Genomic DNA, 56,609 nt, shown 5'->3' with positions numbered 1-56,609 from the left:
TATCCGGGATGCACGCAGTTCACCTTGACCGGGGTGTCGCGCAGCTCGTACGCCAGGTGCACCGTCCAGGAGTTCACCGCGCTCTTGGAGGCGCTGTACGCCGGCAGCGACTTGAACGTGTCGCTGTAGACGTACGATCTCGGGTTGCTGTGTGTGGTCAGCGACGCGAGCAGGCTGGAGACGTTGACGATGCGCCCCGCCGCGGATGCGCGAAGGAGCGGCAGGAAGGCCGTGGTCACCGCGACGACGCCGAAGAGATTGGTGTCGAAGGTCTCCCGCCACCGGTCCAGGGGTTGCTCCGAGGGACTCCTGCCGTACTCCTCCACCCGGATGCCGGCGTTGTTGACGAGGATGTCGAGCCGGCCGTGCCTCCTTTCGACCTCCTCAACGGCGGACGCGATGGATTCCTCCTTCGTCACGTCGAGCACCAGGCCTTCGACATCAAGTCCCGCGTCGCGCAGTTCCACCGTTGCTTCGGCGACCTTCTTCGAGGTACGGCCGGACAGCAGCACCTGGACGCCGTTCTGGGTGAGTTGCCGCGCTGTCTCGAAGCCGATGCCACGGTTGGCGCCGGTAACGAGGGCGATCCTTCTCGGTTGTCCGGACACGTCGACCTCTCCGTTCGAAAAGAAGGGCTTGCCGGGTCACATCGCCCAGAGGAACTTCGCCACCGGTGGGCCGAAGCGGTCGATGTCGATGAGGAATGCGTCGTGTCCCTCGTCGCAGTCCAGTAGCAGGTACTGCACATCGGTACCGCCAGCGTGCAGTCCCTCGGCGATCTGCCGCTGCTGGTGCGGGGGGAACAAGATGTCGGTCTGCACGCCGATCACCAGCGCCCGCTCCAGGTTCAGCCGGGCCAGCACCGCACCGGCGTCGCCGTCGGGCTCCCCGTGGGCCTCGCCCAGGTCGAACCAGTCGATGCACCGGCTGAGGTAGAGGTAGCTGTTGGGGTCGAACCGGCGCAGGAACCGCTGGGCGTGACACTCCAGATAACCCTCGACCTGGAACTCCGGGCCGAACGCCGTCCCCTGCTGGCGCAGCTCCGGGGCGAGCCGCGCCCGGCCGAAGCGCACATCCCATTCCCGGGCGGATCGGTAGGTCATCATGCCCAGCTTGCGAGCCGCCGCCATGCCGTGCCGTGGATAGTTCTCCTCGTCGTATCGGCCCCGATTCCAGTAGGGATCCGACCGGATCGCCTCGCGCTGTAGAGACCGGACCGCGATCGAGAAGGGCAGGGAGTGCACCGCCCCGGAAATGTTGATGTGGTGGCGTGCCAGGCCGGGATGCCGAGCCAGCAGCGCGAGCGCGCTCATGCCGCCCATGGAGGCGCCGATCACGCAGGCCAGCTCGTCGAAGCCGAGTGCTCGCACCGTGTACGCCGCCGCGTCGGCGATGTCCTCGATGGACAGGTCCGGGAAATCCAGCCGGTAGGACTCACCCGTGTTCGGGTCGACCGAGGGTGGCCCCGTCGAGCCTTTGCAGCTGCCCAGCGGGTTCACGCAGATCACATACCAGCGGTCCGTGTCGATGGGTTTGCCCGGCCCGAGCATCGCCTCCCACCAACCCGGGGTGGCGTCGTCCGGGTGCGAGGCGGCGTGCGAGTCCGGTGAGAGACCGGTGAGAATCAGGATGACGTTGTCGCGGGCTGTGTTCAGATGTCCGAAGGCCTCGTAGGCGATGCGCGCGCCACGCAGCGAGCCGCCGCGTCTCATCGTGAAGCCGTCGGGCAGGTCGATGAATCGAGTGGCGAGAGGGATGTATTCCCGCATACGTCTGCTCCCCGTGCGGTGATTTCCTCAGGACTCGTACGGCGCGGCGTCCAGAGAGGCCAGCCACTCGTCGTCGGACCCCTCGCTCACCCCTTCGAACAGGAATGTGGAGAGATAGCGTTCGCCGGTGTCCGGCAGCATCGCAAGAATGACCGAACCATCCGGCGCGGTTTCTGCGACGCGCAGCGCCGTCGCCAGAGTGGCGCCGGCAGAGATCCCCACGAAGATTCCCTCTTCGGCGGCGAGTCGGCGCGCGGTGTCTCGTCCCTGATATTCGTTGACGGTCACGAGGTCGTCAACGACGGTCCGGTCGAGGATCTCAGGCACGAAATTCGGCGTCCAGCCCTGGATCTGGTGCACATTCCATTCCTGACCGGCCAGCACCGACGCGTTGTCCGGTTCGGGAACGATGATACGCACGCCCGGCCGAGCAAGCTTCAGCATCTGGCCGACGCCCGTCAGGGTGCCGCTGGTGCCGAAACCGGTCACGAAAAAGTCCAGCCGCTTCCCGGCGAAATCGCCGAGGATCTCCGACGCCGTGGTCTCCCGGTGGTATGCGGGGTTTGCCGGGTTCTCGAACTGCTTCGCGCGGAACCAGCCGTGCTTCTCCGCCAACTCGTCCGCGATGCGGTTCCCGCCGCTGCTGCCCTCGACGCTCGGGAAGAGGATGACCTTTCCGCCGTAGGCGCGTATGAGTTTGCGCCGCTCCACGGAGTAGGAGTCGGACATGACCGCGACGAACTTGTAACCTCGGGCCGCCGCCACCATCGCCAAGGCGATGCCGACATTTCCGGAGGTGCACTCCGCGATGGTGTCACCGGGTTTCAGCAGGCCCCGCGCCTCGGCGTCGAGGACGATGGCGAGCGCCAGTCGGTCCTTTACCGAGCCGCCGGGATTGAACGACTCGACCTTCACGTAGACGGTCACATGCTTCGGTGGGAGCCGGTGCAGTTTGACGATCGGTGTACGGCCAATGGTGTCGAGAATGTTGTCGTGAAGTGGCATGTGGCAGTCTCCATTCGCCGATGAGGGTGTCAGCGCGCCTCGTCGAACAACGGCGCGATCATGTCGAGCACGACGGAGACGGCCCGTTCGCTGTTCGCGTCATCGGCCGGAGCGTTGAACTCAGCCACCTCGACGCCGAGAATCCGCTCCGGGGGGAACGCCTCGAATATCGCCCGGATCTGCGCCGGCGTCATGCCGTCCGCAACCGTGTAGTCGGCCGGCACCGACCCCGGTTCCAGCACGTCCCAGTCGATGTGGATCCACACCGGCGACCCGCCGACCGCGTCCACGACGTTCTCCGGGCTCGCCTGCGCAGGCGGGATGACCCGGACGCCGGCGGCGCGCAGGAGCTGGTGTTCGGCCTCGTCGATGTCGCGCGCCCCGACGAGGATCGCGCGTTCCGCCGTGAGGCCCGCGCCGTGGCCGCTGTCCCAGAGCCCGCACACGCCGGACAGGACCATCCCGCCGAGATAACCCGTGCCGGTGGTCCCCGGCGTGTTGAAATCTCCGTGCGCGTCGATGTAGAGGACCTTCGCGTCCGGATACTCGCGGGCCGCGACCGGCAGGGTAGCGAGGCCGGTCGAGCAGGTGTTGGCGACCATCAGGGGCACATTGCCGTCCGCCACGCTGGCGGCGACCGCCTGCTGCAACCCGGTGAGCGTCTCCCGCGCCTGGGGCAGACTGACGCTCCAGTCGTCGTCGACCGCAGGCGAGGGGCTTCCAATGAACTGCCCCTTGATGCCGTAGCGGTCCTCCAGTGCCTTTGCGATGCGCGCCGCACCCTCGATCATTCGCGGTGCGCGGTCGGCCACCCGCCCTTGGGAAACAATAAGATCGATCATGTCGTTCCTTTCGTGCGTTGTATCCAGGGCCGTGCGTTGCGTCGAACGCTGGACGTTTCGAGAAGGAATGGGCACCTGTCGGCCCGTTCCACGTTCTCTTCGGTGAGTCCGTACTGTCGCCATTCCAGCGCGTTGGTGCCGTAGGAACCCAGCTGCGGGGAGCGGGGTGTACCGTCGTAGCGGTCTATCCGGTTGCGGATGTTCGAACGGGTCTTGCGTCCGCTCGGCGTGTCACCGGCGAAGACATCGAACCGCTCGCGTGGGTTGATGACCAAGATGAAATGGTTCCCGAGGTTGCGGCTGCGGCGGACGCGGTGCGCGGGACTGCTCATGTTGCAGAACAGCGGCATGCCGTTGAAGCACATGGACCATGCCTCGGAATCGGGATCTCGGCCGACGTGATCTGGCCAGGGTGCAGGGTCGACCGCGTGCAGGCACTGGAGAACCCGCCAGCCGAAGGCGTGATATTCCTCGACAGAAGTCGCATCGGTGGCATCCGGTCCGAAGGCCACGAGCAGGGGATAGGCGGTGTCCAACCTGCCGTCCCACGCCTCGGAGAGTTCGACGTATTTCTTGAGTCCATCGGCCAGATGCGCGATGTCGCCCGACGCGGCGCCTTCCACGAAGATGAAATGCAAGAGCTGCTTCCGGTACGCGTTTTTCGAGAAAACGCAGGGGAAGCCAGGATCCACGAGGCGGTATTCGATGTCGTCAAGAACAGTTCGGTGCCATCCTGTTGCGGCAGTGCTGATTTCCGACTGTGTGACCAGCGTCATGTTTCCCCCGTGCTTATTCAGTGATCTTCCGATACTGGAACAGGGCCGAACCGCTATCAGCAAACAGGCGGAGTCGCTCCTCGAGGCGCTCCGGTGATTGGTTTCTCTCGCACCGAATCCGATGCGGCGGGGGCGCTGTGATCACGCTCCGAATCGACGCCAACACTAAGCGCAATGACTGCGCCCGCAGACCCGGATCCCGCCATGTGGACAACTTTTACACGTACGAAAAGAAGCGGAATCATTTGACCTGCGTGAATGCATCGCGGCTGTGAACCCCGTCACAGCGGCTTCAGCCCGTCGTCGCGAGCGACCGGTCCCCGCACCCCGATGGAGTGGTGGCCATCGAGCCCGCGCAGTCGCACGTCGGCAGGTCCCCGCACGTCGCGCCGCACGGGCACTACGTAACGCCACCGCCGGCCGACCGAAACCAACATCTTCCCTTAGAGTGATGCTCATCGATGCAACCGGAGCTGATGTGGTCGTGCCGGAACAGCTCGGATCGCTGCGGCGCGGAGGCAACGGCGCCGTAGCGGTGCGAGCGGGAGCACCTCAGCGTCGGATGGCCGGAAAGTTCCTGCTGGCCCGGCCCCTGTGGTGGGGAGCCAGCCGTCTTGGAGGATGACGATGCGCAGTTCTCTCGCGGTGTTCAGCGCCGCCCTGATCCTCGGTGCCGCAGTCGGCAGCGTTCCGGCCGGCGCATCGGGGGCCTCCCCGTCCTCGTGTCCTCGGGGCCTGCTCTTCTGTGAGGACTTCGAGCGACTGCCTCCCGGGGGGCCAAGCACGTTGAACTGGGGCGTCGACACCCGCCATGGCACACTCACCGTCGAACGTGCCCGCCGTGGCAACCAGGTGCTGCACGTCCGCACGCTTGACAACGGACGTGCCTTCCTGCGCGTCGACGACTTCGCCGCGCCGGGCAACCGCTTCTACGGCCGGATGCGCCTGCGCGTCGACGCCTTCCCCACGGCCCCGGACTGGGCGCACTTCACGCTTGTGGAAGCGACCGGAACCGGAAGCGCGGAGGTCGTCCGTCCGGTCGGTGGCCAGTACGCGCCCACGGTCCCCGGAACCTTCTGGGGGGTCGGCGCCGACGGCGGTCCGACCGGTGACTGGACCAACTGGCGGGAGTCCGCCCCGGTCGTCGAGGACACCTGGCAGTGCGTCGAGTGGAAGATCGACGCGACCGACAACCGCGTCGCGGTGTGGATCGATGGCGTGGCGAACCCGGAGCTGACAGCCTCCACGAGTGACCACGGTGGCAACGATGTTCCCTTCGTCCTGCCGACGGTCGACACGGTGAAGATCGGCTGGCAGCTTTACCAGGGCGGCACGACACCGGGCGAGTTCGACCTCTGGATCGACGACATCGCCCTCTCGAGTAAGCGGCTCGGCTGCTGACGGTCGCCGCAGGCGTTCGCCACGGAAACCCTGTCGCGTACGGACGTGGACCAGCGCTCCATGGCGATCATCGACGTCTCCCGCTACGATCCGATGTCGGAAGATTACTGATTGTCAATCTGTGCTGTCCGTAAGTCCTGGACGCTGGCAATCCGGTGCCACCACGAACATGGTGCCGGCCTGAGGATCACGCCGTCTCGACGAAGGGAATCCGGATGACGGAGAGCGCGCAGACCACCGAGAGTCGAATCGTTCCGCCCGTGCGGCCGTACCCGTTCAGTGTGCCCGACCGCCTCGTCGTCGATCCGACCTATGGCGAGCTGCGCGAGAACGAGCCGATGACCCGGGTAAAGCTTCCCTACGGCGAGGAGGCGTGGCTCGCCACCCGGTACGAGGACGTCCGTACGGTCCTCGGCGACGTGCGGTTCGGCCGCGCCCCGGCCGTCGAGCGCGACGAGCCCAGGCTCACCCCGCGCCAGCAGTACAGCGGCATGCTGACCATGGACCCGCCCGATCACACTCGGCTGCGCCGGCTGGTGGCGAAGGCGTTCACGGCACGTCGGGTAGAGGCACTGCGACCCCGAACCCAGGAGATCGCCGACGGACTGGTCGACAACATGGTCCGGCTCGGTCCTCCGGCCGACTTGGTGGAACACGTCGCCACGCCGCTGCCGATCCAGGTGATCTGCGAGCTGCTCGGGGTGCCGTACGCCGACCGCGACCGCTTCCACCTCTGGTCCGAGGCGATCGTCTCGACCACCTCCCTGCCCTTGGAGACGATCCAGGAGTACCTGAACAATCTCTGGGGCTACATGGGTGATCTGGTCGCCGAGCGCCGCCGCGAGCCGGGGATCGACGACCTGCTCGGCGCGTTGGTGCGGGCCCGCGACGAGAATCAGGATCGGCTCAGCGAGACCGAGCTGGTGGAGCTGGCCGGAGGGCTCCTCGCGGCCGGCCACGAGACCACCGTGACCCAGATCCCCAACTTCATCTACGTCCTGCTGCACAATCCCGACCAGCTCGCTCGGCTGCGGGCCGACCCGTCGCTGGTGCCGGCCGCGGTCGAGGAACTGCTGCGGTACGTGCCGCTCGGCGTCGGCTCCTCCTTCGCCCGGTACGCCAAGGAGGACGTCGAGGTCGGCGGGGTGCTGGTCCGGGCCGGTGAGCCGGTTCTCGGCTCACTGTCATCGGCGAATCGGGACGCTACCGTCTTCGCCGACCCGGACCGGCTGGACTTCGACCGCGAGCAGAACCCGCACCTGGGCTTCGGGCACGGCGTACACCACTGCGTCGGCGCACAGCTGGCCCGCATGGAGTTGCAGGTCGCCGTCGCCACCCTCGTGACTCGCCTGCCCGGACTGCGGCTCGCCGTACCGGAAAGCGAGCTGGAGTGGAAGCGGGGCATGTTGGTGCGGGGCCTGCTCGGCATGCCGGTGGCCTGGTGAGTACCGCCTGGCGGATCGGGGTGGACTCGCGCCGCTGCATCGGCACGAGCATCTGCGCCGGTACCGCGCCCGAGCACTTCCACCTGGTCGGCGGCCTGTCCGCGCCGCTGGCCGACGTCGTCGCCCCGGCCGAGGTCATCCTCGACGCCGCCGACTCGTGCCCGGTGGAGGCGATCACGGTCCACGACGCCACCGACGACCGGCTGATCGCGCCGCAGGAGTGACCCGAAATCGAGCCCCGGCCCTCCGGCACGCGATCCTTTGAGGACGCTGCCTGGCGGAGAGAACCTACCGGGCCGCGAAGATCGTGCCCACGTCGATCCGTCGATCGACCGGGCCCGGGTCGCTCGTCGCGAGTGCGAGCCCTGGTCCCGGCCGATCGGTCGATCAGCAGTTCTCGGTGGTGTACTGGACCCACGGATTGAGGTACGCCCCGCTGATGAAGCCGGACCCACCGGTGCTGAAGCGCGCGTGCCACCAGACGGCGATGCCGTTGACCGTGTCGCCGCCCGTGGCGCAGTCCAGGTACGCCGTCACGCCACGATTCACCTGGCCATAGGCGGTGCAGGACGTGTGCGGTCCGGTGCGGTAACGGACACCGCTTGCCGTCACCACGGCTGTACGGCTGCTCCGGTCCGACCAGCCCTGCCCACAGGCCGCCGACGCCGGTGTCGCGGGCACCACGTAGATCACCGCCGCCGCGAGCAGCGTGATACCTGCCAGCCGAGCACCCATTCGTCGCGTGGTCATCGGTCTCCCTCCACAAAGGTGACTTTCAGCCCAGCCTATATCGATGGATGTGCTCTCGGACCAGGCCTCGTCCGTGAAGCCCCCGGCCGTCTCCGTCCGGGTTGGCCAGTTCAGGTACGGGTCAGGTATCCGGGCCGCCGACTCTCATAGACGACGTGACCTCCGATCGTGGTGGACCAGCGGCGCGGACCCGCGCCGACGCGGCACCGCTGATGAACGCGGCCACCCCGAGTGCGACCGGGATGAGGACAAGCATCCCGCAGAACGCCAGGACCAGTGCGGTGAAGGCCACGCCGGTGATGGCGCCGTACCAGAGGACGCCGCCCCGCGGCAGCAACCGGGTGGCGGCCATCATCCCGGCGCAGGAGACGGCCGCGAGGCACGCGGACGTGAGCCGCACGAGACTGTCCAGACCGACCGTGAACACCGCAGTGAGCAGGATGCTGACCGCACACAGGATCATCTGCACCGTGAGGCTGCGCCGCGGCACGTCGCCCGCGGTCCCGCCTGCGGCCAGTGCCTGCGGCAGCGCGCCGTCGCGGCCCAGTGCCGCCCCCAGCCGGGCGCCGCCGGCGATGTACGTGTTCACCGCGATGAAGCTGAGGAAGACCGCTGCGACGGCGGTGATCGTTCGGCCCGCGGGGCCGTACGCGGTCTCCAGCAGGAGACTCAACGGCACCGGTGTGGTGGCGGCAGCGCCGCCGAGCACGCCGATGGTGGTGACGGTGAGCGAGAGGTAGAGCACCGACACGATCCCCAGTGTCAGTCCGGTGACGAGCGGTAGGTGGCGTCGCGGGTCGCGGAACTCGGCGGAGAGGTGGCTCGCGGCCTCCCAGCCGGAGAAGGCGTAGAAGAGGACGGTGGCGGCGGCGCCGATGGCTGCCCAGCCATGCGGGGCGAATGGGGTGAAGTTGACGGTGCGGCTGGCGGGCGCCGCCACGATCACCGTCACCAGCAGCAGGACCACCAACATGCCGACCATGGCGAGTTGCACCCGGCCGGACAAGCGCAGCCCGACATAGTTGGCGACGAAGGCGGCGGCGAGGATCGCCGTTCCGATCCACAGGGCGGCGGTCGCGTCGGCGCCCAGCGCCGCGGCGACGTACTCGCCGCCCACCAGTGCGCCGGCCAGCACCCCGACCGGCACCGCGAAGTAGAACCACCAGCCGACCGCCGCGGCGAGACGGGGGCCGAAGGCACGGTTGACGAACGTGGCGACCCCACCACCGTCGGGGTAGCGCGCGCCGAGGGCCGCGAACGTGACGGCCACCGGCACGCTGAACGCGAGGAGGATGGCCCAAGCCAGGATCGAGGCCGGCCCCGCGGCCTTGGCGGCGAGCGCGGGCAGCACCATGACGCCCGGGCCGAGGACTGCCCCGATGAACAGGGCGGTCGCTTCCACCAGCCCCAGCCGGTGCTTTCCCATGCTGTCTCCTCTCGGTGTTTCCCGCTGAGCGCGACCGCCGGCTCCAGGCGGTCGAAGCAGAGGGAAGCCGCGTCGTCAGGAAAGCTAGACGATTGAACGGTGAAAGCCGGCTGGTGCTGAACTTCGTTCGGAGAATTCGTCATAATGGCGGTCATGGACGAATTGGATTCGGCGATCCTCCGACATCTGCAGCTCGATGCACGGCAAACCAACAGGGAACTCGCCCGTACGTTGGGGATCGCTCCGTCCACCTGCTTGGAACGCGTCCGGTCGCTGACACGCCGCGGTGTCATCACCGGGTTCCACGCCTCGGTCAGCCTGACCGCGCTCGAGCGCAGGGTGCAGGCGCTGCTCTCGGTCCAGGTGCGTCCGCTGAGCCGCCCGGTCATCCAGGGCTTCAAGCAGTACGTCTCCGGTCTGCCGGAGGTTCTGTCGGTGTATGTCGTCGCTGGCGGGGACGACTTCCTCGTGCACGTGGCGGTGCGCGACATCGAGCAGTTGCACGCGTTCCTGATGGACAAGGTCAGCAAGCGACGGGAGGTCGTCAGCTTCCGCAGCTCGATCATCTACGAGCACACCGGCAACATGCTGGTGACACCGCTCTCCGACGAGGACGAGCCTGCTGGCTGAGGCGCCACCCACCTCGGTCCCAGCGTCACGGACATGCCCACTCCGGGCAGCAGTTCAGCCACTGAGCCCGCTGACTGGCACAGCATGGGCAGTCGAGATCGACTCCAGGTGGCCGCCGTTGCGTTACGTCGGATCGGTGGGGGCCGAGGCGGTCGGCAAGGTCATGGTCAACCCGCTTCTCGATCGACCCGGCGGGCATCAACCCCGACCACGTGCCGACGCTTTGTCACCCACCGCCGCCTGCGGACCGTGGCGCGTACATGATCAGAGTGACGCCGATCAGGCAGATGCCGGCGCCGATGATGTCCCACCGGTCGGGCCGGAACTTGTCGACGATCACGCCCCAGGCGAGGGACCCGGCGACGAACACGCCGCCGTAGGCGGCGAGGATGCGCCCGAAGTTCGGGTCGGGTTGGAAGGTGGCGACGAATCCGTACGCGCCGAGGGCGATGACGCCGGCGGCGATCCACCACAGGCCGCGATGTTCCCGCCAGCCCTGCCAGACCAGCCACGCCCCGCCGATCTCGAACAGGGCGGCGACGACGAACAGCAGGATGGAGCGGACGACGGTCATCGGTGGACCGTACCGGGCTGCCGGTGGTCCGCGTTCATGCTGGTGATCCGGCCGAGCATCGGCAGCCGCTTGTGCCGACGCAGCCGCCGCGGTGGGAGCGGCGGCTCGCCCACCACCAGGCTCCCCGGCCAGGGTGGCGAGGGCGATAGCGATACCGGGCATCCACGCGCCGGCGTCTCCTGACGGGTCACTGTGCCGGTTGCGCCGAAACCGGCAGGGCCCGCCGCTGGGCGGCAGAGATCAGGGCATGGGAGCGGTCGACTGCCGTGCGTCGGCGGTCCAGTCGACGGCCGGTCCCTGCTCGTGCCCCTCGACGACGACGGGTCACCGCCGGAGACGATCGACCAGTTGTGGTTGTGAATCGAGTACGGGGGCGAACTTCTGGAGGCCGACGTTGACGCGCTCTACGAACTGGAGGGCCAGGCCCCCGCCGGCCCGCCCTGGATTTACGTCTGGGTGCCGAACCGCAGGCCAACACCAGGCTGAGGCCCGGCGCCGGAGGCGGTTGCTCGTTGCGGCCGCTTTGTACGGTCGGCGACGTGCTGTCGATCTACGTCTCGTTGTCCGCGCGGCTAGCCCGCGCCGAACTCGGTGACGTTGCGACGTGGGTCGGCGCGTTCGCCAACGTCGCCACCCTCGCGTTCGCCCTCGTCGCTGCCCTCGTCGCGTTCCGCGTCTACAAGATCGAGTCAGGTCGTGACCGGCGAGCCGAAGACGAACGGCGTGAACGCGCGCTCGACGAGAAACGGCAGCAGGCTTCCCTGGTCTCGGTGTGGCTTGCGCAGCAAGAGGGCGTGGTGAACGTCGTAGCACCCAGCGACACGTTCCAACCGTTGCTGCGGTCAAGGCCGACGTGGGGCGCCTACGTGCTCAACGCCTCCAACGTGCCCGTCTACCACGTGATCGTCCTCTACCGCTGGGCCGACAAGCCGGACCGCCTGGCGGCAGGCTACGAGATCCGAGTCGTACCGCCACACCAGGACGGCGTCTGGACACCTCTGCCGGAACAGATAAGGCGGAAGGCCGAGGCGGACTTCGACCTGGAGTACGCGATCGACGTAGCGGTGGAGTTCCGCGACTCAGCCGGCCGGTGGTGGCGGCGCGACTGGGACGGATTCTTGGCCGAGGCGCCGGACCGGCCCGCCTGACCTACTCGGGGCCGTCAACGACCGGTCAGCCGGCGCTGATGAGGTACACGCCCGAGCCCAGCAGCCCGACCACGGGCACCCACCACGCCCGCCGCTCACCCACCCCGCCGGTGCGGAACCGCAAACACCACGGCAACCCGACCGGCTGCCACCGGCACCCGCGCACCCGCCGCGGCCACCACAACGGGCACCGGCTTGACGTCAACGAGTCACCCAGGCAGTGCGCGAACGCGCCCCACGCCGCCGGCAAACCCAACCACCACCACCCTGGACCGCCCTCGGCGAGGGTCGCACATCGCGCCGGTGGTCCCGACGCCGATCATCACCGCGTACAGCTGACCGAGGGTGTGGATCTGGGACCAAACCCGCCGACGACTGCGTCGGCGGGCACCGTGATGGTGGTGGGCATCAGTTGCCGCAGCAGCCGCCGGTCTGCGTGTCGGCGGGTGCTGCGTCGAGGGTGAGCAGGGCCAGCGGCGCGGCGAGCAGCCCGCCGGCGATGCCGGTGGCCAGGCCTCGTCCGGAGCTCTGGGCGGCTGGTGCCGGTCCACAGCAGCTGTCGGCGTCGGCTGACTCGTTCGGGTTGCTGTTGCACACCCCGGTCTCGGGTAGGTCGAGTTGGACGTCGCGGGCGGCGGTCCAGTCTCCGGCGAGGGCGGCGACGACGGAGCGGACCTGCTCGTAGCCGGTGGCCATGAGGAACGTCGGCGCCCGCCCGTAGGACTTCATGCCGACGGCGTAGTAGCCCGGCTCGGGGTGGGTGAGTTCGTTGACGCCGTGTGGGGGCACGGTGCCGCAGGAGTGTTCGTTGGGGTCGATCAGCGGGGCCAGGGCGCGGGTGGCGCCCATGATCGGGTCGAGGTCCAGGCGCAGTTCGGCGGCGATCGAGTGGTCGGGGCGGAAGCCGGTCGCCGCGACGATGCGGTCCACGGTGGTCTGCTCTTCGCTGCCGTCGGCGTGGCGCACGACCACGCTGACCCGACCGTCGGTGGGGGCGAGGGCGTGCACGGCGAAACCGGTGAGCAGGCGGATCCGGCCGGCGTCGACGTGCGCGCGCAGCCGGGAGCCGAGCGCGCCGCGTGCGGGCAGCGCGTCGGCGTCGCCGCCGCCGTAGGTGCGCGCCGGTGAGGTGGAGCGGATCGCCCAGGTCACGTCGGTGCCCGGGGCGGATTCTGCCAACTCGGCGAGGGAGAGCAGGGTGTTGGCGGCGGAGTGGCCGGCGCCGACGACGAGGGTGTGTCGGCCGGCGAAGCGGTCCCGGTCGGCGCCGAGGACGTCGGGCAGAGGGTGCTCCAGATGCCCGGCGACGTCGCGCTCACCGCGGGCGGGCAGTCCGGAGGCGCCGAGGACGTTCGGGGTGTCCCAGGTGCCGGAGGCGTCGATGACCGCGCGGGCGAGCACCTCCTGGCCGTCGGCGAGGCGGATCAGGAACGGCGTGGACTCACGGCCGGCGGTGCGCAGGCGGTCCAGGCCGAGGCGGCTGATCGCCTCGACGCGGGCGCCGTAGCGCAGGTGCGGCTTGAGCTGCGGCAGCTGGGCGAAGGGCTGGAGGTAGTCGTTGGCCAGCTGCGCGCCGGTGGGCAGGTCCTCCAGGTCGGGAGTGACCCACCCAGCGTCGTCGAGCAGGCGGCGGGCGGCGGGGTCGATGTTGTAGCGCCAGGGGGAGAAGACCCGGACATGTCCCCACTGCCGCACGGCGGCGGCGGGGGTGTCGCCGGCCTCCAGGACGAGGAACGGTAGGTCACGCTCGTGCAGGTGCGCGGCGGCGGCCAGACCGACCGGGCCGGCGCCGATCACCACGACGGGCAGGTCATCCAGGGCGTTCAACAGGTATCTCCTCTGTGTCGAGAGTTGTCGAATCAAACAGGTAGACGGCGGCCGTGCGGCGGGGTTCGAGGGTTGGTCAGGTGACGACGGGGCTGCGGCGCTCCAGCAGGATCACGTCGCGCCACCGGCCGTGGTGGCGGGCGACCCGCTCGCGTACGCCGATGACCCGGAAGCCGGCGCGTTCGTGCAGGCGGAGGCTGGCGGTGTTCTCGCCGAAGACACCCGACTGGATGGTCCAGACGCCGGCCGCTTCGGTGGAGGCGATCAGGGCGTCCAGCAGGAGGCGGGCGACGCCGCGGCCTCGGGCTCCGGGGTCGACGTAGATGGAGTGCTCGACCACGCCGGCGTAGACCGCGCGGGCGGAGGTGGGCGAGACGGCGACCCAACCGATCACCGTGCCGTCGCCGTCGCCGTCGACGGCGACGAGGCGGTGCTCAGGTAGTTTGCCGGCGTCAAACTGCGCCCAGGTCGGCGCCGTGGTCTCGAAGCTGGCGTCGCCGCCGTCGAGGCCGGCCTGGTAGATGGCGAGAACCCGTGGGGCGTCGCCGGCCGTCATGGGGCGAACGGTGATGTCGGCCATCAGCATGCTCCGATCGGGTGCGGGGCGGGTCGGCCCATGACGACGTCGGCGGCGGAGGGGAAGCAGTCGACGCAGGCGTCGTTGATCCGGTAGTGCCGGGCGGTGCCGACAGCCTCGACGAGGACGAACCGCACGTCGGTGAGGATCTTCAAATGTTGGGAGACGGTGGACTGGGCCAGGCCGACGGCGGCGACGATCTCGCCGACGCTCATCGGTCGGGCGTGACGGGCGAGGTACTCGACGATCTGAACCCGCGTCGGGTCCGCGAGGGCCCGGAACCACGACGCGTACTGCTGCGCGGTGCTCCGGTCGAGCAACTCGTCCACGACCCCACCCCTTCTATCGTTCATCGTCGATCGACGATGAAACTGTAGCCGGTGCCGACCCTTCCCATGACGCCTGTCTTGACGTTCGTCGAAACAGAGATTTGCACGCTGATTAGACACCTGTCAACCTAGAGGAATGTCAAAGCAAGCCGGGTTGCTTCCCGTCATCGACCTCACCGCCGACACGCCGTGCTGCCCGCCCCTGGCACAGAGCCGGGTGCCGGCGCAGACCGCCGCGGTGCTCGCGCCCGCGTTCAAGGCGCTCGGCGATCCGGTGCGGCTGCAGCTGATGTCGATGATCGCCTCCGCAAAGGGCGGGGAGGTGTGCGTCTGCGACCTGACCCCGGCGTTCGACCTGACCGGGCCGACGATCTCGCATCACCTCAAGACGCTGCGCGAGGCCGGCCTCGTCGACGCCGAACGCCGCGGCACCTGGGTGTACTACCGGGCCCGGCCGGCCATCCTGCGCCAACTCGCCGGACTGCTCAGCGTCGAACCGGCCGCCGTGGCCTAAGGCCTGGGCGGCGAGCCGGCCGCTCCGAGGGCAACCGGCGCCGCACCTACCTGCGGCTGCGCCCCGAAGCCCTCCCCGCACTGAACCCCGCCCCCTGACCGGCGTGGGGCCTCGCCGACGTCCGGCCGATCCGCGACGACATCGAACGCCGCGTCCGGCGCCTCCTCGACGACCCCCACGTCGTCCACCCGGCATGACAGAGCCGACCCACACCACCAGCGACACAGAACTGACGGGAGTGCCCGTGAGCACCCGCACCACCCCTGACACCGACCCCGGCGAGAGCGCTGTCGTCGCCCGCCTGTCCCGCCTCGACCAGTTCCTGCCGGTGTGGATCGGCCTGGCGATGGTCGCCGGCCTGCTCCTGGGTCGGCTGATCCCCGGGCTGAACAGCGCCCTGGACGCGGTGCAGATCGGCGGGATCTCCCTGCCCATCGCGGTCGGTCTGCTGATCATGATGTACCCGGTGTTGGCGAAGGTCCGCTACGACCGGCTCGACACCGTCACCGGCGACCGCCGGCTGCTGGTCTCCTCGCTGGTCCTCAACTGGGTCGTCGGCCCCGCCGTGATGTTCGCCCTGGCGTGGGTCTTCCTGGCCGACCAACCCGCCTACCGCACCGGGCTGATCATCGTCGGCCTGGCCCGGTGCATCGCCATGGTCATCATCTGGAACGACCTCGCCTGCGGCGACCGGGAGGCCGCCGCGGTCCTGGTCGCCCTCAACTCCGTCTTCCAGGTCGTCGCCTTCGGCGTGCTCGGCTGGTTCTACCTGTCCGTGCTGCCCGGCTGGTTGGGGTTGTCGGGCGCCGAGCTGAACGTCTCCGCGTGGGACATCGCCCGTAACGTGCTCATCTTCCTCGGCATCCCGCTGCTCGCCGGGTACCTCACCCGACGGCTCGGCGAACGCGCCAAGGGCCGCGCCTGGTACGAGGCCCGCTTCCTGCCCCGCATCGGTCCGGCCGCCCTCTACGGGCTGCTGTTCACGATCGTGATCCTGTTCGCCCTGCAGGGAGACGCGATCACCAGCCGGCCCCTGGACGTCGTCCGCATCGCCCTGCCCCTGCTGGTGTACTTCGCGCTCATGTGGGCCGGCTCCTACGCCCTCGGCCGGGCCATCGGTCTCGGCTACGAGCGCACCACCACCCTCGCGTTCACCGCCGCCGGCAACAACTTCGAACTCGCCATCGCCGTCGCGATCGGCACCTTCGGCGTCACCTCCGGCCAAGCCCTCGCCGGCGTCGTCGGCCCCCTGATCGAGGTACCCGTTCTCGTCGGACTCGTCTACGTCTCGCTGTGGGCACGCCGCCGCTACTTCACGTCCACGCCATCCACCACCTAACCGGTAAGGGAAACACCGTGAGTGACAAGCCCAGCGTCCTGTTCATCTGCGTCCACAACGCCGGCCGTTCCCAGATGGCCGCCGGCTGGCTACGCCACCTCGCCGGCGACACCGTCGAAGTCCGCTCGGCCGGCTCCGCCCCGGCCGAGACGATCAACCCCGCCGCCGTGCAGGCCATGCGCGAGGTCGGGATCGACATCACCGACCAGAGCCCCAAACTTCTGGAGTACGCGACCGCGGAGTCCTCCGACGTCATCGTGACCATGGGCTGCGGCGACACCTGCCCGGTCTTCCCCGGCAAACGCTACGAGGACTGGAAACTCGACGACCCGGCCGGCAAGGGCGTCGACGCCGTCCGCCCGATCCGCGACGAGATCCGGGACCGGGTACAGGCACTCCTCACCGACCTCGTTCCCACCGCCTGAACCACGTTTCGCTGCGGGTACCCGCTTCCGGCGAGCGGTGCGGCCGGGTCGATGACATCATTCCCTGGATCACGATGTTCATCGATCGAGGGGGCGACGGTGCACGCAGCGGACAGATCGGCGACCCGACGGCGTACGCGACAGCTCACCGCCGGCGTGGTCGGCGCGTTGGCCGTGCTGGCCGCCGTTCCGGCGCCCGCGCGGGCCGCCACGTGGTCCCCGGTCCAGGTCGTGTCGGAGGCTGGTTGGAGCGGGCAGGACCAACCGTTCGTCGCGGTCGACCGGCAGGGCGACTCGCTGCTCGCCTGGGCTGGCTGCGACAGCAACGCGAACGGCTGCTACGACCAGGTGAAGGCGCAGACCGTGTCGGCCGACGGCGTGCTGGGGCCGGTCCAGACGCTCTCGCCGCTCGGCGCGTCCGCGTCCTGGCCCAAGGTCGCGTCCGACGACGACGGCGACTCCGCGGTGGTGTGGACACAGGACGGTCTCGTGGCGGGCCGCCGGGTGTCCGCCACCGGCGAACCGGGCCCGCTGCGCACGATCGCGACGTGGAGCGCGATCAGTCCGGCCGTCGCGGTGGACCCCTCGGGTCTGGCGCTGGTGACCTGGACGGAGATCCGCGACGGCGCGTACACGACGAAGGCCCGATACTTCGGCGCGGACAGCTCACTCGGCCCGGAGCTGACCCTGGGCGTCGGTGCGGACCAGCCGGTCGTGGCCGTCGATCGCACCGGAAGCGCCCTCGTCGCCTGGACGGAGAACTACGAGCGCGTCGTCGCGCGTCGGGTGCGCCCGGAGGGGGTCTCCGCCCTGCGCGTCATCGCCGGTGCGGCCGCCGACGTCAGGTACGCCAGCGTCTCGGTCGCCCTGGACCGGGACGGGGACGCGGTGATCAGCTACCGGTGGTCGAAGGCGGGTGAGTCGCCTCGCCTCCGCGCGCGGCACTACAGCCAGACCGACACTTTGGGCAGCGTCATCAGTGTGTCGCCGGTCGCCCACGAGCTGACCCTCTTCGACGAACTCGCCGGCGACCTCGACGGTGACGCGGTGCTGACCTGGGGCCGCTGGACCTCCGACGGCACGCAGGTCTTTGCCCGCTCGATCTCCAGTACCGGCGTCCTCGGCGCGGTCACCAGGCTCGGCGCCGGCGACTGGCCGAAGGTCACCCTGGACGACGACGGCGACGGCCTCATCACCTGGCAGGCGCCCAGCCCGGACTTCTCGACCAGCCGGGTGCACGCCAGGACGATCGGGCAGGACGGCGCGTTCGGGGCCGCCGAGATCCTCGCCCCCGACGGGCGCTTCGCGCAGCCGGCGTCCAGCCCGACGGGCCGGTTCTCGGTGATCTGGCAGAAGGGGTCCTATCCGAGCGACATCCGGGTGCGCTTCGGTGGGCAAGCGGGCTGATCCGGCACCTTCAGAGAAACAGCACACGCAGTACGCCTCACCGGCCAGCCCCGGGGCGGGACGATCACCACGTGCAGGTTGCGGGGCCACAGGGCTATTCGCATGGTCAGTCGTCCCATCCGAGGCGTCGGGCAGCCGCCCGCCACGCCGTCGCGTCGCCGCGTGGCTCGTACCGCACGATCTGTTGGGTCTGGCGTAGCACGGACCGCAGCGACGCCAGGTCACCGCCGATCACGCCGAGGGCGCGGGCCTGCACCAGGGCGTTGCCCAGGGCGGTGGCCTCGACCGGCCCGGCGAGCACCGGCAACCCGCAGACGTCGGCGGTGAGCTGGCAGAGCAGGTCGTTGCGGGCGCCGCCGCCGACGACGTGCACGGCGTCGACGTGCCGGCCCGAAAGTCGTTGCGCCTGCTGGACGGCGCGCCGGTGCGCCAGGGCGAGGCTGTCCAGGATGCACCGCACCGTGGCCGCCGGGTCGTCCGGCACCGGCTCGCCGGTGCGCCGGCAGGCCTCGGCGATGCGGGCGGGCATGTCGCCGGGTGGCAGGAAGGTGGGGTCGTCCGGGTCCACCACGGAGCGGAAGGCCGGCCTCTCCGCCGCCTGCCGGAGCAGGGCGGGCAGGTCCGTGGTGCCCCAGGTGCGCAGTGACTCCTGTAATGGCCAGAGGCCCATCACGTTACGCAGGTAGCGGGTCGTGCCGTCGACGCCGGACTCGTTGGTGAAGTTGGCCAGCCGGCTCGGCTCGCTGAGCACCGGGGCGTCCAGTTCGACGCCGACCAGGGACCAGGTGCCGCAGGAGATGTAGGCGAAGTGCTCTCCCACCGCCGGCACGCCCACCACGGCCGAGGCCGTGTCGTGCGATCCCACCGCCACCACGTCGGGCGTTCCGGGTACGTCGAGTGCGGGCAGGACCGGACCGATCCGGGTGCCCGGCTCGCGCAGCGGCGCGAACAGCTCGCTGCGGATCCCCGCGTCGACCATCAGGTCGGTCGCCCAGGCGCGGCGACGCAGGTCGTAGAGCTGGGTGGTGGAGGCGTTGGTGACCTCGGCGCCGACCTCACCGGTGAGCCAGTACGCGATGAGGTCCGGCATCAGCAGCAGCGTGTGCGCGGCCTCCAGCTGGGGCGTACCAGCGGCGGCGGCGAGCTGGTAGAGGGTGTTGAACGGCAGGTGTTGCAGCCCGGTCGTGGCATAGAGCCGCTCCGGTCCGAGCTGCTTCGCCACCCGGTCGCTGACACCCTCGGTGCGCCCATCGCGGTAGTGCACGGGGTTGCCGAGCAGAGCCCCGGTGGCGTCGAGCAGCCCGTAGTCAACCGCCCACGTGTCGATGCCGATCCCCGCGACCGGGCCAGCGGCGCGCAAGCCGTCCAGGACGCCCTGGTAGAGCGCCAGAACGTCCCAGTGCAGGGTGCCAGCGACCCGCACCGGTTGGTTGCGGAACCGGTGCGCCTCGGTCAGCTCCAGCGTCCCCGGCCCGACGCGCGCGAGCATGACCCGGCCGCTGGACGCACCCACGTCCACCGCGGCCAGTCGCACGGCGGTCATCAGCGGAGGAAGGCCGCGGCGACACCGGCGTCCACCGGGACGTGCAGTCCCGTGGTGTGCGACAGCTCGCCGCCGGTGAGCACGAAGACCGCGTTGGCGACATGCTCGGGCAGCACCTCGCGCTTGAGCAGGGTGCGCTGGGCGTAGAACTCACCCAGCTTATCCTCCGGAACGCCGTAGACGGCGGCCCGCTGCGCACCCCAGCCGCCGGCGAAGATCCCGGAGCCGCGGACCACCCCGTCCGGGTTGACACCGTTCACCCGGATGCCGTGACCGCCGAGTTCGGCGGCGAGCAGCCGGACCTGGTGCGCCTGGTCGGCCTTCGCCGCGCCGTACGCCACGTTGTTCGGACCGGCGAACAGGGAGTTCTTGCTGGAGATGTAGACGATGTCCCCGCCCATCCCCTGCGCCAGCAGCACCCGTGCGGCCTCCCGGGAGACGAGGAAGGAGCCCTTGGCCATCACGTCGTGCTGGATGTCCCAGTCCGCCTCGGTCGTCTCCAGCAGCGACTTGGACAGCGACAGCCCGGCGTTGTTGACGATCAGGTCCACCCCGCCGAAGGCGAGCACCGCCTCGCGCAGGGCGGCGGCCACGGCGTCACCGTCGCTGACGTCGGCCGCGACGGCGACCGCCACGTCGGCGCTGCCGATCTCGGCGGCGACGGCGGCGGCCGCCTGCGCGTCCCGGTCGGCGACCACGACACACGCGCCCTCCGCGGCGAGCCGGTGGGCGATCGCCCGCCCGATACCGGAGCCACCTCCGGTGACGAACGCGACCCGGGTGGCGAGGGTCTTCGGCTTCGGCATCCGCTGAAGCTTCGCCTCCTCCAGGGCCCAGTACTCGATCCGGAACTTCTCGGCCTCGTCGATGGGCGCGTAGCGCGACACGGCCTCCGCGCCGCGCATCACGTTGATGGCGTTGACGTAGAACTCGCCGGCGACGCGTGCGGTCTGCTTGTTGGCGCCGAAGCTGAACATGCCCACACCGGGCACCAGGACCACGGCCGGGGCGGCGCCGCGCATCGGCGGGCTGTCCGGGGTGGCGTGCCGCTCGTAGTAGGCGCGGTAGTCGTCGCGGTAGGCGGTGTGCAGCTCCCGAAGTCGGGCGATCACGTCCTCGACCGGCGCGGTGGGCGGCAGGTCGAGCACCATCGGACGGACCTTGGTACGCAGGAAGTGGTCCGGGCAGGACGTGCCGAGGGCGGCGAGCCCGGGGTGCTTCTCCCGCGCCACGAAGTCCAGCACCACGTCGCTGTCGGTGAAGTGGCCGACCTGCGGCCGGTCGGTGGACGCCAGACCCCGCAGCACCGGGAACAGCGCCGCCGCACGACGTCGGCGTTCGTCGGTCGGCAGCGGCTCGTAGCCGGTGATGACCGGGCCGAAGGGCTCGGCGCGACCCCGCTCGTCGAGGTACGCCTGCGCGGACCGGATGATCTCCAGCGAGTTGCGCTCACACTCGTCGCTGGTCGTGCCCCAGGCGGTGATGCCGTGCCCACCGAGGATCACGCCGATCGCCTGCGGGTTGGTCCGTGCCACCGCGGCGATGTCCAGGCCGAGCTGGAAGCCGGGCCGCCGCCACGGGACCCACCGCACCCGGTCGCCGAAGATCTCCTTGGTCAGCTCCGGCCCGTCGGCGGCCGCGGCGATCGCGATACCGGCGTCGGGGTGCAGGTGGTCGACGTGCGCCGCGTCCACGAGGCCGTGCATGGCGGTGTCGATGGACGGCGCCGCTCCGCCCCGACCGTGCAGGCAGTAGTCGAACGCCGCGACCATCTCGTCCTCCCGCTCGACTCCGGGGTAGACGTCGACGAGGGCGCGGAGCCGGTCCAACCGCAGCGCGGCCAACCCGGACGGGGTGAGGGTGCCGAGGTCACCGCCGGAGCCCTTCACCCAGAGCAGGTCGACCGGGCCACCGGTGACCGGGTCGCTGGCCGCGCCCTTGGCGGAGGTGTTGCCCCCGGCGTAGTTCGTCGTGGTCGGGTCGGCGCCGAGCCGGTTGCTGCGCGCGATCAGCGCCTGAACCTCGGATTGCATGTCCTCACGTCCCCAGTCTGCGGTTCTCAGTGGTGGTCAGGCGCCCCAGCCGGCCTGCTGGCCGCCGGCGCGTTCGGCGCGGATCGTGTCGAAGTAACCGGAGCGGGCGTACGCGGCCATCGGGTCCGGATCCAGGCCCAGGTCCGTACGGAGCTCGGCGAGCAGCGGTCGGACGTCGGTGTTGTACGCGTCCATCAACACGGCGTTGGCGGCGAGCACGTCACCGCCGCGCTGCGCGGCGGCCAGCGCGTCCGCGTCGACGAGCAGCGCCTTCGCTGTCGCCTCCTGCACGTTGAGCACCGAGCGGATGATGGCCGGGATCTTCGCCTCGATGTTGTGGCACTGGTCGAGCATGAACGCGATGCCGGCCTCCGGTGCCAACGCGTCGCCCCGGACGATCTCGTACATGATCCGGAACAGCTGGAACGGGTCCGCCGAGCCCACCATCAGGTCGTCGTCGGCGTAGAAGCGCGAGTTGAAGTCGAACGCGCCGAGCTTCCCGACGCGCAGCAGGAACGCCACGATGAACTCGATGTTCGTGCCCGGGGCGTGGTGCCCGGTGTCGATGACCACCTGCGCCTTCGGACCCAGCTCCAGGCAGTGCGCGTAGGCGGTGCCCCAGTCCGGCACGTCAGTCGTGTAGAAGGCCGGCTCGAACAGCTTGTACTCCAGCAGCAGCCGTTGGTCGTCGCCGAGCCGGTCGTAGGTTTCGCGCAGCGCCGCCGCGAGCCGGTCCTGCCGGGCGCGGATGTCGTCCTGGCCCGGGTAGTTGGTGCCGTCGGAGAACCAGAGCTTCAGGTCGCGCGAGCCGGTGCGGTCCATGATGTCGACGCACTCGAGCAGGTGGTCGATGGCCTTGCGGCGCACCCCCGGATCCGGGTTGGTGACGCTGCCCAGCTTGTAGTCGTTGTCCTGGAAGACGTTGGCGTTGATCGCGCCCAGACCGACGCCCTGATCTCTGGCGAACGCGGCCAGATCGGCGTAGTCGTCGACCCGGTCCCAGGGGATGTGCAGCGCCACGGTCGGTGCGATGCCGGTGAGCCGGTGCACGACCGCCGCGTCGGCGATCTTCTCGTACGGGTTACGCGGCACCCCCTCCTGCGGGAACACCTTGAAGCGGGTGCCGGAGTTGGCGTACGCCCAGGATGGCGTCTCGATGCGCTGGGACCGCAGGGCCAGCTTGACCCGTTCGAGGGTCCGCGCGTCGGGCTGCGTCATGGTTTCTCTCCCGTCTGTACGGCGGACCGCGCCGCAGGATCTGCGGCAAGCTGCGCCTCAAGGTTGAAGACCTCGTCCAGTGGCTTCATGGCGCGGTCGGGTGCGCCCTGGTCGAGGTCGACGAAGTACGACGCCATCTCGGCCTGCCAGCGGGCGTTGACGTCGCTGGCCCGCATGGCGGCTTGGGCGGCGGCGAAGTCGTCGGTGACCAGATAGCCCACGAGCAGGCCGTCGTCGCGGAGGAAGAGGGAATAGTCCCGCCAGCCGCTCTCGGCCAGCGCGGCGAGCATCTCCGGCCAGACCTGCTGGTGACGGGTGCGGTATTCGGTGAGACGTTCGGGGTCTACCTGGAGGGTGAAGCAGACGCGGGGCACGGCTCTCCCGTCGGCTCCCCGGTCGGTGCACGACGTGTGCCGGCACCGACCGGGAGGGCGATCAGAACTGGAACTGGTCGATGTTGTTCTTGTCGAACACGGTGGGTGGGCCGAGGATGACCACCCCGTCCTTCGCGACGGTGAACTCGCCGAGCTTGCCGGCCTTGAACGTGTCGCCCTCGGCACCGGTGATCTGGCCGGAGGCCAGTGCCGCGCCGGCGTACGCCGCCAGGTAACCGAGGTCGGCCGGGCTCCACAGGGCGAACGCGTCGACGGTGCCGTCCTTGACGTACTGGCGCATCTGGTTCGGGGTGCCCAGCCCGGTCAGCTTGACCTTGCCCTTGTACTGCGACCCGCTGAGGTAACGGCCGGCCGCCGCGACACCGACAGTCGTGGGGGAGATGATGCCCTTGAGGTTCGGGTACGACTGCAGCAGACCCTGGGTCTCCTGGAAGGACTTCTGGTCGTCGTCGTTGCCGTACGCCACGGTGACCAGCTTGATCTTGCTGTACTCGGGCTTCGTCAGCTCGTTCTTCATCAGCGCGATCCAGGCGTTCTGGTTGGTCGCATTGGCGGTGGCGGACAGAATGGCGATCTCGCCCTCACCGCCGATCTGCTGTGCGATGAGCTTGACCTGGTTCTCCGCGATGCCCTCGGCGGTCACCTGGTTGACGAAGATCTGGCGGCACTCCGGCTTGGTGTCGGAGTCGAAGGTGACGATCTTCGCGCCGGCCGCCTTCGCCTGGTTGAGCGCCCCGCAGATCGCGTTCGGGTCGTTGGCCGAGGTGACGATGACGTCCATGCCCTGCTGGGACAGGGTGTTGATGTAGCTGACCTGGGAGGAGGCGCTGGCCTCGGAGGGGCCGACCTCCTTGAACTCACCCTTGAACTCGGTGACCGCGTCCTTGCCGCCGTTGTCCGAGACGGTGAAGTAGGGGTTGTTCAGGGCCTTCGGCAGAAAGGCGATCTTCAGCCCTGCCTTGATGGCGGCGTCCGGGTTGGCGGCGCCGCTGGCCTGGTTGGCGGCGCCGGGTTCCTTGGTGGAGTTGTCCCGGGTGGTGCCGCCACAGGCGGCGTTGAGCAGCAGTGCGGCGAGGGCGAGGCTGGTGGCCCCGACCCGGAGGCCTCTGCGGTATGCGGACATCGTCATCCTTCCGGGGGTGGTGGGTGCGGGGGAGCGTCACGAAGCGACGGAGTGCCGCTGTCGTCGACGGTGCAGCCGGGCGCGGATGTCCGCGACGGCGTTGGGCAGCACGACGGATGCGATGAGCAGGCTGCCGGTGACGATGGTCAGCGCGTTGGCGTCGACGTCGGCGAGTTGCAGCGCGTTGCGCAGGACGCCGAGGAGCAGCACGCCGGCCACCACACCGAGCAGGGCACCCCGGCCGCCGAAGATCGAGACACCACCGAGCAGCACGGCGGTCACCACGGTCAGCTCCAGGCCGGTGGCGTTGTCGCCGCGGGCGCTGGCGTACCGCAGCGTCCAGAAGATGCCGACCAGCCCGCACACCGCGCCGGAGACCACGAACAGCCAGAACTTCGTCCGGGCCACCGAGACGCCGGTGAACGTGGCGGCCTGGTCGTTGTTGCCCATGGCGTAGAGCGCCCGACCGGCGGCGGTGGCGTGCAGCACGACCCCGAAGACCACGGCGAGCAGCAGCAGCGGGACCACCACGACCGGGATCGACGTGCCGGGGATGGTGCGCACCACGGCGGCGGTCCAGTCGGCCGGGAAGTCCGCGACCGCCTGGTCGCCGAGCACCACGAAGGACAACCCCCGGTAGAGGGCGAGCGTGCCGATGGTCACCGCCAGCGACGGCAGACCGAAGCCGGTGACGAAGAGACCGTTCACCGCGCCGAGCGCGGCGCCCAGCAGCACCACGAGGACGCAGATCAGCTCCAGGGACAGCCCGCTGGAGAGCCAGAGCTGCCCCATCAGCGTGCTGCACAGCCCGACCATGCTGGCCACCGAGAGGTCGATCTCACCGGTGATCACGATCAGCGTCATCGGCAGCGCGATGAGCGCCAACGGCATCAGGTCGAGCAGCAGGAACTGGGCGTTGCGGCCGGTGGCGAAATTCTCCACGGTCAGGCTGGCGACCAGCACCACCACCACGAGGACGCCGACGATCACCGCGTCCCAGGAGCCGAACAGCCCGCGCAGGGTGGCGAGGCGGCCCGCCCCGGGCTCGGCCTCGGCCTCGGCGGTGGTCGGTGCGGCGTACAGGCTGTCATGCGCCATGCGCGCTTCTCCCTCGGAGCCGGGCCGCCACCCGCAGGGCCAGGAGCCGGTCCAGCCCGATGGCGGCGAGGATGAGTGCGCCGACCACGGCCTGCTGCCAGAACGGGTCGATGCGCAGGACGGCGAGTGAACTGCCGATCGTGGTCAGCAGTACGGCGCCGAGTGCCGCGCCGTAGGCGCTGCCGCTGCCTCCGAAGATCGCCACCCCGCCGACCACGGCGGCGGCGACGACCTGGAGTTCCAGGCCGGTCCCGGCGGCCGCGTCGAGGGTGCCGAACCGGGCCGCGTACAGCACGCCGGCGAGCCCGGCGAGGGCGCCGCTGGCGACGAAGACGGCGAACACCCGCCGACCCACCGGGATGCCGGAGAGTCGGGCGGCGGCCGGCTCCGAGCCGATCGCGTACAGCTCCCGGCCGCTGCGGTAAGAGCGCAGGAAGAAGCCGACGGCGGCGACGACGACCAGCGCGACGAGGAACAGCACGGGTACGCCGAGCACCGTCTGGTTGCCCAGGCGCAGGAACGACGGGGGCATGTCGGCGGCGTTGATCTGCCGGCCGGAGGCCCAGTAGTAGTCGACGCCACGGAAGGCGTAGAGGGTGCCGAGGGTGATGACCAGGGCGGGCACCCGGGCCACCGCGATCAGGCCACCGTTGACCGCGCCGCACAGCGCGCCCAGTGCGATACCCACGACGAGCGCCACCGGCCACGGCGTACCGGGTGCGGAGAGGAACAGCGAGCCGGTGGCGAAGGCGACCAGACCCAGGATCGAGCCGACGGAGAGGTCGACGTTGCGGGTGACGATGACCAGGGTCTGGCCGACCGCCAGGATCACCAGGATCGCGCAGCCCAGCAGCAGGTCCTTGATGCTCTGGCCGTTCAGGAACCGGTCGTTGCGCAGGGTGGTCACCAGGACGAGCAGGCCGAGCGCGATCAACAGGCTCAGTTCGCGGACGGCGAGCAGCCGCTCGGTGAGGCTGCGGCGCTGCGGACCGGGGTCGGTCGGGGCGTTTCCGGTGGCCCGTTCGGGCGCGTCGGCGTCGGTGAGGCTCATGCGGTCGCTCCTTGACCGGTGGCGGCGAACATGATGGAGGTCTCGTCCGCCTCGGCCCGGGGCAGCTCGCGAACCAGTCGCCCCTCGTGCATGACGAGAACCCGGTCGGCCATGCCGAGCACCTCGGGCAGCTCGCTGCTGATCATGAGGATGGCCAGGCCCTCGCCGGCCAGCTCGGAGAGCAGTCGGTGCACCTCGGACTTGGTGCCGACGTCGATGCCACGGGTGGGTTCGTCGATGATCAGGACCCGTGGTTCGGTGGCCAGCCACTTGGCGAGCACGACCTTCTGCTGGTTGCCGCCGGAGAGGGTCGCCACGGGTGCGCCGAGCCGGGAGGCCTTCACCTGCAACCGCCGCGTCCAGTGGCGGGCCTCGGCGCGCTCCGCGCCGCCGAGTAGGAGGCCCAACCGGCTCAGCGCCCGGCGGCGGGCCAGCGTGGCGTTGCGCTCCACCGACAGCTCCATGACCAGGCCCTGCTGCCGTCTGTCCTCGGGGACCAGCGCCATGCCGGCCGCGATCGCCCGGCCCGGGTTTCCCGCCGCGACGTTGCGACCGGCCACCAGCACCGCCCCCGCGTCGTAGCGGTCGACACCGAAGATGGCGCGGGCGACCTCGCTGCGCCCGGCGCCGACCAGCCCGGCGAGCGCGACGATCTCCCCGCCCCGGACGGAGAACGACACATCGGTGAAGACGCCGGCCCGGGTCAGTCCACGGACCTCGAGCAGGGTGTCCCGCAGCTCGGCGTCCTGTTTCGGGTAGAGCGAGGAGACGTCCCGGCCGACCATGCGCCGCACCACCTCGTCGACGGTCAGGTCGGCGGCGTCGTCGCTGGAGACCCAGGCGCCGTCGCGCAGCACGGTGACGCGGTGGCACAGGTCGAACACCTCGTTGAACCGGTGCGAGATGAACAGCACGGCCGCACCACCCTCGCAGAGCGACCGGGCGACCGCGAAGAGCCGTTCGACCTCCACTCCGGAGAGCGCGGCGGTGGGCTCGTCCATGACCAGGACGCGGGCGTCGAACGAGATCGCCTTGGCGATCTCGACGAGCTGCTGGTCGGCGATGGAGAGGCCACGCGCGGGTCGGGTTGGATCGATGCGCACACCCAGCCGTTGGAACAGCTTCTCGGCGTCGCGGTTCATGGCGGCGGTGTCGATGCGGCGCAGACCGCGCAGCGGTTGCCGGCCCATGAAGATGTTCTCCGCCACGGAGAGATCCGGAAAGAGTGTCGGCTCCTGGTAGATGACCGCGATGCCGGCGGTTCGGGCGTCGGCGGGACCGCGTAGCCGCAGCGGTTGCCCGTCCAGGGTCATCGAGCCGGAGTCCGGTGCGTGTGCGCCGGCCAGAACCTTCACCAACGTGGACTTGCCCGCCCCGTTCTCGCCGACCAGAGCGTGGGCCTCACCGGAGTGCAGTGCCAGGTGCACCCCGCGCAGCGCGGCGACGGCCCCGAAGGACTTCGTCACGCCGTCGAGGACCAGCAGCGGAGCCTGCGTGCCCGGTGCGTCGGCGGTCATCGGAACCCCTCCTGAATCGTTTCATGCGTCGTTGCATGGACGGTAGGGGTAGGCCTTCGAGAGCGTCAAGAGTTTCGATGCTATTTCTTCGCTGTTGCTGACGGGGGCTCCGGACCAGCTCGCGGCGCTGTTGCTGCGCTGCCTGAAACGATTTAGGCGCTATACACTGCCGAACGACCCGGTCGACACGGGTCGCGACCACCGTACGGAGCATCTGGGGAGTCATGGCGACGGCGAACATCAAGGAGGTCGCCCGGCATGCCGGCGTATCTCTCGGCACCGTGAGCAACGTGCTCAACCGACCCGACACGGTCGCTCCCGCCACCCGTCAGCGGGTGCTCGACGCCATCACCACCCTCGGCTACGTCCGCAACGACTCCGCTCGCCAACTGCGCGCCGGGCACAGTCGCACCGTCGCCATCGTCGTCCTGGACGTGGCCAACCCGTTCTTCACCGACGTGGTCCGAGGGGCCGAGCAGGTGATCGAGGCGGCGGGCGCCATGCTCGTCGTCTGCAACAGCGGCGAGGACGGCGCCCGGGAGCGCCGCCACCTGGAGCTGTTGGAGGAACAAAGGGTCCGTGGTGTGCTCATCACCCCGGTCGACCACGGCCCGCAGCCCGTTCTGGACAAGCTCATCGAGCGAGGCATCCCGGTGGTGCTGGTGGACCGGGGAACGGGCCGGGCGAACCGTTGCTCGGTGGCGGTCGACGACGTGCTCGGCGGCCGACTCGCCATGGACCACCTGCTGGACCAGGGCCACCACCGCATCGCCTACCTCGGTGGCCCGCTCACCATCGCCCAGGTCGCCGACCGGCACGCCGGGGCCGCCGCGGCTGTGCAGGACCGCGGCAGCACCGCTGACCTGCGGGTGGCGGTGACCACCAGCCTGACCGTCGCCGCTGGCCGGCGCGCCGCCGAGGAACTGCTCGCGTTACCGGTGCGCAAGCGCCCGACCGCCGTGTTCTGCGCCAACGACCTGATCGCGCTCGGTGTGCTGCAGGAGCTGACGGCGCGTGGGGTGCGGGTGCCGAGCGACGTGGCCATCGTCGGCTACGACGACATCGAGTTCGCCGGCGCCGCGGCGGTGCCACTGTCGTCGGTGCGCCAGCCGCGCGACCAGCTCGGCCGCGCGGCCGCGGAGCTGTTGCTCGAAGAGGCCGAGTCCGGTGACACCCACCGGCACCGACACGTGGTGTTCCAGCCCGAGTTGGTCGTACGCCGATCCAGCGACCAACCCCGGCGCACCCGGCGCTGACTGGCCCTCTTCGACGACGGAGGAGCCGGGCGGTCGCCCGCCCGGCTCCTCCGCGACGCCGAGCTTGGTCAGGCCGCCGGGACGGGCATCGCCCAGACGTCGGCGATCGACGGGTCGTAGCCGGTGCCGGTGTCCTGGAAGCGCACCCGCACCACGCCGTCCCGCGTCGCATCCGGTAGGTCGACGACGAACTCGTAGCTGACCGTGCCGGGCCCGCCCGCGGTGCGCTGCCACGAGCGGGTGTGTGCCACCACCCCGTCCACGAGCACCTGATAGTCCTTGAGCTGCGGCCCGTCGTACGTCTCCACCGAGCGCAGCACGAACGGTTCGCCCGCTCGGACCGCGAGGTCGAACTCGAACCAACCGCCGGGCCGGGTCACGTCCGTGTACCGGCGGGTCAATCCCGCCTCCGTGCTGGTGTTCGAGTAGGTGGAGGCGGTCAGGCGGTGCGCCTGCTCGGACGCCGCGACGCCGAGGTCGACGTGGTCGTACGCGCCCGTCGGTGGGACGACCGCGAAGGAGTAGGAACCGGACCCGATCTCGTAGACGGCCACCGCGCCGTCCATCCGGACGAACCGCACCCCGGCAGCCTGCTCCGCCGGCCGGCCGCCCTCGGTGACCGCCTCACGTCCGGGCGCCGGGAAGCGCACCGTCGCCGTGGTGTTGGGCGGCAGGGTGACACGCAGCCGCATGTCGCCGCGCGCGTCGAGGTCCCAGTCACTGCCGATCGTCCCGTACGCCGAGCGGTACGACGCCTTGGCCGAGGTGAGGTTGCCGCCCGGCTGGGGGGCGAACGTGACGTGCGCGTACCCGGGGTTGGCGGCGTCGGGCTGGATGCCGGCAACCGTCCGGTACATCCAGTCGCCCACCGCGCCGTACGCGTAGTGGTTGAAGGAGTTCATCCCCACGTCGCCGAAGCTGCCGTCGGGTCTGATCGAGTCCCAGCGCTCCCAGATCGTGGTCGCGCCCTTGCCGATCTCGTAACCCCAGGACGGGTAGGTGTCGTTGAGCAGCAGCCGGTAGGCGACATCCAGGTGCCCGGTGGCGGTCAGCGCCGGCAGCAGGTCCGGGGTGCCGAGGAAGCCGGTGGAGAGGTGCCAGTCGTGCCGTTGCACATTGGCGACCAGCCGGTCGGCGGCCCTGGCCCGCAGCGGATCGGTCAGCAGGCCCATGCCGATGGCCAGCACGTACCCGGTCTGGCTGTCGCCCTGCACGGTGCCGTCGGCCGCGACGTAGGCGTTGACGAACGCCTGGGCGATGGCCCTGGACAGCGCCGCGTAACGGGTCGCGTCGGCGTCGCGCCCGATGGCGGCGGCCAACTCTCCGAGCAGCCGGATGCTGTACGCGTAGTAGGCGGTGCCGACCACCCCGGCCGGCGTCGGGTCCTCCAGGTTGAGCCAGTCGAGGTACGGGCCGGCGTTGGTCCGCAGGTTGCCGGAGCTGGTGCTCTCCAACCAGGACGCGTACCGCACCATCGACGCGTAGTGCTCCTCGACGACCCGGGTGTCGCCGTAGCGCTGCCACAGCGCGTACGGCACGGTGATCCCGGCGTCGGCCCAGCCGGTCGCACCGTCCCCACAGCAGGCGCGCGGCGCGACGTCGGGGTACGCGCCGTTGGCCGACTGCGCGTCGCGCAGGTCCTGCAACCACTTGCTGAGGAACGTCAGGCTGTCCATGTTGAACGTCGCGGTGTTGGCGAAGACGTTGATGTCGCCGGTCCAGCCCAGCCGCTCGTCGCGTGCCGGCGTGTCGGTCGGGATGGAGAGGAAGTTACCGCGCTGCCCCCAGGTGATGTTGCTGTGCAGTTGGTTCACCATGGCGTTGGAGGTCTGGAACTCGCTGGTGAGGTCGCCGTCGGTGTGCATCACCAGCCCGGTGACCGAGGACAGGTCAGGGGTGCCTGGATATCCGGTCAGCTCGACGTAGCGGAAGCCGTGGAAGGTGAACGTCGGCTGGTAGACCTCTGCTCCGCCACCCCGCAGCGTGTACTGGTCGGTGGCCCGCGCCGTGCGCAGGTTGGCGGTGTAGGCGGTGCCGTTCGGGTTGAGCACCTCGGCGTGCCGGACGCGCACCGTCGTGCCGGCCGCGCCGTTGAGCTTCAGCCGCACCTTGCCGACCATGTTCTGGCCGAGGTCGAAGATCCAGGTGCCGGGGGTGGGCTGGGTCAGCGCCCGGGCCGGCAGCTCCTGCGTGACCCGCACCGGCGGGTCGACCTGGGCGACGATCTTGTCGGTGGCGTCGACGTCGTCGACGGTGGCCGACTTCCAGCCGGCGTCGTTGAACCCGGGTCGGTCCCAGCCCGCCGGCAGTCGCCGCGCGTCGTAGGTCTCACCGTGGATCAGGTCGCTCTGCAGGAACGGCCCGGCCGTGACGCGCCACGAGCCGTCGGTGCCGATCGTCGCGCTCCGTCCGTCGGTGTAGTCGATGACCAGTTGGGCGCTCAGGTGCGGCCGGGAGCCGTAGTTGTCGGTGCCGAACCAGGCGATGCTGCCGGCGTACCATCCGTCGCCGAGCAGGGCGCCGAGGGCGTTGTCACCCGCTTGGAGCTGGCGGGTCACGTCGTACGTCTGGTACTGCACCCGCTTGTGGTAGTCGGTCCAGCCGGGCGCCAACTCGTGGTCGCCGACCCGCTGACCGTTGAGTGAGAGTTGGTAGACCCCGAGCGCGGTGGCGTAGATCCGGGCCCGTGCGACCGTACCGTCGACGCGGAAGCCCTTGCGCAGCAGCGGGTTAGCGTCCAGTGCGGTGAGCATGGCCTCGGTGTCGCCGCCGACCCGTAGGCCGGCCGCGGTGGGCGTGCCCGCCCCGAACGGGTTCACCCCGTCGGTGAGCGGGGCCGCGAAGAGCGTCTGGCCGCCGCTGGTCACCGAGAAGGTGGAGAAGACGCCGGACTCCAACCCGTTGGTACGCAGGCCGACCGAGCCGGCCTGGTGCGCGGTGCTGGTGGTGACGTCGACCTGGGTGCCGTCGACCCAGGTCGTGATGGTGTTTCCGGCCGCGGTGATGCGCAGGGTGTGCGGCGTGGTCAGCTTGTCGGCCGGGACGACTCCGCCGAGCGGCACCTCCTTGAGCACCGTCCAGGCGCCGTTGACCCGGGCGTGCGGGCGCAGTTTCGCACTGCCGCCGGTGATGGAGAACTGCCACATGTACGCGTTCGCCGCACCCCGGGCGCGGAGGTAGATCCCGGCCGCGTCGCGTTCCAGCCGTACCGTCGTCTGCACGGTGTAGTCGGTCCAGGACTCGGTCGCCGACGGCATACCGATCCAGTCGGCCTGCCAGCCCGCACCACCGCGTACGCCGGTCTCCCAGGACGCGGGCGTGCTCCAGCCGGAGGCGTTGCCGGCGGTGTCCCAGACCTGGACCTGCCAGGCGTACCGGGTGCGGGGTCGCAGTTGCGGGCCGGCGTACGGGACGAGGGTGCTCTGCCGCGACCGGACCCGGCCGCTGTCCCAGACGTCGGGGGCGGTGAGGCGCTCCGCGCTGGTGGCGACGCGCACCTGGTACGACTCCTGGAGCACACCCCGGGCGGTGGCGTCGATCCGCCAGCCGAATCGGGGCTGCGCCACGTCCAAACCGATCGGTTCGGTGGCGCGTTCGGTGGTCAGGTCGGTCGCGGTCAGCGTCGCGGCGGCCGTGGCTGCGGTGGCCGGGCCGGGCACCACCAGCGGCGTCAGGCCGAGCAGCAGCACGAGAAGCGCGGAGGGTGCGGCGCGACGCCGCGTCATGCGCATCATTCCAGGTCCTCATCCTTCTGGGCGGCGGTCTCCCGGCACGGACGCAGGCGGTGGACGGCCCAGACCGGGAGGGGCGGTGGGCTGGATGAATCGTTTCAGAACTTGTTTCAGGAAGGCTACGCGCTTGTGTTGGTCAAGTGAAGACGTTCACGACGATGAATATGGGACGGGTTCGGTGAGTCGGGTGGTGCAGGGGAATCGACCACGCCGAACCGGCCGGGAAGGCGTCGCGCGCAGCCGCCGCCGCGATCCCTGTGCAGGTGGCGGCCGAGAAACGTCGCGGCGGCAGGCCTTCACCGCCCACCGTTAGCGGTCGGGTCGCCCCGGCCCGGCTGTGCGCCAGGGCCCGCCGTTCGGCGGACCCTGGCGCACACCAGAGAAGATCAGCGCAGGGTGTCGATGTCGATGACGAACCGGTACCGCACGTCTGAGGCGAGCACCCGCTCGTACGCGTCGTTGACCGCCTCGGCGCCGATGACCTCGACCTCGGGAGCGATGCCGCGCTCGGCGCAGAAGTCGAGCATCTCCTGCGTCTCGGCGATGCTGCCGATGCTGGAGCCGGCGAACGACCGTCGGTTGCCGAACAACGCGAAGACGGGCACCGGCAGCGGCTCTGGCGGGGCACCCACGCTGACAAGCGTGCCATCCAGACGCAGCAGACCGAGGTAACTGGCCATGTCGATCGGTGCGCTGACCGTGTTGATGATCAGATCGAAGCTGTTCTTGAGCGCCTCGAACGTCGCCGGGTCCTTGGTGGCGTAGTAGTGCTCGGCTCCGAAGCGCAGGCCGTCGTCCTTCTTGCCCAGCGTCTGTGACAGCACGGTCACCTCGGCGCCCATCGCCGCGGCGATCTTGACAGCCATGTGGCCCAGCCCACCCAGGCCCACCACGGCGACCTTCTTGCCGGGACCGGCGTTCCAGTGCGCCAACGGGGAGTACGTGGTGATGCCCGCGCACAGCATCGGGGCCGCCGCCTCGTACGGGATGCTTTCCGGTACCCGCAGCACGAAGTCCTCGTTCACGACGACGTGGGTCGAGTACCCGCCCTGGGTCACGGTGCCGTCCCGGTCGACGCCGGCGTACGTCTGGGTGTTGCCCTTGAGACAGTACTGCTCGTTTCCGGTGCGGCAGTTCTCGCACTCGCGACACGAGTTGACCATGCAGCCAACACCGGCACGGTCGCCGACCGCGTGGCGGGTGACGTCGGCGCCGACCTCGGTGATCCGGCCGACAATCTCGTGGCCAACGGTTAGCGGGTAGGGAACGCTGCCCCAGTCGCCGCGCACGGTGTGGATGTCGGAGTGGCAGATGCCGGCGTAGCGGATTTCGATGAGAACATCGTGCGGGCCCAGGTCCCGCCGCTCGATCGTGGTACGCACGAGCGGTTCGGTGGCAGAAGGCGCGGCGATGGCGTTGACGGTGAAGATGATGTCCTCCGGTGACGTGATGCTGACCTACCTGCACCTCACCACAGCCGTGGCGGCGCTGCCAGCGGCGGCCCTCTCCGCGCGGCGTGCGGGGCCGGCGCCCGGCCTGACGCGGAGGTACGGGGCCCATCCCGACGGCCGCGTCAGTCCAGTGACGAGCCAACCGGCGTCCAGGGCCACCAACCAGTGAGCGAGCTCAGACACGGGTGATCCGCACCGCGTCGGCGACGACGAATCCGGTGCCACTGGTCCAGCGGCTCACACCGACCTTGTTGCCCGTGCCCGCCGCCAGGGTGAATACGCCGATCGAGACCCACCGACCACCGTTGGCCCGCTGGTTGACGGACACGGATCTGTTTCCGGTGGTGGTCGCCACGAGATAGGGCGTCTGGTTGTTGTAGCCGGCATCGGAGGGGTACCAGACCGAGACCTCGTAGCTTCCGGTCGCCGGGATGGTCGACCGGTACCAGGCGACGTCACTGGACGTCACCGGACTGGCGAACCGGTAGTCGGTACCGAACCGTTGGGCTGAGTAGGCCGATGTGCCCCAGTCGCTGCTCGCCGTGAACCCTCCCGAGGTGCTGTTGTCGATGGTCGCGGCCCACTGCTGCGGCGGGGTCTGGGTGACCGTCACGTCGAGGTAGTTGCGGTCGATGTTCAACGTCACGCCACCCCACGTCTCGGTGACGTTGCCGGCGTACTGGTGCAGGCGCTGGTGGTTCGCATAGTGACCGTCGGCGCAGTAACTTCCGGCGTCCGTGTCAGCCACGCCGTTCCACCAGGCGATCCAGATCTGGTCGAGTCGCGTGTAGTTCGGGTTGTCGTACGCGTCGCAGACGTCCCTGATGCCGGAGGCGCCGCTGGAGTACATGCCGGCGAGGTACCCGCGTACGTGCAGTTGCTCGATCCAGCCGGACAGGAACGACAGCACTGCCGCACGGCACGACGTGTCCGACGGGTACTGCTCGATGTCGTTGTAGATGGTGCTCGCACTGCCGATGCCCAGTGCCTGGGCGGCAGTCGCAGCGCTGTTTGCCGCGGCGACGCCTTGCGACCGGGCGGTTGTGGGATCCGCGGACATCTTTGGCGCGCGGGTACCGCACGGTGCCTGGTACCCCAGCTCGATGGGGAGAAGCCGCCATCCGTTACTGATCTGATTGGCAACCCAGGTCGAGGTGAGATTGGGCTGGGCGCAGGAGCGGCTGCCCCCGCTGATGTAGATGCCGATCGCGCCGTAGGGCGAGCTGGCTCGCCACGCGTCCATCGCCGCCTGTGACGGGGCGGTGCAGGTGTCGAATCCCCGGCCGGTGAAGGTGCCGGGTTGCGGGCCGGCGGCCGACAGCGTCACAGCGGTCGGTGCCTGCGCGAGCGTCGCCGCCACCGCGCTCAGGGCGGTCGGCGCCACGAGGCCTGCGGCAACGGTGAGACCCACCAACCACCCGGCACTGGTTCTCATCATCGCCACCCCCTGAAGAAGGAAACCTAGCTAACGAGCGGACAGCACGAAAGATTTCTACCACGAATCGATGAACCGCAATACCGTCCGTCGACGTTGACGTGGTGTCGGGCACCGTGCTCCGGCGTGCCCCACTACAGCGGTGTCATTACTGCGGGGCGGACGGATGAGTGCGGCGGTAAGGGCCGGCCGTGTCCCGCCGGCCGGCACTTCCGTGTGCGGTGGGGGAGAATCGGACCATGTTTGTCATCAGGGAGCGGTTCTTCTCGGTCGGCGACGACTTCGACGTGCTCGACGAGCACGGCACCAAGGTCTTCCACGTCGACGGCAAGGTGCTCAGCGTCCGCAACAAGGTCGTCATCGAGGACGCCTCCGGCCAGGAGGTCGCCGCGCTGCACCGGCACCTGGTGGCGCTGCGTCCCACGTACGAGATCCGGATCGGCGGCGAGAAGGCCGCTGAGGTCCGCAAGAATCTGCTCACGCCGTTCCGCGACAAGTTCACCATCGACGTGCCGGGGCCCGACGACCTGGAGATGAAGGGTGACCTGCTCGACCACGAGTACGTGATCGAACGCGACGGCACCGAGGTGGCCGCGGTCTCCAAGCGGTGGCTGACGATCCGGGACACCTACGCGGTGCAGGTCACTGCCGGCGTCGACCCGCTGCTCATCATCGGCAGCGTCCTCGCGCTCGACCTGGCCATGAACCGCGACAAGAAGAAGAAGGACGACGAGGACTGACCTCCTCGGCCTACGCCGCGAGCAGCCCGTGACCAGGCTGCGCAGGAGCAGCCGGCCGCGCTACTGGCTGTCGGGCCGGATGTTGTGGTTGAGGTGGAACACGTTGTGCGGGTCCCAGATCGTCTTGAGTGCGGTGAGCCGGGCGAGCTTGGCGGCCGGGTACGCACGGCGTACCCCGCGTTGCCCCTCGTCGGCGGCGAGCGAGTTGACGTAGACGCCGTTGGCGTACGGGTCGAGCGCGGCTCCGGCACTGCGAGCCGCCGCCATCCGACTGTCGTCTTCGGATGGCTCGGTCCAGCGGGAGCCGGCGCCGAACTCGAACATGGTGCCGCGGTGGCTGAACGCCGCGTCGGCGTCCGCGACATCGGCGATGGCACCGCCGTGCGCCTGCAGGCCGACGCCGGCCAGGTGGGCGCCTGTGTGCAGGTCCGACGCGCCGCGCAGCAGGAACGCCTCGATCGCGGCGGTGGGGAACTGCCGCAGGTAGTGCGCACTGGAGTACCGGCGGTAGGCGTGGCCGCCGACGGTGTCGTCGCGTCGCTGCAGTTCCAGGTATGACGGGGTGGTGACCCGCTCGGCGACCGGGCGCCCGAGCGCGCGCATCGCCGGCAGCAACCGGTGACCCTGTGCCGGGTCGCCAACCCACACGAAGCCGACGGTGGCGATGGGTCCCTTGGCCGTGCTGTGGACATCGGCGGTGAAGGTCGCCTGCCGGGGCGCGACGGCGTTGAGGTCCCGCCAGCCTTCGAGCACCGGTACGGCGTCCTCGGCGCGGAAGTCGAACTCGGCGACCAGGGTCTGCGTTCCGGTGTGGTGCAGTTGGAACTCGAAGTCGGTGACGATGCCGAAGTTGCCGCCCCCGCCGCGCAGGCCCCAGTAGAGGTCCGGGTTCTCGGTTCGGCTCGCGGTCACCACCTCCCCGTCCGCGTTGACCATCGTGTAGGAGACGACGTTGTCGCAGGCCAACCCGTATTGGCGGGCGAGCCAACCCATGCCGCCGCCGAGGGTCAGGCCGCCGACCCCGGTGTGCGAGACGTTACCCGCGGTCGTGGCGAGGCCGTAGGGCTGCGACGCCCGGTCGAGTGCGCCGAGCAGCGCGCCGCCCTGGACCCGGGCGCGTCGCCGGATCGGGTCGACCCGAACCCCGTTCAACGGGGTCAGGTCGATCATCAGGCCGTCCGCGGGGACGGCGAGGCCGGCCACGTTGTGCCCGCCGCAGCGCACCCCGATCTCCAGGTCGAGGTCGCGGGCCAGGCGCACCGCGGCCACCACGTCGCTGACGCTCGAGGCCTGCACGATCATCCGCGGGCGTCGGTCGATCATGGCGTTCCAGACGGCGCGGGCTGCGTCGTAACCCGGATTGCCGGGGGTAAGGAGGCGGCCGTCGAAGCGGGGAGTGGTCGTTGTCGTCATAGTCTGAGCCTGACGGAAATCGGTACACCCGATAAGGTCCGATCCCATGGGCCGAATCAGGACCAATTCGAGCACCGCGGAAGACCTGCTCATCCATGTCGACCGGTCCGCCGCCGAGCCGCTGCACCGGCAGATTGCCGCCTCGATCCGGGGCAGCATCCGGGCCGGCCGGTTGCGGCTCGGCGCGTCCCTGCCGCCCACCCGCACCATCGCAGCCGATCTGGGAGTCTCCCGCGGCGTCGTGGTCGAGGCCTACCAGCAACTCGTCGCCGAGGGCTACCTCGCCAGTCGGGCGGGCGGCTACACCCGGGTCGCGGTCGAGCCGGTTCCGCCGTCGGCGGATCGGCGTGGCGGGAATCCGCCGACGGCCCGGATCGACTTCGGCTACGGCCGCACCGACGTGTCGTCATTCCCCCGGGCCGCCTGGCTGCGTTCGGTGCGGACGGTCCTCACCACCACGCCGAACGAACGCTTCGCCTACCTCGACGGACGTGGCGTACCCGAACTGCACGCAGCCCTGATCGACTACCTCAGCCGCGTCCGCGGCACATCGGCCAGCCCGGAGAACGTCGTGATCTGCAGTGGCTACGGCCAAGGCGTCGCGCTGATACTCCAGGTGCTCGCGGCGCGCGGCGCCCGCAGGGTCGCCGTCGAGGACCCATCCGCGGACGACGACGCCCGCCTCGTCGCGGCCGCCCTCGGCCTGGACGTGATCGGCGTCCCGGTCGGGCCGAACGGCATTCTCGTCGACAAGCTCGAGCGGACCGACGCGGACGCCGTGGTGCTGACGCCCTCGCACCAGTGGCCCACCGGCGGCGTCCTGTCCGCCACCGCGCGGGCCCGGGTCATCGGCTGGGCGCAGCGTCGCGGCGCCGTGGTGATCGAGGACGACTACGACGCGGAGTACCGCTACGACCGCTCGCCCGTCGGCGCCATGCAGGGGCTGGCACCCGACACCGTCGTCTACTGCGGCACAGCGAGCAAGACCCTGGCGCCAGGGCTGCGCCTCGGGTGGCTGCTGGCACCGCCACACCTGGCCGACGACATCACGGCTGCCAAGGTACGGGCCGACCGCGGCTCTCCCGTCATCGACCAACTGACCTTCGCCGACTTCCTGACCCGCGGCGAATTCGACCGGCACCTACGGCGCATGCGCCCGGTCTACCGCCGCCGCCGCGACGCACTCCTGGGCGCGCTGCGTGCACGGCTGCCCGAACTGGAACCGGTCGGTGTCGCGGCGGGCCAACACGTCGTGACCTGGCTCCCGCGCGACCTCGACGAGGCTGCGGTCGTGGCTGCCGCCGCCCGACGCGGACTGGTCGTGCAGGGCGTCTCCCGGTACCGACTGAGCCCCGCCGGACCCGGCGGGTTGATCTTCGGCTACGCCACCCTCACCGAACGCTCCATTTCCGAGGGAGTGCAGGCCCTTGCCGACGCGGTCGCGGAGGTCCGCGCAGATCTGCCGCGGACATGAACACCCCAACGGCGCAGGACATAACGGAAATACAGGTGTCCGTGCCACCCGACGATCGCCCACGTGGGCCGACGCTTGGTCCCCGAGGTGCGGGTGGTGAAGGATAGGCGAATGCGTGTGTGGGACCGCAACAACGTGATGCTGGCCGGTCGTGAGGATGGCCCTACTGTTGTGCTCGCGCACGGCTTTGGTTGTGATCTGCACATGTGGCGCCACGTTGTCAGCGAAATCGGACAGTGGGCCCAGGTGGTGCTATTTGATCACGTCGGATCCGGCAAGGCTGATCCGGCGGCCTGGGACGCTGAGCGGTACGCCTCCCTGGATGGCTACGCCGATGACGTGCTGAGCATTTGCCGGGACCTGGACCTCCAGCAGCCGATCTTCGTCGGGCATTCGGTCAGTTCGAGTATCGGGGTCCTTGCGGCGAATCGCGAACCGGATCGCTTCTCCGCGCTGGTCCTGGTCACCCCGTCACCGTGTTACATCGACGACGGAGACTACCGGGGCGGTTTCACTCGCGAGGACATCGACGACCTGCTCGAGTCACTCGACAGCAACTACCTTGGCTGGTCGTCGAGCATGGCACCCCTGATCATGGGCAATCCCGAGCGACCGGAGCTGGGCGATGAGCTGACGGCGAGTTTCTGCCGGACGGATCCCGCGATGGCGCAGGTGTTCGCGCGTACCACGTTCCTGTCCGACAACCGTGCGGACCTCGCCGCGGTGAGCGTTCCGACCCTGGTCCTGCAATGTGCTCAGGACGCCATCGCGCCGCCCGAAGTCGGCGCGTTCGTACACGCGCAGATCGCCGGAAGTCAGCTCGTCACACTGGATGCGACCGGGCACTGCCCGCAGCTGAGCGCGCCGGAAGCGACGGCCGCGGCGATCACGTCGTTTGTCAGGGCCGCCTACCGATGACCGCCACTGGGGGGCGTGATCCGCTCGGCCCAGGTCCCGGCGATGACGGAAGCGCCCGACCGAGCGTGGCCGGATGCCCTGCCTTGCTGGAAGACGACCTCGAAGACCTGTACGAGAATGCGCCGTGCGGGAACCTCTCCACCCTCCTGGACGGCACCATCGCGAAGATCAACGGCACGCTGCTGGCCTGGCTCGGCTACCGCCGTGAGGAACTCGTCGGCCGGCGCCGTTTCAGCGACCTGCTCACTGGTGGGGGCCGGATCTACCACGAGACCCACTTCGCGCCGATGCTGGCCATGCGGGGCGAGATCGGCGGTGTCGCCCTCGACCTCCGTACGAAGGACGGCGTTCGCATGCCGGTCCTCGTCACTTCCGTCGTGAAGGCTGGCAGCGAAGGTCAACCGCAGCTCATCCGGACGGCCATCTTCGACGCCGCGATGCGTCGCTCCTACGAACGAGAGCTCCTCAGCGCCCGCAAGGCTGCGGAACGCGAGGACGAACGGCTACGACAACTCGTCAGCAAACTGCAGCGCAGTCTCCTCCCGGCCGTGCTGCAAACCCCGCCGGGACTGGACAGCGCCGCGTACTACCGGGCGGCTTCCACCGACGAAGTCGGCGGTGACTTCTACGACCTGTTTCCTCTTGAGGATGGCCGCTGGGGCTTCTTCCTCGGTGATGTCAGCGGCAAAGGCGTCGAAGCGGCAGCCGTCACCGCCCTGGCCCGCTACACGTTGCGGGCAGCGACCGTCTACAACCCGGACCCTGCCGCCGCGCTGCAGAACCTCAACACCGTGCTCTGGCAGGAGTACCGCCAGGACGCGCGCTACTGCACCGTTGTGTCCGGCATCCTCACACCCACGCCGGCCGTCAACGGGTTCACCGCGGTCATCGCCAGTGGCGGGCACCCCGAACCACTGCTGCTGCGAGCCGATGGCTCCGTTCACTACCACCCCACGAAGGGCCGCATCGTCGGGGCCTTCCCCAACTCCCGATACACCAACACAACTGTCGTGGCGAACCCCGGCGACACGTTACTTCTCTACAGCGACGGGCTCACCGAGGCCCGTCCCGCCAGCAGCGAAACTGCCGATGGCCGTTACGGAACCGCAGCCCTCGCTCGATTCGCCCACTCCCTCGCGCCAACCAACGCCACCACGGCCGTCGCCGCGGTCACCGAGTTGCTCCGCACCTTCGGCGCCGGGCTGAGCGATGACACCGCCATCCTGGCCATCAGCGCACCACCTGCCTGACCCACATGCTCCAGAAGTGTCTGGGCGGCCATGGCGGTGCGGACGCGCAGCCTGATCCTGGTCCCGGGCCGGTCAGGCGGGGCCGTTGACCAGCGGGTCGTGGACCCGGCCGAGGAACAGCGGTACACCGGTGAGCCGGTCGTGGATGACGTACAGGAATGGTCGGTTGACGAAGAACTGCGGTCCTTGCGGGATCGACGGCGGCCGGACGATGACGGCCGACGCGGCCGCCGCCTCGGTACCCTTCTCGTCCACCGCGATGAACGTCTCGTGCACCACGTCGTCGACGCACAGGGCCGGCTCGATGCTCATGCTGGTGAAATCGGCCTGTGACGTGAATGCCGTGGGCATGCCGAGGCTACCCAGCGCGGCACCCAGCTCGGCCGGCAGGCGGAACGTCCACCGGGGCAGGCGCAGTTGGACGTCGGTTACCTGGAACCCGGTCAGCAACGCGCCCAGCCAGGTCGCATCGAGGCTCGCCTCGACCGCGGCGAGATCGTCCCGGGTCGGCATGACGATGGCCATGGCAAGCCCGTCGCCCGCGTACGGCACGTCGACCGCGCGCCACCCGTCCCCCTCCAGGTAGCCCATCCTGTCGAACGGCCCGCGCATGACCGGGGCGTAAACGACGGTCCCGTCATCCCTGGTGAACGGTTCCACCGCCGTGGCCGTCACCGTGAACGGATACTTCCAGGCCGCCCTGAGGTAGATCGTGTTGGTCAGCATCAGGCTGGTGTCAGGGCCCACAGCGTCGGACTCCAACAGCTCCGGAATCTTCGCGTTGGTTCGATCGGACACCCAGGTGTTGATCTCCTGGCGGGCCACCTCCGGCGCGCCGCGGAAGTCGACCGGTTGCGGCGCGGCACCGTAGTAGCCGGCGAGGGCGTCCCGGAACCCGGGTCGCAGGACCAGGCCGAGTCGCGTCCACAGCGCGTTGGCCGTGGTCAACCGAGGCTGCTTGATCCCGTCACCGTCCTGGTACCGGCCGGCGAGCGCCTGGTCAACGGTGTTGAACCCGCTGTCGAGCGCGCCGGGGCGCGGATGCGGCGCGTGAAGCACCGCGTCCATCTCGTCCGCTGTGGTCGAGCCGGCGCCCGCCCTGGTCATCGCGAGCGCGAGCCCGACCGAGTACGGCGCGCACACCACATTGCCGCCTGCCCGGGTCGACGCCAGCATGCGGTAGAGGTCGGCCGTGAAGCCGCGAACGGCGGTAGCGGCGGCCGGCATCGTGGCCGGGTCGGGTCGTACGCGGTCCGCATCCGTCGAGGTGGACCGCGGGCCGAGCCGGCGGGGATTACCTGGTGCGGCGGTAAGGGCAGCGGCCGCGAGCGGTACCGCCCGCAGAACCGATCGACGCGAGACCATGTATCGACGGTAGAGCAGTCCCACGATGACCCACCAGAGACAAACCCGAACTCATCGAAGTTCAGCAATGCTTGCCACTCGTGCGTTGAAGAAGACCGCTATCCGCTCATGCCGCGATGAGTAGCCGACGGACCAGTTGCGGCGACTGTGAGAGCTACGCTGGCGTGGTGATCGACTTTCGCGCGGCGGTTGAAGCACGGGATCCGGACGCCGTCGCGGCGGCCCTAGCCGACAACGTTGTGTTTCGCAGCCCGGTGGCGTTCAAGCCCTATCCGGGCAAGGCAATCACGGCGGCGATCCTGCGCGGCGTCCTGCGGGTGTTCGAGGACTTCCGGTACACCCGTGAGCTGAGTGGCGACAACGGTCGCGATCACGCGCTGGTGTTCGAGGCCCGGATGGGCGACGTCGCCATTGAGGGCTGCGACTTCCTGCACCTGGATGAGAGCGGCCTGATCGACGAGTTCACGGTCATGGTTCGTCCGCTGTCCGCCGCGCAGGCCCTGGCCGCCGCGATGGCCGCCCAATTCGAGCAGATCCAGCGTGAGGCCGCCGCCGGTTAGGTGGCAGCCGAAGCGCGAAGTACGGCCGGCGCCGGAAGACCGAGTGGGGTGCCGTCCGCCAAGGCGCCCACCGAACGGTTGAGCTGACCCCGTTTGGTGGTGTTCCTCCAACAAGGTGAAACTTGAGTGATTTTCCTCTTCTGTCCGACACTTCCGGTGAGCGTCAGTACGGTGAGGTTTGGGCGATCAGGCACGTCGTCGCGGCACCGGAGCCCGGCCGCTGTCGGTGCACGCGCCACGCAGCGGTGCTTCCGACTGGTTGCGGCTCCGGCGAGGTCGCGTTGGCGCCCTGCACATCTGCCCGCGCTCGGAAACCACTGACCAACGAGGGGGAAGAGACATGCTCGGTATCTCGCTACGTCGGCCGAAGACCATCGCCGCAACGCTCGTCGCCGCAACGCTGGTGACGGTGCTCGGCTCAGCCGCCCCAGGCGTGTCCGCGGACGGCGGTGCGCAACCAAACCCGGACCGGGGGCATGACGGCAGACCGACCATCGTCCTCGTGCACGGCGCCTGGGCCGACGGCTCGAGCTGGAGTGGGGAGGTCCGCAGACTCCAGGCACGCGGTTTCGATGTCCAGGTCGCGCCGCAACCCAGCCGGGGGCCGACGATCGACAGCGGCTACCTGAAGGATTTCCTGTCCACCATCGAGGGTCCCATCGTGCTCGCGGCCCACTCGTACGGCGGCTTCGTAGTGAGCGATGCCGCGACCGGCAACAAAAACGTCAAGGCACTGGTGTTCGTCGACGCCTTCGCCCCGGACAAGGGGGAGACCGTGGAGGAACTCACCGCAGGCTCCGGCTCGGTGCTTGAGCCAGCCTTGACCGACCCCACGAGCGTTTTCAAGCTCGTGCCGTTCCCGGGTGCCCCGGAAGGTGCGGTCGACGCGTACGTCCTGCCGAAGGTGTTCATCAGCGGCTTCGCCAATGGTCTGCCTCGGCGGCAGGCGGAGGTGCTCGCCGTGACCCAGACCGCCCTGGCCACGAACGCCCTGGCGGAGCCGGCCACGGAGCCGGCGTGGAAGACGATCCCGGTATGGGCGGTGATCGGTACCGAGGACAAGGTCATCCCGCCAGCGCGCCAGGAGGAGATGATGGAGCGGGCGGGGGCCGACATCACCCGGATCGACGCGGGTCACCTGGGCCTGATCTCGCATCCCGGTGAAGTTACCGAGGTCATCCTGGAGGCGGCCCGGACGACCGCCTGACGGGACTTCGTCGCCTGGGCAGCAACAATGGCCGCGTGGGCCGAACGGCCCACGCGGCCACCCCAAGGCAAGGCCGGCCGGGGCATCGCGGTGAGCGATACCCCGGCCGGTTGTCGTGTGTCAGTCGGTCGCCTTGGCAGCCGCCTCGATCTGATTGGTGACCGCGCCCGCATCCGTGACCATGGACAGGTGGGGGGCGTTGATCTCGATGGTATGTGCCTTGGCCCTCTTGGACATGGCGATCTGCTGAGCGGCAGGGATGACGGCGTCCTGCTTGCCGATCACCGACCACGAGGGAATGGTGCGCCAGGCCGGCTCGCCGGCCTCCTCGACCAGGGCGTTGAAGGCCAGCGGACGCTGCCGGGCGGCCAGCACCGCCACGTCCTTGGCGGGAATGGTCTTGTCGGCGAACGCCTTGCCGAAGACCGACGGCTTCACGTAGAGGTTGACATTGTGCGGATCCTCACCGGGGATCGCGACCTGGTCGAAGACGGTGGACGCCTCGGCCGCGAAGACCGAGCCCGGTACGGCCGAGGTCAGCGACAGCACGGTGTCGTGCTGGTCCGGGATGTACGCGTCGACGTACACCAGGGCCTTGACCTGCTTGTCGCCCAGAGCGGCGTTCGTGATGACCATGCCGCCGTACGAGTGCCCGACGAGGACGATCGGTCCGGTGATGGTGTCCAGGTACGCGCGGAGGTTCGCGGCATCGTTGTCCACGCCCGACAGCAGGTTCGGCGGCGTGACCACCCGGTAGCCGTCGTGCTGGAGCTCGGCTGTCACCTTGTCCCAGCTCGACCCATCCGCCCACGCGCCGTGCACGAGCACGACTGTCGGCTTGGCCGCCGCGGGGCGCGAATGGAGGAAGCCGTTACTCGTCGAGGCCTGGGCGCTGCCGATGCCGGCACCGGTCAGGGTGAGGGCACCGATGGCCACGCCTACGTAGATGAGGCGGCGCCGGAAGGACAATTTCACGGTGTTTCCTTTCACTTCTGCAAAAAGTCGAGCAGGGCGGCGTTGACCTGATCGCTGTGGGTCCAGGCAATGGCGTGCGGTCCGCCCTCGATGACGAGCAACCGCGTATCCCCGATGAAGGCGGGCAGCCGCTGACCGGTCACCCCGATGGGTAGGACTCGGTCCTGGTCGCCCTGAATCACGAGTACCGGCACGTCAATCTTGGGCAGGTCTTCACGGAAGTCGGTGAGCCAGGTCGGGATGCAGGCCACCGCGGCGAGGGGAGATCCGGCCACGGCAACGGTCAAACTTGCCTGGAACGCCTCGTCGCTGACCATTGAGCCGCCGTATACGTCGAGGTTGTAGAAGTTCTCCAGGAACTGCTTGAGCCACCCGTTCCGGTCCGCCCGCGCCGCCTGGATGAACCCATCGAACAACGACTGCGGTGCGCCTTCGGGGTTGTCGTCCGTTCGCAGGAGGAACGGCGGGATCGGCGACATCAGTACGGCCTTCGCGACCCGCCCGGTGCCGTAGCGGCCCAGGTAGCGGGCAACGTCGCCGGTTCCCATCGAGTGACCCACGAGGATGGCGTCGCGTACGTCCAGTTCCGTGAGCAGCACGTCCACGTCGCTGGCGAACGTGTCGTAGTCGTACCCACTGGCGGGCTGGCTGGAATTGCCCCAACCCCGCCGGTCATAGGTGATGACCCGGTAACCGGCTGCGAGTAGTGCGGAGACCTGCTTCTCCCAGGCCTGCCCGCTCAGCGGGTAACCGTGACTGAGCACCACCGGCGTACCGGCGCCGTGATCCTCGTAATAGATCTCGATTGGGTTGGCTCCCTCTGAGCCAACGGTGACACGGGGCATGCGCACTCCTTGGGCTTGCGTTCCGCGCTGGGAACCTTGCCGAAGGTACTGATATGGCAGCGTTTCTCGAATCACCCGAATCACGTAGTCCCCGTGTATCGCGACCGACTCGACGGACAACGAGAGATGGGGGATGCGGGGGACCCGGGGTAAGCCGCAGGCTGGGCGAAAAGCGAAGCCGCTGCCCTTCCATCTCTAGGATGTCAATCGTGACGACGCCCGACCGCAGGCTCCCGGACGCGCCGCAGTCCCACTGCGAGTTCAAGGTCTTCGGCGGTCTTGGCTGCCGGCGGGACGGCTCGGACGTCGATCTTGGCCCAGTACGCCAGCGGATCATCCTGGCCAAGCTCCTCGCCGCCGGGGGTGACGCGGTCAGCCTCGAGGGCATCATCGACAGCCTGTGGGACGAACAACCGCCGGCCAGCGCCGCCAACCAGATCCACCGGCACGTCGGGAACCTCCGGCGGATTCTGGAACCGGACCTGGACGTCCGCGAAACCGGTCAATACCTCCTACCGGCTGGTACGGGCTACCGGCTGCTCCTCGCGACCGAGGCCTCCGATCTGGCCATGTATCGCGAGTTGGTCCGGCGGGCCCGTGAGGCGCTCGCTAGCGGGGACGTCGTGGCCGGTGTGCGGGCGTACCTGACCGCTCTGGAGCTTGGCCGCAGCCCCGCGTTCACCGACCTGCCAACCAGCGCGTTGAGTTCGCCGGAGTTCGTCGCCATCGAACGGGAGCGCGTCGCGGTGGCGCTCGCGGCCAGCGAAGCCGCGATCGCCCACGGCATGGCCGGCACCGCCTTGACCCCACTGCTGAGCGTTGCCGCCGCAGCGCCGCTGGACGAGGCGTTACAGGCGTGCCTGATGCGCGCGTACGTGGCCACCGGTCACCGGGCGGAAGGGGTGCGGGTCTTCGAGCGGACCCGCCAACGTCTCGCCGAGGAACTGGGGGTGGACCCGGGGCAGGAACTGCGGGAGGCGTATCGGGAACTGCTGGCCAGCGGCTGGACCCTACAGGAGGAACTGCGCCCGCCGGAGGCTCCCCGGCCGGCACAGCTGCCGCCGCAGGTCGCCGGCTTCGTCCGCCGAAGCGACGTGGCCGCCGTGCTCGACGACCAACTGTCCGACGCGTTCAGCGATGCGACCATCGTGATCACTGTGCTCGGTGGCATGGGTGGCATCGGCAAGACCGCGCTCGCTGTGCACTGGGCCCACCAGATCGCCAGCGAGTTTCCCGATGGCCAGTTGTTCCTGAACCTGAGGGGTCTTGATCCGGACGGACGCGTCATGTCATCGGAGGAGGCGCTCGCCTCGTTGCTCGCGTCCCTGGGCGAGCCAGCGGTCTCGTCACCGCAGGAGAACGTCGACGCGCAGGCAGCTCGTTACCGCAGCCGCCTCTTCGGTCGTCGGCTCCTGATCCTCCTGGACAACGCGCGCGACTCCGAGCAGGTTCGCCCGCTGCTGCCAGCCTCCCGGGGCTGCCTGGTCATCGTGACGAGTCGCAACCGGATGACGAGCCTGGTCACCCGGGAGGGCGCACGTTATCTGCAAGTCGATCGGCTGACCGGCGCCGAGTCCCGCCAACTTCTGATCAACCGACTCGGCGCCCGTCGCGCCACCACGAACCCGGACGCGTTGGACAAGGTCATCGCGCTCTGTGCCGGGCTGCCCCTCGCACTGGCGATCGTGGCGGCCCGCGTGGCCCTCAACCCGGCCCTGCCCTTGAGTGCGGTCCTCAGCGACGTCTCGGCGCCGTCCGCCAGACTCGACGCGTTGTCCAGCGCGGATTCGTCCGACGATGTCCGGTCGGTGTTCTCGTGGTCGTATCGCGCCCTCGATCCGTCGACGGCGCAGGTGTTTCGTGCCCTCGCAGTCCATCCGGGTCCTCAGATCTCACTGGAGTCGGTGGCCAGTGTCGCCGGAGTCGGTCGCGCACAGGCACGCCAACTGCTCATGGAATTGGTGACCGCGAATCTGCTCGACGAGTCGCAATTAGGGCTTTATGGTCTGCACGACCTGTTACGGGCCTACGCGGGCGAGCTCCTCGACGAGGATCAAGAACGACCGGGGTACGAGCGGCGTCTCGTCGTGCATTACCTGCATTCGGCCCGCGCCGCCTACGCGAGGCACCACCGGCAGCCAGTCGGCACTGTCCGCGAGCCGCCGTCGAATGTGACGCCTGAATCGTTCGACAGCGTGCCACAGGCTGCCGCCTGGTATGCACGAGAACGCTCCGCGTTGTGGGCGACGATCGATCTGGCCCTCGCGCACGGCCTGGGGCGCGACGCGGCGGCTATGGTCCTCGCCGCCTCAGCACCGGGCAGCAACTCCATACCCGTGGGCCGGACACGGACGGTACTTGCCATCCTCGAGATGGTCAGCGTGCTCGGCGAGCCGCTGATGGAGGCAGAACTTCTTCGTACCGTCGGTGAGGTCTCCGCCCCGCTGCCACAGGCCGACGAATACCTCCGTCGAGCCTTGCGCATCTTCGAAGGCATCGAAGAACTCGCCGGACAAGCCGCGGTCCTGCGAAACCTCGCTGTGCTCTCGTTGTCGCGCGGCGACCACGACGCAGCCAACGCGTACGGCGAACGCTCGGTGGGTCTTGCCCGGCAAACGGGGCACCAGGAACTGCTCGCCGTTTCGCTGCTGACACTCACGAGAGCGCTCCTTCGGTCCGACCAGTTCGAGGCTGGCACGCGGGCGGCTGACGAAGGGCTGGCCATCGCAGTGGCGGAGCACCTCGATCACCTGAAGATCTACTACGCCCAGCTCATTGCGGAGTCCTCCTGGAAACTCGGCCGGCTCGAACGAGCTGCGAAGGTGTCGGAGTGGGGGTTGACGGAAGGCGTCTGTGAGTCGGACGGTCCCCGGTGTGCCGTCGCGGCGATCCTCGCACGGGCCGCATTCGATCTAGGCGACCTGGCGCGCGCGGAACGGGGGTGCCAGCAGTTCGAGAGCCTGATCGCCGACAACGGCTTCCGGGAACTCATCGAGTTTTCCGGCCTTGAGGAGGCCGAGGAATACCGGACCATGGTCGCGTATGTCCGGGCCCGACTCAGCTTGTTGAGGGGCGCGTCGTAAGCGGGTAGGGCGAGCACTCAGCCTGCACTCGTCATGCACAACGGTGCGATCGGATGGTCGTCGAGACCCCGAACCCTCGCCCGAGGAGCACCATGCACTGCGTCGTAGCCGAGCCCGCCCGAGTCCTTCCCCGTGCGGTACTGACTCCACGACAGGAACAGATAGCTCTGCTGGTGGCGGCGGGCTCCACAAACGTCGAGATCGCGACGAACCTGGTCATCAGCACCCACACCGTCAAACATCACCTACGCGGAGTGTTCCACAGGCTGGGCGTCGCGTCCCGCCGCGAACTACGCAGCAGGCTGGTTTGCCACGACACGACAAACCACTTCGCCCAGAGCTGCTGCCTGACCAGCCAGGAGCGGGACATCGCGCAGCGGGTCTCGAACGGCGCGTCAAACCGCGAGGTGGCGGCACAACTGTTCATCAGCCCGAGCACGGTGGACTACCACCTACGCAAGATCTTCCGCAAGCTCGACATCACCTCACGCCGAGAACTGGCGAGACGAGACTCACCTGCTGCGCCTCGAACGGAGGCCTTGCCCAAATCATCTTAGTCATTAAGATAACTGCATGCGCGTATCGACGGACTTCTCGGTGGCAATCGCTGGCGCCGGCCTCTCCGGCCTCTGCCTCGCCCAGTACCTGATGCGCGCCGGCATCGACGTGCACGTCTACGAGCGCGACCAGGGCCCCTTCGTCCGGCGGCAGGGCTACCGGATCATTCTCGACCGGTACGGGCTGGAGGCGCTGCGCGAGAGCCTGCCCCGCGCGCTGTACAGCCTGGCGCTGAGCACCGGTGACGAGCCCGGCGGGCAGTTGCGCTTCACCGACAGTCGGCTGCGGGACGCGTTCACCATCTCCTTCAAGGATGAGCCGCACGCGACCCGGCAGGTCGACCGGCTGACCCTGCGGTCGATCCTGCAGTCCGGGCTGGACGGGCGTATTCACTACGGCAAGGACGCCGCCGCGGTGGACAGCGACGGGCCGGCAGGGCTGCGGCTGCGATTCTCCGACGGCGGGTCCGCCGCGGCAGACGTCGTCGTGGGTGCCGACGGCGTCGGCTCGGCGCTGCGCGCGCAGCTCATGCCGGACGCCGACCCGACGAACACCCCGATGGCGGGCATCTACGGCCGGTCGCCCCTGCGGCGCAACGGCGAGAGCGTGATCCCGGAAGCGCTTCGTACCAGTGGGGTCCTGGCCATCGCCGACCGGCCGGGCCGCGCCTTCTTCTTCACCTCCATGCGGTTCGGCGAGAGCCCGCAGGAGGCGTTTGCTCGCCTGGCCCCGGGCAGCTATGCGCCCACCGGCTACGACTACGTCATGTGGGGACTGCTGCTCCGGCAGGAGGAGGTGCCCGTCGGCATCCGCGGGGACCTGCTGGCGCTGTGGAGACTGGCCTCCCGGAGGAGTGCGGACTTCCACCCGGTCATCCGGCGGTTGGTCGGCACGGCCGAGCTGGACGCGACCGTACTCAACCTCTTCGCCACCGGCCGGCGCCCGCGCCGGTGGGCGGTGCCCCGGGCGACGATGATGGGCGACGCCGTGCACGTCATGCCGCCGTTCGGCGCTCACGGCGGCAACACCGCGCTCCGCGACGCCGCACTGCTCGGTCGCAAGCTGGTGGAGGCCCGGGCCACCGGCGCGCCGGTGGAGGAGGCGATCGCCAGCTACCAGGAAGAGATGGTGCCCTACGCCTTCCGTGCCGTCGACACCGCCGCCGGGCTGATGCGCCGACTCACCGGGGGAGCGGCCGCACCACACTGGGTGCTGACCCGCGTGTTACCTCGGCTGCACCGGGTCACCGTGCCGGAGGCATGATTGCCGGCATGTCCCACGAGTCGGCCCGTGCGTCCGCGATCGCCGACCTCATGCGCGCCGGGCGGGAGACGTCGCGGCTGTCCATGGTGTTCCGGTACGCCATCGCGGAGCGGCTGGGCCTCACCGTGAGCGACCTGGAGTGCCTGGACTACCTGGCGGACGTCGGCTCCGCCACCGCGGGGCAGGTCGCCGAGCGGACCAACCTCACCACCGGGGCGGTGACCAGCATGCTCCGCCGGCTCCAGCAGGCGGGCTACGTGACGGCCGAGCGCGATCCGGCGGACCGGCGGCGGGTGATCGTCGCCCTGCGGCCGGAGCGGATGGCCGAGTTGGAGCGTCCATACGAGCGGTTCGCCGAGCGGGCGGAGCGGCTCATCGAGGGCTACAGCGTCGAGGAGGTCCTGCTGCTGGTTCGGCACTATGACCGCATGCAGGCGATGTACCTCGCCGAGTTGGACAGCCTCGCCAGCGGCGACACCGCGCAGCGGTCCGCCTGAGGCGGCGTCGCGTGACTGACCGCCCTCCCGGGTGCGCTGTCTGACTCGAGCTGGTCGTAGGCCTAGCCGACGACGCGTCGCAGGCGGCGAAACGTCGGCATTGGCGCGTGGTGAACGACGGGTATCCCGGGCGGGGGTCCTGCGTCGATCATTGCCGGGAGATAGATGCGAGTCACTCTCACCTCCTGGTGTAACGCCCGGGCGCGGGGGCGAGACGTCGGCACCGGAAGCCGGGCGTGACCGAACGGCCCGACTCCGCGTCCCCGGAGGATCGCCATGCCCCGTCCCGTTCTCCGTAACCGGCTCGCGGCGTTCACCGCCGCCGTCCTGACCGCGAGCGTCCTGACGGTGACCCCACCGTCACCGGCGCTGGCCGCCACGACGTTCGCCGCCAACGACTACTGCCTCGGCCAGTGCGCCGACATCCTGCCCCCTGGGCAGAACGGCAACGCCACGCTGGTCGCCATCCTGGCGCACCAGGCGCTCGGCACCCGCCCGGCGCACTCCAGCGACCAGCTCGACGAGTACGCGAACCTGGTCTACAACTACGCCGGGCTGACCGACGAGCAGATCGCCCACTTCTACAACGACGCCTCGTTCGGCGTCCCGGCCGCGCAGGTGGAGAGCACCGTCTCGCCGCGATCGGATGTCACCATCGTCCGGGACAAGGCCACCGGCGTCCCGCACGTCACCGGAACCACCCGCGCCGGCACCATGTTCGGTGCCGGCTACGCCGGAGCCCAGGACCGGCTCTGGGTGATGGACCTGCTGCGGCACGCCGGTCGCGGCACGCTCACCTCGTTCGCCGGCGGCGCGCCCGGCAACCGGGAGCTGGAGCAGAGCATCTGGGCCAACTCGCCCTACTCGGAGGCGGACCTGCAGGCCCAGGTGGACGCGCTGCGCCTCAAGGGCTCCCGAGGTCAGCAGCTCTACACCGACGTGGTCGACTACATCGCCGGCATCAACGCCTACATCGACAAGTCAATCGCCGACGACAACTACCCGGGCGAGTACGTGCTCGCCGGCGCCGGCAAGCCGACGCACTTCACCATGACCGACCTCATCGCCACCGCCGGCGTCGTCGGCGGGCTCTTCGGCGGGGGCGGCGGCAGCGAGATCCAGTCCGCGCTGGTCCGGGTGGCCGCCCGCGCCAAGTATGGCGCCGCCGAGGGTGACCGGGTGTGGGCGACGTTCCGCTCACAGAACGACCCGGAGACCGTGCTCACCCTGCACGACGGGCAGAGCTTCCCGTACGGGGCGACCCCGCCGGGCGCGACCAGCGCGGTGCTCCCCGACGCCGGCTCGGTGGTCGCCGAGCCCTTCGCCTACGACGCCACCGGCGGGGCCGCCGCCCGCACCGGCACCAGCACCGCCACCCCGGGGCTGCTCGGCGGCCTGGCCAACCTGCGGGCACACGGCATGTCGAACGCGGTAGTGGTCTCCGGACGGCACACCACCACCGGCAACCCCGTGGCCGTGTTCGGGCCGCAGACCGGCTACTTCGCGCCGCAGTTGCTGATGCTCCAGGAGCTGCAGGGGCCTGGCATCAGCGCTCGCGGCGCCGCGTTCGCCGGGCTCAACCTCTACGTGCTGCTGGGGCGGGGCCAGGACTACGCGTGGAGCGCGACCTCCGCCTCCCAGGACCTCACCGACACGTACGCGGTGCCGCTGTGCACCACCGACGGCAGCGCCCCGACACTGCGCAGCAACCGCTACCTCTACCACGGACAGTGCCTCGCCATGGAGGCGCTGGAGCAGCGCAACTCCTGGTCCCCGACCCTGGCCGACTCCACTCCGGCCGGCTCGTACACGCTGCGCGCGCTGCGCACGAAGTACGGGCTGGTGGCCCACCGGGGCCTGGTGAACGGGCAGCCGACCGCGTTCACCAAACTGCGCTCGACCTACCGGCACGAGGCCGACTCGGCGATCGGCTTCCAGGCGTACAACGACCCGTCGGCGATGGGCAGCGCCGCGGCCTTCCAGGCCTCCGCGGCCACCGTCGGGTACGCGTTCAACTGGTTCTACGTCAACTCGACCGAGGCGGCGTACTTCAACTCCGGCTCGAATCCGGTCCGTCCGGCCACCGCCGACCCGAACCTGCCCACCAAGGCCGAACCGGCGTACGAGTGGGCCGGCTGGAACCCGGACACCAACGATGCCACGTACGCCCCGGCGTCGGCGCATCCGCAGTCGGTCAACCAGGACTACTACGTCAGCTGGAACAACAAGCAGGCGCGGGACTTCGGGGCCGCGGACGGCAACTTCAGCTTCGGCTCCGTACACCGGGCTCAGCTGCTCGATGGCCCGGTGCGCGCGGCGATCGCCCAGCGCAAGCTCGGCCGCGCCGACGTCGTCACGATCATGGCGGATGCGGCGGTGACCGACCTGCGCGGCCAGCAGGTTCTCGGCGACCTGCTGCGGGTGTTGGACAGCGCGGCGGTCACCGATCCGGCGCTGGCCGACGCGGTGGGCAAGCTGCGCGCCTGGCAGCAGTCCGGGGCCCGCCGGGTGGAGACGTCTCCCGGCTCCAAGGTCTACCAGCACGCCGACGCCATCCGGATCTTCGACGCCTGGTGGCCGCTGCTGGCCTCGGCGCAGTTCCGCCCCGGCCTCGGGCCGGACCTCTACGCCGCGCTGGTCGACGCCATCGAGGTGAACGAGGCGCCGTCGGGCGGCCAGAACGGCGGACGCGACGGCGCCGTGAGCTGGGCGTTGCAGGGGCAGGCGCACAAGGGATCGTCGTTCCAGCACGGCTGGTGGGGCTACGTCGACAAGGACCTACGGACCGTACTCGGCGACCCGGTGGCCGGTGGGCTGGGCCGCGCGTACTGCGGCAACGGCAACCTCGGCGCGTGCCGGCAGGCCCTGCTGGACACGCTCGGCCAGGCCGCCGCCGTACCGGCCACCACGGTCTACCCGGGCGACAAGTCCTGCGGGGCCGGCGACCAGTGGTGCGCCGACTCGATCGCCCAGTCCGGCCTCGGCGGCATCACCCACCCGGTGATCGCCTGGCAGAACCGCCCCACCTACCAGCAGGTCGTCTCGTTCCCGGCGCGCCGGGGCGACGACGTCACCAACCTGGCGCAGGGCCGCCCGACCACCGCGTCGAGCACCCAGTTCCTGACCGGCCACACCCCGGACAAGGCGGTCGACGGCAGCCTCGGCAGCCGGTGGGCCAGCAGTTACAACGACAACCAGTGGCTCCGGGTCGATCTCGGGGCTTCCCGCAGCGTCAGCCGGGTCGTGCTGCGCTGGGAAGCCGCGCACGGCACCTCGTACCGGATCGAGGTCTCCGGCGACGGCACCTCCTGGACGCCGGTGTTCGCCACCACCACCGGCAACGGCGGCGTCGACAACGCCACCTTCGCCCCGGTCACCACCCGCTACGTGCGGGTGTACGGGGTCAAGCGGGCCACCTCGTACGGGTTCTCGCTCTACGAATTCGAGTTGTACGGAAAGTGACGGTGCCCGGAGGGGTCGGCGGGAATCACTCGCCAGCCCCTCCGGTGCACAGCGGGGCCTAATTAACGGGTCGGCTCCCCGGACGGCTGCACGAGGAACGATTTGATGTGTTCCAGCGCCATGTCCAATGCGACCTCCATGGGTGCGACGTTGTGCGCGGCGTTCGCCAGCAGGTAGCCGCCCTGCAAAGCGGCCATCAGGCCCGTGGCCAACTTTTCCGGGTCGGCATCCTGGCGCAGTAGACCGCTGTCACGCATCCGGTGCAGACCATCGCTGATCAGCCTTTCCCATGCCGCGAACGTCTCCGACAGGGACGATCGAGCCTGCTCATCCTGATCGGACAGCTCAAGCGTCATCGACCCGAGGCCGCACCCGTACTTGCCGTTGTTCAGCGAATTGGCCTGGACCAGCGCGTTACGCCACCGGAGCAGTCCTGAGAACGATCTCAATCGTTCGAGCCCTGCGCGTTCACGCTGAAGCACGAGCGCGCCTCGATATTTGACCAAGGCGCGCACGAGTTCCTGCTTGTCGGCGAAGTGGTGGTAGAGCTGAGACTTGCTCGTCTGGCTTGCCTCGCGGATGTCGTCGAGGGTCGTCGCGTTCACTCCGCGCACGAGCATCAGCCGGTTCGCCGCATCGAGGATCCGCTCTCGCGTCGCGATGCCCCGTTGACTGATCCTCCGTCTATACGTCGGCGCAGCCACCTGCTCGTCGCTCATCTGTCAAGCCTATCCACCGGGCGAAAAGATCTAGGAAAACGGACCTTGGAGCTCATTCGGCGTTTTGGCGCATTCACTTCGTGGTGAAGGGCGGACGTGCGTGCCGTCGGCTCGGCCCGTACCCGGCGCGGGGGCCCCGGGGGCGCGCGCCCGCGGGGGGAGGCCCGCGCCCCCGGGGGGATCTTACACCCCGGGGGGGGGGGGGGGGGGGGGTTTGCGGGGGGGGGGGGGTGGCGGGGTTTTTT

General features: G+C 69.5%; 49 protein-coding genes (1 of these 49 running past the window's edge). 22 read left to right on the top strand and 27 right to left on the bottom strand.

Features of this window, described 5'->3' with window-relative positions:
* The 5 genes in view from ACIBD9_RS30345 to ACIBD9_RS30325 are tightly spaced (at most 36 nt apart) and all read right to left on the bottom strand, a layout consistent with a single transcriptional unit that may run on beyond the window.
* Nucleotides 1-608, bottom strand: the 5' portion of a protein-coding gene (locus ACIBD9_RS30345; protein ID WP_396722798.1) for an SDR family oxidoreductase. The gene continues 139 nt to the left of window position 1, outside the view; only the first 608 of its 747 coding nucleotides appear in the window; the start codon lies at nt 606-608; its stop codon lies beyond the left edge, outside the window.
* Nucleotides 609-644: 36 nt separating this feature from the next.
* Nucleotides 645-1,769, bottom strand: coding sequence for a homoserine O-acetyltransferase (locus ACIBD9_RS30340; protein ID WP_396722796.1), 1,125 nt, complete (start codon nt 1,767-1,769; stop codon nt 645-647).
* A 27-nt stretch (nt 1,770-1,796) separates the two neighbouring features.
* Nucleotides 1,797-2,774, bottom strand: a complete 978-nt coding sequence (gene cysK, locus ACIBD9_RS30335; RefSeq protein ID WP_387172988.1) for a cysteine synthase A — start codon at nt 2,772-2,774, stop codon at nt 1,797-1,799.
* Between the two features lie 29 nt (nt 2,775-2,803).
* Nucleotides 2,804-3,616 carry an arginase family protein gene (locus tag ACIBD9_RS30330; RefSeq protein ID WP_396722821.1) on the bottom strand — a complete coding sequence of 271 codons (813 nt, stop codon included), beginning with the start codon at nt 3,614-3,616 and terminating at the stop codon, nt 2,804-2,806.
* A complete protein-coding gene (locus ACIBD9_RS30325) occupies nt 3,613-4,392 on the bottom strand; it encodes a YqcI/YcgG family protein (protein WP_396722794.1) in 780 nt (259 codons plus the stop codon). The genes ACIBD9_RS30330 and ACIBD9_RS30325 overlap by 4 nt, the downstream gene beginning before the upstream one ends.
* Before the next feature lie 627 nt (nt 4,393-5,019).
* Between ACIBD9_RS30325 and ACIBD9_RS30320 the strand changes: the two genes are divergently transcribed.
* From ACIBD9_RS30320 to ACIBD9_RS30310, 3 genes are all read left to right on the top strand, one after another.
* Entirely contained in the window at nt 5,020-5,793 is a 774-nt protein-coding gene (locus tag ACIBD9_RS30320; protein WP_396722793.1) for a hypothetical protein, read from the top strand.
* 215 nt (nt 5,794-6,008) lie between these two features.
* Nucleotides 6,009-7,238, top strand: a complete 1,230-nt coding sequence (locus ACIBD9_RS30315; protein ID WP_396722791.1) for a cytochrome P450 — start codon at nt 6,009-6,011, stop codon at nt 7,236-7,238.
* Entirely contained in the window at nt 7,235-7,462 is a 228-nt protein-coding gene (locus ACIBD9_RS30310) for a ferredoxin (RefSeq protein WP_238660286.1), read from the top strand. Before ACIBD9_RS30315 ends, ACIBD9_RS30310 begins: the two co-directional genes overlap by 4 nt.
* Nucleotides 7,463-7,625: 163 nt before the next feature.
* Here the strand turns inward: ACIBD9_RS30310 and ACIBD9_RS30305 are convergent, their stop codons facing one another.
* Both ACIBD9_RS30305 and ACIBD9_RS30300 read right to left on the bottom strand, forming a co-directional pair.
* Complete coding sequence (locus ACIBD9_RS30305) at nt 7,626-7,988, bottom strand: hypothetical protein (RefSeq protein ID WP_396722789.1); 363 nt, start codon at nt 7,986-7,988, stop codon at nt 7,626-7,628.
* 121 nt (nt 7,989-8,109) lie between these two features.
* Nucleotides 8,110-9,414: an APC family permease gene (locus ACIBD9_RS30300; RefSeq protein ID WP_396722787.1), complete on the bottom strand. Its 1,305-nt coding sequence runs from the start codon at nt 9,412-9,414 to the stop codon at nt 8,110-8,112.
* A 153-nt stretch (nt 9,415-9,567) separates the two neighbouring features.
* Here ACIBD9_RS30300 and ACIBD9_RS30295 point away from each other — a divergent pair, with 153 nt between their 5' ends.
* On the top strand, nt 9,568-10,044 hold the full coding sequence (locus tag ACIBD9_RS30295) for an Lrp/AsnC family transcriptional regulator (protein ID WP_396722785.1): 477 nt from the start codon (nt 9,568-9,570) through the stop codon (nt 10,042-10,044).
* Between the two features lie 226 nt (nt 10,045-10,270).
* Here ACIBD9_RS30295 and ACIBD9_RS30290 read toward each other — a convergent pair whose 3' ends face one another.
* Nucleotides 10,271-10,618, bottom strand: a complete 348-nt coding sequence (locus ACIBD9_RS30290; RefSeq protein ID WP_396722783.1) for a YnfA family protein — start codon at nt 10,616-10,618, stop codon at nt 10,271-10,273.
* Nucleotides 10,619-11,157: 539 nt separating this feature from the next.
* Between ACIBD9_RS30290 and ACIBD9_RS30285 the strand changes: the two genes are divergently transcribed.
* The gene (locus ACIBD9_RS30285) at nt 11,158-11,766 is read left to right on the top strand and encodes a hypothetical protein (protein ID WP_396722781.1); all 609 of its coding nucleotides are present in this window, start codon (nt 11,158-11,160) and stop codon (nt 11,764-11,766) included.
* Nucleotides 11,767-12,174: 408 nt separating this feature from the next.
* On the opposite strand, the gene ACIBD9_RS30280 is transcribed toward ACIBD9_RS30285, so the two are convergent.
* The 3 genes from ACIBD9_RS30280 to ACIBD9_RS30270 form a co-directional block, all read right to left on the bottom strand.
* On the bottom strand, nt 12,175-13,593 hold the full coding sequence (locus ACIBD9_RS30280; protein WP_396722780.1) for an FAD-dependent oxidoreductase: 1,419 nt from the start codon (nt 13,591-13,593) through the stop codon (nt 12,175-12,177).
* Between the two features lie 76 nt (nt 13,594-13,669).
* Nucleotides 13,670-14,173 carry a GNAT family N-acetyltransferase gene (locus ACIBD9_RS30275; RefSeq protein WP_396722778.1) on the bottom strand — a complete coding sequence of 168 codons (504 nt, stop codon included), beginning with the start codon at nt 14,171-14,173 and terminating at the stop codon, nt 13,670-13,672.
* The gene (locus tag ACIBD9_RS30270; protein ID WP_396722777.1) at nt 14,173-14,523 is read right to left on the bottom strand and encodes an ArsR/SmtB family transcription factor; all 351 of its coding nucleotides are present in this window, start codon (nt 14,521-14,523) and stop codon (nt 14,173-14,175) included. The genes ACIBD9_RS30275 and ACIBD9_RS30270 overlap by 1 nt, the downstream gene beginning before the upstream one ends.
* A gap of 112 nt (nt 14,524-14,635) precedes the next feature.
* Between ACIBD9_RS30270 and ACIBD9_RS30265 the strand changes: the two genes are divergently transcribed.
* The 4 genes from ACIBD9_RS30265 to ACIBD9_RS30250 all read left to right on the top strand — a co-directional run bounded on the left by ACIBD9_RS30265 (nt 14,636) and on the right by ACIBD9_RS30250 (nt 18,184).
* The gene (locus ACIBD9_RS30265) at nt 14,636-15,013 is read left to right on the top strand and encodes an ArsR/SmtB family transcription factor (RefSeq protein WP_396722775.1); all 378 of its coding nucleotides are present in this window, start codon (nt 14,636-14,638) and stop codon (nt 15,011-15,013) included.
* A gap of 244 nt (nt 15,014-15,257) precedes the next feature.
* Nucleotides 15,258-16,352: an ACR3 family arsenite efflux transporter gene (arsB, locus tag ACIBD9_RS30260; RefSeq protein ID WP_396722773.1), complete on the top strand. Its 1,095-nt coding sequence runs from the start codon at nt 15,258-15,260 to the stop codon at nt 16,350-16,352.
* A gap of 17 nt (nt 16,353-16,369) precedes the next feature.
* Nucleotides 16,370-16,777, top strand: coding sequence for an arsenate reductase ArsC (locus ACIBD9_RS30255; protein ID WP_396722771.1), 408 nt, complete (start codon nt 16,370-16,372; stop codon nt 16,775-16,777).
* Nucleotides 16,778-16,876: 99 nt separating this feature from the next.
* Nucleotides 16,877-18,184: a hypothetical protein gene (locus ACIBD9_RS30250; RefSeq protein ID WP_396722769.1), complete on the top strand. Its 1,308-nt coding sequence runs from the start codon at nt 16,877-16,879 to the stop codon at nt 18,182-18,184.
* 106 nt (nt 18,185-18,290) lie between these two features.
* Here the strand turns inward: ACIBD9_RS30250 and ACIBD9_RS30245 are convergent, their stop codons facing one another.
* The 8 genes from ACIBD9_RS30245 to ACIBD9_RS30210 form a co-directional block, all read right to left on the bottom strand.
* Nucleotides 18,291-19,727 carry a rhamnulokinase family protein gene (locus tag ACIBD9_RS30245; protein ID WP_396722767.1) on the bottom strand — a complete coding sequence of 479 codons (1,437 nt, stop codon included), beginning with the start codon at nt 19,725-19,727 and terminating at the stop codon, nt 18,291-18,293.
* On the bottom strand, nt 19,727-21,760 hold the full coding sequence (locus ACIBD9_RS30240) for a bifunctional aldolase/short-chain dehydrogenase (RefSeq protein ID WP_396722765.1): 2,034 nt from the start codon (nt 21,758-21,760) through the stop codon (nt 19,727-19,729). The genes ACIBD9_RS30245 and ACIBD9_RS30240 overlap by 1 nt, the downstream gene beginning before the upstream one ends.
* Before the next feature lie 36 nt (nt 21,761-21,796).
* A complete protein-coding gene (gene rhaI, locus ACIBD9_RS30235; RefSeq protein WP_396722764.1) occupies nt 21,797-22,978 on the bottom strand; it encodes an L-rhamnose isomerase in 1,182 nt (393 codons plus the stop codon).
* The gene (locus tag ACIBD9_RS30230; protein ID WP_396722762.1) at nt 22,975-23,352 is read right to left on the bottom strand and encodes an L-rhamnose mutarotase; all 378 of its coding nucleotides are present in this window, start codon (nt 23,350-23,352) and stop codon (nt 22,975-22,977) included. Before ACIBD9_RS30230 ends, rhaI begins: the two co-directional genes overlap by 4 nt.
* A 61-nt stretch (nt 23,353-23,413) precedes the next feature.
* Complete coding sequence (gene rhaS / locus ACIBD9_RS30225) at nt 23,414-24,496, bottom strand: rhamnose ABC transporter substrate-binding protein (RefSeq protein WP_396722759.1); 1,083 nt, start codon at nt 24,494-24,496, stop codon at nt 23,414-23,416.
* A 36-nt stretch (nt 24,497-24,532) separates the two neighbouring features.
* On the bottom strand, nt 24,533-25,594 hold the full coding sequence (locus ACIBD9_RS30220) for an ABC transporter permease (protein WP_396722757.1): 1,062 nt from the start codon (nt 25,592-25,594) through the stop codon (nt 24,533-24,535).
* On the bottom strand, nt 25,584-26,645 hold the full coding sequence (locus tag ACIBD9_RS30215) for an ABC transporter permease (RefSeq protein ID WP_396722755.1): 1,062 nt from the start codon (nt 26,643-26,645) through the stop codon (nt 25,584-25,586). The genes ACIBD9_RS30220 and ACIBD9_RS30215 overlap by 11 nt, the downstream gene beginning before the upstream one ends.
* The gene (locus ACIBD9_RS30210; protein ID WP_396722753.1) at nt 26,642-28,162 is read right to left on the bottom strand and encodes a sugar ABC transporter ATP-binding protein; all 1,521 of its coding nucleotides are present in this window, start codon (nt 28,160-28,162) and stop codon (nt 26,642-26,644) included. The genes ACIBD9_RS30215 and ACIBD9_RS30210 overlap by 4 nt, the downstream gene beginning before the upstream one ends.
* 224 nt (nt 28,163-28,386) lie before the next feature.
* Here ACIBD9_RS30210 and ACIBD9_RS30205 point away from each other — a divergent pair, with 224 nt between their 5' ends.
* Nucleotides 28,387-29,418 carry a LacI family DNA-binding transcriptional regulator gene (locus tag ACIBD9_RS30205; RefSeq protein ID WP_387173034.1) on the top strand — a complete coding sequence of 344 codons (1,032 nt, stop codon included), beginning with the start codon at nt 28,387-28,389 and terminating at the stop codon, nt 29,416-29,418.
* Nucleotides 29,419-29,486: 68 nt separating this feature from the next.
* Here the strand turns inward: ACIBD9_RS30205 and ACIBD9_RS30200 are convergent, their stop codons facing one another.
* Together ACIBD9_RS30200 and ACIBD9_RS30195 are read right to left on the bottom strand one after the other, a co-directional pair.
* On the bottom strand, nt 29,487-33,143 hold the full coding sequence (locus ACIBD9_RS30200) for a family 78 glycoside hydrolase catalytic domain (RefSeq protein WP_396722751.1): 3,657 nt from the start codon (nt 33,141-33,143) through the stop codon (nt 29,487-29,489).
* 392 nt (nt 33,144-33,535) lie between these two features.
* Complete coding sequence (locus ACIBD9_RS30195) at nt 33,536-34,579, bottom strand: NAD(P)-dependent alcohol dehydrogenase (protein ID WP_238660309.1); 1,044 nt, start codon at nt 34,577-34,579, stop codon at nt 33,536-33,538.
* Between ACIBD9_RS30195 and ACIBD9_RS30190 the strand changes: the two genes are divergently transcribed.
* Complete coding sequence (locus ACIBD9_RS30190; RefSeq protein ID WP_396722750.1) at nt 34,560-34,769, top strand: hypothetical protein; 210 nt, start codon at nt 34,560-34,562, stop codon at nt 34,767-34,769. The genes ACIBD9_RS30195 and ACIBD9_RS30190 overlap by 20 nt on opposite strands.
* A 6-nt stretch (nt 34,770-34,775) precedes the next feature.
* On the opposite strand, the gene ACIBD9_RS30185 is transcribed toward ACIBD9_RS30190, so the two are convergent.
* Entirely contained in the window at nt 34,776-36,038 is a 1,263-nt protein-coding gene (locus ACIBD9_RS30185) for a glycoside hydrolase domain-containing protein (RefSeq protein WP_396722749.1), read from the bottom strand.
* A 188-nt stretch (nt 36,039-36,226) separates the two neighbouring features.
* Here ACIBD9_RS30185 and ACIBD9_RS30180 point away from each other — a divergent pair, with 188 nt between their 5' ends.
* The gene (locus tag ACIBD9_RS30180) at nt 36,227-36,775 is read left to right on the top strand and encodes an LURP-one-related/scramblase family protein (RefSeq protein ID WP_396722748.1); all 549 of its coding nucleotides are present in this window, start codon (nt 36,227-36,229) and stop codon (nt 36,773-36,775) included.
* Between the two features lie 60 nt (nt 36,776-36,835).
* Here ACIBD9_RS30180 and ACIBD9_RS30175 read toward each other — a convergent pair whose 3' ends face one another.
* Nucleotides 36,836-38,188 (bottom strand): FAD-binding oxidoreductase, encoded by a 1,353-nt coding sequence (locus ACIBD9_RS30175; RefSeq protein WP_396722746.1) that lies wholly within the window; start codon nt 38,186-38,188, stop codon nt 36,836-36,838.
* Between the two features lie 46 nt (nt 38,189-38,234).
* Between ACIBD9_RS30175 and ACIBD9_RS30170 the strand changes: the two genes are divergently transcribed.
* From ACIBD9_RS30170 to ACIBD9_RS30160, 3 genes are all read left to right on the top strand, one after another.
* Nucleotides 38,235-39,662, top strand: coding sequence for a PLP-dependent aminotransferase family protein (locus tag ACIBD9_RS30170; protein WP_396722743.1), 1,428 nt, complete (start codon nt 38,235-38,237; stop codon nt 39,660-39,662).
* Nucleotides 39,663-39,773: 111 nt separating this feature from the next.
* Nucleotides 39,774-40,580, top strand: coding sequence for an alpha/beta fold hydrolase (locus tag ACIBD9_RS30165; RefSeq protein ID WP_396722741.1), 807 nt, complete (start codon nt 39,774-39,776; stop codon nt 40,578-40,580).
* Nucleotides 40,577-41,830: a PP2C family protein-serine/threonine phosphatase gene (locus ACIBD9_RS30160; protein WP_396722739.1), complete on the top strand. Its 1,254-nt coding sequence runs from the start codon at nt 40,577-40,579 to the stop codon at nt 41,828-41,830. The genes ACIBD9_RS30165 and ACIBD9_RS30160 overlap by 4 nt, the downstream gene beginning before the upstream one ends.
* Nucleotides 41,831-41,902: 72 nt before the next feature.
* Here ACIBD9_RS30160 and ACIBD9_RS30155 read toward each other — a convergent pair whose 3' ends face one another.
* Nucleotides 41,903-43,195 (bottom strand): serpin family protein, encoded by a 1,293-nt coding sequence (locus ACIBD9_RS30155; protein ID WP_396722737.1) that lies wholly within the window; start codon nt 43,193-43,195, stop codon nt 41,903-41,905.
* Between the two features lie 167 nt (nt 43,196-43,362).
* On the opposite strand from ACIBD9_RS30155, the gene ACIBD9_RS30150 reads away from it, so the two are divergent.
* Complete coding sequence (locus ACIBD9_RS30150) at nt 43,363-43,755, top strand: nuclear transport factor 2 family protein (RefSeq protein WP_396722735.1); 393 nt, start codon at nt 43,363-43,365, stop codon at nt 43,753-43,755.
* Between the two features lie 340 nt (nt 43,756-44,095).
* Nucleotides 44,096-44,962 (top strand): alpha/beta fold hydrolase, encoded by an 867-nt coding sequence (locus ACIBD9_RS30145; protein WP_396722733.1) that lies wholly within the window; start codon nt 44,096-44,098, stop codon nt 44,960-44,962.
* Between the two features lie 120 nt (nt 44,963-45,082).
* Here the strand turns inward: ACIBD9_RS30145 and ACIBD9_RS30140 are convergent, their stop codons facing one another.
* Both ACIBD9_RS30140 and ACIBD9_RS30135 read right to left on the bottom strand, forming a co-directional pair.
* On the bottom strand, nt 45,083-45,937 hold the full coding sequence (locus ACIBD9_RS30140; RefSeq protein ID WP_396722731.1) for an alpha/beta fold hydrolase: 855 nt from the start codon (nt 45,935-45,937) through the stop codon (nt 45,083-45,085).
* Between the two features lie 11 nt (nt 45,938-45,948).
* On the bottom strand, nt 45,949-46,782 hold the full coding sequence (locus ACIBD9_RS30135; protein ID WP_396722729.1) for an alpha/beta fold hydrolase: 834 nt from the start codon (nt 46,780-46,782) through the stop codon (nt 45,949-45,951).
* 209 nt (nt 46,783-46,991) lie between these two features.
* On the opposite strand from ACIBD9_RS30135, the gene ACIBD9_RS30130 reads away from it, so the two are divergent.
* From ACIBD9_RS30130 to ACIBD9_RS30110, 5 genes are all read left to right on the top strand, one after another.
* Nucleotides 46,992-49,865 (top strand): BTAD domain-containing putative transcriptional regulator, encoded by a 2,874-nt coding sequence (locus ACIBD9_RS30130; RefSeq protein ID WP_396722728.1) that lies wholly within the window; start codon nt 46,992-46,994, stop codon nt 49,863-49,865.
* Between the two features lie 53 nt (nt 49,866-49,918).
* Nucleotides 49,919-50,422 carry a LuxR family transcriptional regulator gene (locus ACIBD9_RS30125; protein WP_396722727.1) on the top strand — a complete coding sequence of 168 codons (504 nt, stop codon included), beginning with the start codon at nt 49,919-49,921 and terminating at the stop codon, nt 50,420-50,422.
* Between the two features lie 16 nt (nt 50,423-50,438).
* Nucleotides 50,439-51,686: an FAD-dependent oxidoreductase gene (locus ACIBD9_RS30120; protein WP_396722725.1), complete on the top strand. Its 1,248-nt coding sequence runs from the start codon at nt 50,439-50,441 to the stop codon at nt 51,684-51,686.
* A gap of 8 nt (nt 51,687-51,694) precedes the next feature.
* The gene (locus tag ACIBD9_RS30115; protein ID WP_396722724.1) at nt 51,695-52,183 is read left to right on the top strand and encodes a MarR family transcriptional regulator; all 489 of its coding nucleotides are present in this window, start codon (nt 51,695-51,697) and stop codon (nt 52,181-52,183) included.
* Between the two features lie 276 nt (nt 52,184-52,459).
* Nucleotides 52,460-55,645 carry a penicillin acylase family protein gene (locus ACIBD9_RS30110; RefSeq protein ID WP_396722722.1) on the top strand — a complete coding sequence of 1,062 codons (3,186 nt, stop codon included), beginning with the start codon at nt 52,460-52,462 and terminating at the stop codon, nt 55,643-55,645.
* A gap of 62 nt (nt 55,646-55,707) precedes the next feature.
* Here the strand turns inward: ACIBD9_RS30110 and ACIBD9_RS30105 are convergent, their stop codons facing one another.
* The gene (locus ACIBD9_RS30105) at nt 55,708-56,364 is read right to left on the bottom strand and encodes a TetR/AcrR family transcriptional regulator (RefSeq protein ID WP_396722720.1); all 657 of its coding nucleotides are present in this window, start codon (nt 56,362-56,364) and stop codon (nt 55,708-55,710) included.
* Nucleotides 56,365-56,609: the final 245 nt, after the last annotated feature.

Origin of the sequence: Micromonospora sp. NPDC050784, from assembly GCF_044456765.1 — a bacterium.
Classification (GTDB): Bacteria; Actinomycetota; Actinomycetes; order Mycobacteriales; family Micromonosporaceae; genus Micromonospora; species Micromonospora foliorum.
Note: the sequence above shows the minus strand (reverse complement) of the source record. Positions and strands in the feature narration are given on the sequence as shown.

Excerpts from the sequence above, each read along its gene's own strand:
- ACIBD9_RS30340 (WP_396722796.1), bottom strand. The coding sequence starts at position 1,769 with ATGCGGGAATACATCCCTCTCGCCACTCGATTCATCGACCTGCCCGAC.
- cysK (WP_387172988.1), bottom strand. The coding sequence starts at position 2,774 with ATGCCACTTCACGACAACATTCTCGACACCATTGGCCGTACACCGATC.
- ACIBD9_RS30330 (WP_396722821.1), bottom strand. The coding sequence starts at position 3,616 with ATGATCGATCTTATTGTTTCCCAAGGGCGGGTGGCCGACCGCGCACCG.
- ACIBD9_RS30325 (WP_396722794.1), bottom strand. The coding sequence starts at position 4,392 with ATGACGCTGGTCACACAGTCGGAAATCAGCACTGCCGCAACAGGATGG.
- ACIBD9_RS30320 (WP_396722793.1), top strand. The coding sequence starts at position 5,020 with ATGCGCAGTTCTCTCGCGGTGTTCAGCGCCGCCCTGATCCTCGGTGCC.
- ACIBD9_RS30315 (WP_396722791.1), top strand. The coding sequence starts at position 6,009 with ATGACGGAGAGCGCGCAGACCACCGAGAGTCGAATCGTTCCGCCCGTG.
- ACIBD9_RS30305 (WP_396722789.1), bottom strand. The coding sequence starts at position 7,988 with ATGACCACGCGACGAATGGGTGCTCGGCTGGCAGGTATCACGCTGCTC.
- ACIBD9_RS30300 (WP_396722787.1), bottom strand. The coding sequence starts at position 9,414 with ATGGGAAAGCACCGGCTGGGGCTGGTGGAAGCGACCGCCCTGTTCATC.
- ACIBD9_RS30295 (WP_396722785.1), top strand. The coding sequence starts at position 9,568 with ATGGACGAATTGGATTCGGCGATCCTCCGACATCTGCAGCTCGATGCA.
- ACIBD9_RS30290 (WP_396722783.1), bottom strand. The coding sequence starts at position 10,618 with ATGACCGTCGTCCGCTCCATCCTGCTGTTCGTCGTCGCCGCCCTGTTC.
- ACIBD9_RS30275 (WP_396722778.1), bottom strand. The coding sequence starts at position 14,173 with ATGGCCGACATCACCGTTCGCCCCATGACGGCCGGCGACGCCCCACGG.
- ACIBD9_RS30270 (WP_396722777.1), bottom strand. The coding sequence starts at position 14,523 with ATGAACGATAGAAGGGGTGGGGTCGTGGACGAGTTGCTCGACCGGAGC.
- ACIBD9_RS30265 (WP_396722775.1), top strand. The coding sequence starts at position 14,636 with ATGTCAAAGCAAGCCGGGTTGCTTCCCGTCATCGACCTCACCGCCGAC.
- ACIBD9_RS30245 (WP_396722767.1), bottom strand. The coding sequence starts at position 19,727 with ATGACCGCCGTGCGACTGGCCGCGGTGGACGTGGGTGCGTCCAGCGGC.
- ACIBD9_RS30240 (WP_396722765.1), bottom strand. The coding sequence starts at position 21,760 with ATGCAATCCGAGGTTCAGGCGCTGATCGCGCGCAGCAACCGGCTCGGC.
- rhaI (WP_396722764.1), bottom strand. The coding sequence starts at position 22,978 with ATGACGCAGCCCGACGCGCGGACCCTCGAACGGGTCAAGCTGGCCCTG.
- rhaS (WP_396722759.1), bottom strand. The coding sequence starts at position 24,496 with ATGTCCGCATACCGCAGAGGCCTCCGGGTCGGGGCCACCAGCCTCGCC.
- ACIBD9_RS30220 (WP_396722757.1), bottom strand. The coding sequence starts at position 25,594 with ATGGCGCATGACAGCCTGTACGCCGCACCGACCACCGCCGAGGCCGAG.
- ACIBD9_RS30215 (WP_396722755.1), bottom strand. The coding sequence starts at position 26,645 with ATGAGCCTCACCGACGCCGACGCGCCCGAACGGGCCACCGGAAACGCC.
- ACIBD9_RS30210 (WP_396722753.1), bottom strand. The coding sequence starts at position 28,162 with ATGACCGCCGACGCACCGGGCACGCAGGCTCCGCTGCTGGTCCTCGAC.
- ACIBD9_RS30205 (WP_387173034.1), top strand. The coding sequence starts at position 28,387 with ATGGCGACGGCGAACATCAAGGAGGTCGCCCGGCATGCCGGCGTATCT.
- ACIBD9_RS30200 (WP_396722751.1), bottom strand. The coding sequence starts at position 33,143 with ATGACGCGGCGTCGCGCCGCACCCTCCGCGCTTCTCGTGCTGCTGCTC.
- ACIBD9_RS30190 (WP_396722750.1), top strand. The coding sequence starts at position 34,560 with ATGGCGTTGACGGTGAAGATGATGTCCTCCGGTGACGTGATGCTGACC.
- ACIBD9_RS30185 (WP_396722749.1), bottom strand. The coding sequence starts at position 36,038 with ATGATGAGAACCAGTGCCGGGTGGTTGGTGGGTCTCACCGTTGCCGCA.
- ACIBD9_RS30175 (WP_396722746.1), bottom strand. The coding sequence starts at position 38,188 with ATGACGACAACGACCACTCCCCGCTTCGACGGCCGCCTCCTTACCCCC.
- ACIBD9_RS30170 (WP_396722743.1), top strand. The coding sequence starts at position 38,235 with ATGGGCCGAATCAGGACCAATTCGAGCACCGCGGAAGACCTGCTCATC.
- ACIBD9_RS30165 (WP_396722741.1), top strand. The coding sequence starts at position 39,774 with ATGCGTGTGTGGGACCGCAACAACGTGATGCTGGCCGGTCGTGAGGAT.
- ACIBD9_RS30160 (WP_396722739.1), top strand. The coding sequence starts at position 40,577 with ATGACCGCCACTGGGGGGCGTGATCCGCTCGGCCCAGGTCCCGGCGAT.
- ACIBD9_RS30155 (WP_396722737.1), bottom strand. The coding sequence starts at position 43,195 with ATGGTCTCGCGTCGATCGGTTCTGCGGGCGGTACCGCTCGCGGCCGCT.
- ACIBD9_RS30145 (WP_396722733.1), top strand. The coding sequence starts at position 44,096 with ATGCTCGGTATCTCGCTACGTCGGCCGAAGACCATCGCCGCAACGCTC.
- ACIBD9_RS30135 (WP_396722729.1), bottom strand. The coding sequence starts at position 46,782 with ATGCCCCGTGTCACCGTTGGCTCAGAGGGAGCCAACCCAATCGAGATC.
- ACIBD9_RS30125 (WP_396722727.1), top strand. The coding sequence starts at position 49,919 with ATGGTCGTCGAGACCCCGAACCCTCGCCCGAGGAGCACCATGCACTGC.
- ACIBD9_RS30120 (WP_396722725.1), top strand. The coding sequence starts at position 50,439 with ATGCGCGTATCGACGGACTTCTCGGTGGCAATCGCTGGCGCCGGCCTC.
- ACIBD9_RS30115 (WP_396722724.1), top strand. The coding sequence starts at position 51,695 with ATGTCCCACGAGTCGGCCCGTGCGTCCGCGATCGCCGACCTCATGCGC.
- ACIBD9_RS30110 (WP_396722722.1), top strand. The coding sequence starts at position 52,460 with ATGCCCCGTCCCGTTCTCCGTAACCGGCTCGCGGCGTTCACCGCCGCC.
- ACIBD9_RS30105 (WP_396722720.1), bottom strand. The coding sequence starts at position 56,364 with ATGAGCGACGAGCAGGTGGCTGCGCCGACGTATAGACGGAGGATCAGT.